Here is a 57671-nt window from a genome sequence, read left to right as displayed (position 1 = left end):
CGAACGTGGAAGGAATGCAACTGCGCCGTCCAGATCGACGGTGAAACCACCCTTGACCTGGTTGAAGATGACGCCGTCGACGCGCTCGCCATTGGCGAATTTCTGCTCGAGCTTGCCCCAGCTTTCTTCACGACGTGCTTTTTCGCGCGACAGAACAGCTTCGCCGAGTGCGTTTTCGATGCGCTCAACGTAAACTTCAACTTCGTCGCCCGGCTTCATCGAGCCGTCTTTGCCCTTCGCGCCGAATTCCTTCAGCGGTACGCGACCTTCGACCTTGAGGCCAGCATCGATGATTGCCATGTCTTTTTCGATGGCAACGATGCGACCCTTTACAACATAACCTTCTGCAAGGTCATTGTTGGCAAAGGATTCGGCCAGCAGCGACTCGAAGTCTGCGAGGGAGGGATTGAATTCAGACATAAATACTCCTGATGCATCCGGTATGAAACAACATCGGATGCGGCGCCGGGGGTTAGAGTTGCGTTAGGCCTGTCCTTCGGCTCCGTCTCTTTGAGACAACCGGCGCATGGAACGCGAAGTCAGGTTATAAATATGGGTGAGACCTATATAGGAACAAACCCGGAATTATCCAGCATTTCCAAGGCCTATCTTATCAGAAAGTCGTTAAACTGTCCCGATATTATGCCTTGTGCTGCGCGAAAGCGTGATCAATCAGCTTTTTTGCTGCAAGAAATGCCGCTTCTATACTCATTTCGCTCGTATCTAGCAAGTGCGCGTCTTCAGCGGGCCTAAGCGGAGAATCGGTGCGGTTCATGTCACGCTCATCGCGCTTCCTGAGATCGGCCAGAATTTCATCGAGATCAGCCGTTCCGCCTTTGGCAACGATTTCCTCAAAGCGGCGCTGGGCGCGGACTTCTGGAGAGGCCGTCACAAAAAGCTTTATATCAGCCTCCGGGCAAACCACCGTTCCAATATCGCGGCCATCAAGTACGCTTGACGGCAATGCATTGGCGAAACCGCGCTGGGCTTCAACAAGAGCGCGTCGCACGGCAGGCATCACTGCTACTTTCGATGCCGCCTCACCAATGGCATGGGCTGAAAGAACAGCCTTGTCCATCTGATGAAGGTCAAGATGAAGCGCCACATCTGCGGCAATCGCCTCATCATCAAGCGGCAGCCCCTGATCGAGCAGAGCTTTCGCCACTGCACGATAGGTAAGGCCGGTATCGAGATGCGGCATGCCGTAATGAATGGCAATGCGCCGGGCAAGGGTTCCCTTGCCCGAAGCTGCTGGTCCGTCGATGGCTACGACGAAACTTGTCATTGCTGCTCGCTGACTTCGATTTTTGCACCAAGGCTGGGCATCATGGTCATGAATTCCGGGAACGAGGTTGCAATCATCGTGCTGTCATCGACCGTGACTGGCTTTTCAGCGGCCAGCCCCATGACGAGGAAGCTCATCGCAATGCGGTGATCGAGATGCGTTGCCACTGTACCGCCACCAAGGCCTTTGCCGTCTGGACGACCGCGAACCGTCAGCGACATCTCGCCTTCGGTGCAATCGACACCATTGGCTTCAAGGCCGCGCGCAACAGCTGCCAGACGGTCTGATTCCTTCACACGCAGCTCGTCGAGGCCGTCCATGACGGTTTCGCCTTCGGCAAAAGAAGCCGCAATCGCCAGAACCGGATATTCATCGATCATCGATGGTGCGCGTTCCGGAGGAACCGTGACACCCTTGAGCTTCGATGACTTAACGCGCAGATCGGCAACATCTTCACCGCCAGCAAGGCGTGGATCGATGATTTCGATGTCTGCGCCCATTTCCTGCAATGTCAGGATAAGGCCGGTGCGGGTCGGGTTCATCAGCACGTTACGGATGGTGACATCCGAACCTTCGACCAGCAGAGCCGCAACCAGCGGGAAGGCGGTCGAGGATGGATCACCCGGTACGTCGATGGTTTGGCCCGTAAGCTTGCCCTGTCCGACGATACGGATATGGCGCACGCCATCCTTGTCGGTTTCGACGGTGAGATCGGCACCGAAGCCCTGCAGCATCTTTTCGGTGTGATCGCGCGTCATGACAGGTTCAATGACGGTTGTGACACCTGGCGTATTGAGACCGGCGAGCAGAACTGCCGACTTCACCTGAGCAGACGCCATAGGCACGCGATAGCTGATCGGGTTTGCAGTCTTTGGGCCTGTCAGCGTTAGTGGCAGACGGTCGCCTTCTGCGGCCTTCACCTGTACGCCCATTTCACGCAGCGGATTGAGTACACGGCCCATCGGGCGTGAGGTCAGCGATGCGTCGCCGATAAAGGTTGTCGTCATGTCGTAAGTGCCGACAAGGCCCATGGTCAGGCGGGCGCCGGTTCCGGCATTGCCGAAATCGAGCGGTGCTTCAGGGTGCAACAGGCAGCCATTGCCGACACCGTTGATGACCCAGATATCGCCGTCTTTGCGAATCTTGGCACCCATCGCCTGCATGGCGCGGCCGGTATTGATGACGTCTTCGCCTTCGAGCAGGCCGGTGATGCGGGTTTCACCCGAAGCAAGGCCGCCGAACATGAAGGAACGATGCGAGATGGATTTGTCACCCGGAATGCGGATTTCGCCCGTTAAAGCCTCCGAGCGGCGGGCGATTGCAGGTTTCGGGGTAGCGGAATGGGACATGGATTCTTCACTGTCTCATTTTGGCGTTATTCACGCTGGATTAATCAAAGCGGCAGCTTCCTAGCACATGAACGGGGCGGGGTCATCCGCGAATACGCCTTTAAAGAGAGCTCTCTTTAAGACTATCGGGGCTGCAATGAGTCTTTAGCTTTGACAAAAGCTGCAAATTGCGTTTATGCACCGAACAACACCGTAAGGCGCGCCTTACGCCTTCTCTCGACCGTTTAAGGTTATTGAGTATGATGGCGAGCAACATGTATGTAGTCATGGCAGGCGCGGTTGAATGAATTTGTGTCCCCGGGTGAACAAGTGGCAGAAATGCTGCAAGTGCTACGGGGGAAACATCAGGCGTGGAGTGCCACAGGCACGACAGGGATAAAAACTCACGAGGCTAAACGTGGCAAAAACTGAACTTGGTACCAAGCGCATTGACCCGGAAACGGGCAAGAAGTTTTACGACCTCAATCGTGATCCGATTGTTTCGCCTTACACCGGCATTTCTTACCCGCGTTCGTATTTCGAAGCGACCGTAGCAGAAAGCCGTGCGGTCGAAGAGGAAACCGAAGAGGAAGAACTGGATACGGCACTCGAAAAGCCGGAATTCGTTTCCCTTGAGGACGCGGACGACGAATCGAAGGGTGGCGAAGATCTTCCGGATATCGACGACGATGTCGATCTGGGCGACGACGATGAAGACACCTTCCTTGAAGAAGAGGAAGATGAAGACGACGACATGTCGGGCATTCTCGGCGGCGGCGTCGGTGGTGAAGACGAAGAAGGCTGATCGTCTTCTTCACCAAGCTTTTTTGCAGGGCGGTCCAATGGGCCGCCCTTATGCATTTAGGCGGGTTAACGGCAATGTTCTGTTCCAGATTACGGAGCGAATCTGCACAACCGGCAAATTAATTTGCCCGATACGAAAAGAGTTGCGATTTAGCTCTTGATCTTCTGTAACGAGCCATTTAATAAGCCGCCACACCGGACAGAAATTCCTGTCTGGCCCACCTCGAAAGAGGTCTGATGGGGCCATAGCTCAGCTGGGAGAGCGCTTGCATGGCATGCAAGAGGTCAGCGGTTCGATCCCGCTTGGCTCCACCAAATTTCCAAATCATTTATATCGAGATTTACGATAGAGAATTGTACACGACCGAATGGTCGCAGGGGTTGTAACGCATCTCGACTTTTCCCAAAAAGTTGCTACTGACATATCAATGAAGTAAAACTCTGCGATACGTTGAATGAAAAGACTTTCTGATTTCGACGGTATGCGATTTTTATTGTGTATCGGAATCGCGCTCTTTCATTATTCTTTTCGGATTTCCGTAAAGAACGACGCTATCCAAAATGTTATATTAACATTTGCTTATTTTACGGATATCTTTTTCATTGTATCCGGTCTTTTCCTTGGGCGGCGTCGCAATTATGTTTGGGGTGCTCGCCACTATGCAGGCTTTGTAGGAAGGCGCTTGGCGCGCATCTATCCGCTTCATGCCGTGGTGTTTTCCTGCTTCGCTCTCATATCCGTTCTGACCGCCTGGGGCATGTTGCACCCCTCTACACAGCCGAACATGAGGTGGTGGACCGGGTTTGCGCAATTGCTGCTGATTCACAATTGGGGGATGGGGCAGACCTTCTCCTATAATTATGTCAGTTGGTCGCTCAGCGCGCTTTTCATGATGTATTTGTGCTTCCCCTTATTTGATATTCTATGCAAGCGGCTGGGAGGCTGGCTTCTCGTTATTATTGTCGCTGCAATCATTGGCGGTGATTATCTGGCGCGATTACTTGGCGCATCATCTCTCACCCGAATCCAGTTTGCCGATGTTGGTGTGTTCCGTGCTCTGCCGTCATTCCTTTTCGGTATGTGGCTTGCGAGACGCGAGCAGAGCGCTTTGCCAAAGTGGCTTATCAAGATCGCGCTTGCAGCCTGCATGATCGTGTTTCTGTTTTATCACCCGTCGGGTAATGATACTGATACTGCAACGCTGGAAGGGCCAAAACGGCTCCTCTTCCTCTATTTCTGCATGTACATGCTTTATGCCGCCAGCACACAGCAACTCTATACGCCGTTGCGATGGAGCGGCTTTGTCCAACTCGCCCGCTACAGCTTTGGAATTTTCATTCTGCATCCGCTGATCGGACTATTTTTCTTCAATGCACTGCCTAAAAGCTGGGGGCAGAATACGCTCGAAGCAGTTCTTTTGATCGGTGCAGGTGTTCTCGTAAGCATCGGGGCAGCCATCGTCGCTTATCATTTTTTCGAAAACCCGGTTAATCGCTGGCTGGTGGCAAAGATTAATACTTGGGAGAACCGGACGCCTGATATCGTTGTGGAAACGGCTTCTCCCACACAGTCAGCCTGACAGAACGCCAACCCCAGATAGCGTTAATTTAGAGCGCATCCCGAAAAGTGCGAAGCGGTTTTCGGAAAAAGATGCGCGTAAAAACAAATGTATAGAGCATTTCCAATGACACAATCTGAACAGGAAATGCTTCAGATGGGCGAAGATCCGCTGTTTGATATCCTAATTGAACTGCCTTTATTATCAGTCATCGTTGACCCGGTATTTATCGGCAACCCAAAACGATGCACCTGCAATATGGATTTCATTATAAGTTATTGATCGGTTGGCAAAACTGCCGATTTTTTTCAGAAAACAATGGGACAAGTAAGCAAGGCTCAGTTTGAGTACTGCTTCGTTTCCTTCATTAAAACCCGTGGACGTTTCCTCAACACTCCCATAGAAATTTGCCCACACATTGATGACTTGCCCTGCAAGTGATCGAGCATGATTCTGGGAGGAATGATGAATATCGAGGCCGTTTCCGCTGACAGCCAGCCATTGTGGCAACCGGATGCAAAACGCATTGCGGCAAGTAATCTGGAGCAATTCCGTGTACGCGCGGAAAAGCTTACGGCGCAAAGTCTGGCTGATTATCAGGCCCTGCATCGCTGGTCGATTGAAGATCGCGCAGCCTTCTGGACACTCATCTGGGGCTTTTGTGATGTTATCGGCGAACGCGGGGAAGCGGCGCTGGTCGATAAAGGTCATATGCGTGAGGCAAAATTCTTCCCCTACGCCAAACTCAATTTTGCGGAAAACCTCCTGCGCCATAAAGGCGATGGCGAGGCGATCATCTTTCGTGGCGAAGACAAGGTCGAGCGCCGCATGACATGGGATGATCTGCACGCGTTGGTCTCAAAGCTCCAGCAGTTCATGCTGGCAGAAGGGGTGAAGCCTGGAGATCGCATTGCGGGCATGATGCCCAACATGCCGGAAGCGGTTGCGCTGATGCTGGCAGCTTCGTCTATTGGTGCTGTCTGGTCTTCGTGCTCGCCGGATTTCGGCGCGCAAGGCGTACTGGATCGCTTTGGCCAGATCGAACCCAAGCTGTTCTTTGCCTGCGACGGCTATTGGTACAATGGCAAACGCATTGATGTGAGCGACAAGATTGCCGAAGTCACAACCAAGCTTCCAAGCTGCAAGCGCTCAGTTATCGTCACCTATCTCGGCGAAGCGGAGGCGGTCACCAGCAAGGCTGCAAACGGCATCGCGCTCGATACGGCACTCGCCTCGTTCACTGCAAAAGCTGTCGAGTTCACACGCCTGCCATTCGACCACCCGCTTTATATCCTATTTTCGTCGGGTACCACCGGCATTCCGAAATGCATTGTGCATCGCGCTGGCGGCGTGCTGTTGCAGCATCTTAAGGAACACAGCCTGCACGCGGATATTCGCGAAGGCGACCGATTCTTCTATTTCACCACCTGCGGCTGGATGATGTGGAACTGGCTGGCGTCAGGTATCGCGTCGGGTGCTACGCTGTTGCTCTATGATGGCTCGCCGTTCTATCCCGATGGCAATGTACTGTTCGATTATGCGGCATCCGAAGGCATGACCTATTTCGGCACATCGGCAAAATTCATCGACGCCGTTTTGAAAGCCGGGCTGCGTCCCGGTGAAACCCACGATCTGTCCGCACTTCGCACCATTTCCTCGACCGGCTCGCCGCTGTCGCCGGAAGGTTTTGCTTTTGTATATGAGGCGATTAAGAAGGACGTGCATCTGGCATCCATCTCGGGCGGAACGGACATCGTTTCGTGCTTCGTGCTGGGCGTGCCGACAGAGCCAGTCTGGCAAGGCGAAATTCAGGGCGCGGGTCTTGGTATGGCCGTCGAGGTCTGGGACGACGATGGCAAGCCGGTGCGCCGCGAGAAAGGCGAGCTGGTCTGCACTAAAGCTTTCCCTTGCATGCCGCTGCAATTCTGGAACGACCTGGACGGAGCGAAATATCAGGCGGCCTATTTCGAACGCTTCGACAATATCTGGTGCCATGGCGATTTTGCTGAATGGACCGAACATGATGGTATCATCATTCATGGCCGTTCAGATGCGACGCTTAATCCGGGTGGTGTGCGTATCGGTACGGCGGAGATTTACAATCAGGTCGAGCAGATGGCAGAGGTCGCAGAAGCACTTTGCATCGGGCAGGATTGGGATAATGACGTGCGTGTGGTGCTCTTTGTGCGGCTTGCTGAAGGTGCCTCGCTCGATGACGATCTAAAAGCGCGTATCAAGACCAAAATCCGCACTGGCGCAACGCCGCGCCATGTACCTGCGAAGATAGTCGCTGTTAGCGATATTCCGCGTACCAAGTCTGGAAAAATTGTCGAACTTGCCGTGCGTGACATTGTGCATGGGCGGGAGGTGAAAAACCGTGAAGCGCTGGCAAACGCGGAGGCACTGGAGTTTTATCGCGAGATTGCTGAGCTTCAGGAGGATTGATGCGGAACGTGACGCGAAAGAAAATTTCGTAATAGGGTAATAAATAGCCACAGAACGCCGCGCAAAGCCATTGCCTATTCGTCCGCCACGGGACACTCTGACCCGAACATAGCTGTTTTCAAAAACAGCAGCCGGGCAGAACTTGTGGAGGACGAGTATGTTTGCTTCGGGCATGAATTTCGGTCTTGGCGAGGAGATCGAAGCCCTTCGTGATACGGTACGCCGTTTTGCGGAAAGCCGCATTGCGCTGCTTGCCGCTGAGACCGATCGCAATAACGCATTTCCTATGCATCTATGGCGTGAACTGGGTGATCTCGGTGTGCTGGGCATAACCGCACATGAAGACTATGGCGGCGCAGGCATGGGTTATCTTGCGCATTGCGTGGCAATGGAGGAAATCAGCCGCGCGTCGGCCTCGATTGGCCTGAGCTATGGCGCGCATTCCAATCTTTGCGTCAACCAGATCAATCGTAATGGTTCCCCCGAACAACGCGCAAAATATCTGCCTAAGCTCATTTCCGGCGAGCATGTCGGCGCGCTTGCCATGTCAGAGCCGGGGGCAGGTTCTGACGTTGTTTCGATGAAGCTGCACGCCGAAAAGCGCGGCGAAAGTTACGTTCTCAACGGCAACAAGATGTGGATCACCAACGGTCCTGATGCGGATGTACTGGTCGTTTACGCTAAGACCGACCCAGCAGCGGGCTCGCGTGGGATCAGTGCCTTTATCGTCGAAAAGGGTTTCAAAGGCTTCTCCACCGCGCAGAAATTGGACAAGCTCGGTATGCGCGGCTCCAACACCTGCGAACTGGTGTTTGAGAATTGCGAAGTGCCAGCCGAAAATCTGCTTGGAGCGGAAGGCAAGGGCGTCAATGTGCTGATGTCCGGGCTTGATTATGAGCGGGTGGTGCTGGCGGGCGGTCCGCTCGGCATCATGGCGGCCTGTCTCGATGTGGTTGTGCCTTATGTGCATGAGCGCAAGCAGTTCGACCAGCCGATTGGCGAGTTCCAGCTGATGCAGGGCAAGCTTGCCGATATGTATGTGCTGTTCAATGCTTCGCGCGCCTATGTCTATGCGGTGGCAGCGGCGTGTGATCGTGGCGAGACGACGCGTAAGGATGCAGCGGGCTGCATTCTCTATGCAGCTGAAAACGCTACGCAAATGGCGTTGCAGGCGATACAGGCGCTGGGCGGCAACGGCTATATTAATGATTATCCGACCGGGCGTCTCTTACGTGACGCGAAGCTTTATGAAATCGGTGCGGGTACGTCGGAAATCAGACGGATGCTGATCGGACGGGAACTCTTTCAGGAGACCCGTTGATGCCGGTTCTGAAATCTGAAATTTCGACACGCAGTGCTGCATTTGAAGCCAACCGCAAAGCCATGCTTGCAGCGATTGACGTGGTGGCACAAGCATCACGTACTGCCATAGATGGTGGCGGTGAAAAAGCGCGTGAACGTCACCTTGCACGCGGAAAACTTTTGCCGCGCGATCGTGTTGCACAGCTGCTTGATCCGGGTTCGCCGTTTCTGGAAGTGGGGCTGACGGCAGCACATGGCATGTATGATGGTGCAGCACCTTCCGGCGGTATGATCACCGGCATTGGCCGTGTATCTGGCCGCGAATGCATGATCGTCTGCAATGATGCGACGGTGAAGGGCGGCACCTATTATCCGATCACCGTGAAAAAGCATCTACGCGCGCAGGAGATCGCAGGCGAGAACCGCTTACCGTGCATTTATCTGGTTGATTCCGGTGGCGCGAACCTGCCCAATCAGGATGAGGTTTTTCCGGATCGCGACCATTTCGGGCGTATTTTCTATAATCAGGCGCAGATGTCGGCGGCTGGCATTTCGCAAATCGCGGTCGTCATGGGATCGTGTACCGCTGGCGGCGCTTATGTGCCTGCTATGAGCGACGAAACGGTGATCGTGCGCAATCAAGGCACTATTTTTCTGGCCGGACCGCCGCTGGTGAAGGCTGCAACCGGCGAGGTGGTGAGCGCGGAAGATCTCGGTGGTGGCGATACGCATACAAGGCTATCCGGTGTCGCGGATCATCTCGCCAATGACGATGCTCATGCACTGCAAATCGCGCGTGCCATCGCCGCTAATCTCAACAGCCAAAAGCGCGATTTTATTCCAAGTGGCGATGGTGCGGCACCGCTTTATGACGCGGAAGAAATTCTCGGGATTGTCTCGGCTGACACCCGCATTCCCTATGATGTGCGCGAGCTGATTGCGCGACTGGTCGATGGCTCTGACTTCGATGAGTTCAAGGCGCGATTTGGTCCCACGCTGGTTTGCGGTTTTGCAAGCCTTTACGGAATGCCGGTTGGCATTATCGCCAATAATGGCGTGTTGTTTTCCGAGGCCGCCTTGAAGGGCGCGCATTTCATCGAGCTTTGCTGCCAGCGCAATATTCCGCTGGTGTTTTTACAGAATATCACCGGTTTCATGGTCGGTCGCAAATATGAGGCTGAGGGCATTGCCAAGCACGGCGCCAAGCTGGTGATGGCTGTTGCGACCGCCAATGTGCCAAAAATTACCATGCTGATTGGCGCATCCTATGGCGCGGGCAATTACGGCATGGCGGGGCGGGCTTATTCACCACGCTTCCTGTGGACATGGCCAAACAGCCGTATTGCTGTGATGGGTGGGGAACAGGCGGCGGGGGTGTTGGCCACCGTCAAGCGCGAAGGCATTGAGCGCACCGGCGGAACATGGTCGGCGGAAGATGAAGCGGAGTTTAAACGCCCAACGCTGGAAATGTTCGAGCGCCAGAGCCATCCGCTTTATGCTTCGGCACGGCTCTGGGATGACGGCATTGTCGATCCGCGCAAGAGCCGCGAAGTGCTCGGCCTGTCGCTTTCTGCAACGCTGAATGCTCCAATAGAGCCGACGCGCTTCGGCATCTTCAGAATGTAAAGAGGGCGATCAGATGTTCAAAAAAATACTGATTGCCAATCGCGGAGAAATCGCCTGTCGGGTCATTCGCACGGCGCGTAAATTGGGCATTGCCACTGTCGCGATTTATTCCGACGCGGATGCCAATGCGCTTCATGTCGAAATGGCCGACGAGGCCGTGCGCGTCGGTCCCGCTCAATCTGCGCAAAGCTATTTGAATGTCGAGGCGATCATCAAAGCAGCACTTGAAACCGGAGCAGAGGCGATCCATCCCGGCTACGGCTTTCTGTCGGAAAATGCCGGTTTTGTAGATGCTGTCGAAGCGGCGGGCCTCACCTTCATTGGCCCGTCGGCAAAAGCCATTCGCGCCATGGGGCTAAAAGATGCGGCCAAGGCGTTGATGGAAAAGGCGGGGGTGCCAGTCGTGCCCGGCTATCACGGCGATAATCAGGATGGAGCCTTCCTCAAAAGCGAGGCTGGCCGGATCGGCTATCCCGTGCTGATCAAGGCGCGCGCTGGTGGCGGCGGCAAAGGTATGCGCCGGGTCGATAATCCTGACGAGTTTACAGTGGCACTTGAAAGTGCGCGACGCGAGGCGGAAGCATCGTTTGGCGATAGCGCCGTGCTGGTGGAAAAATACATGACCAAGCCGCGCCATATCGAGGTGCAGGTCTTTGGCGATAGTTTTGGCAATATGGTGCATTTATTTGAGCGCGACTGTTCGCTGCAACGTCGCCACCAGAAGGTGATCGAGGAAGCGCCAGCGCCTGGCATGACGCCGGATATGCGTGCTGCCATGGGCGAGGCGGCGGTGAAGGCCGCACAAGCCATTGGTTATTCCGGCGCAGGCACGGTGGAGTTTATCGCCGACGTCTCGGAAGGGCTGCGATCCGACCGATTCTTCTTCATGGAAATGAACACGCGGCTGCAGGTTGAGCATCCGGTGACGGAAGCGATCACTGGCCTCGATCTGGTCGAATGGCAATTGCGCGTGGCGTCCGGCGAAGCACTGCCGAAGCGTCAGGACGAGCTTGCCATTCATGGCTGGGCTTTTGAGGCGCGGCTTTATGCCGAAGACCCGGCACGTGATTTTCTGCCTGCGACCGGAAAGCTTGCGCTGTTTGCAGCGCCTGAAAATGTGCGGGTTGATTCCGGCGTGCGCAGTGGCGACACCATCACACCGTTCTACGATCCGATGATTGCCAAGATTATCACGCATGGCGCTACCCGCGACGAGGCGTTGAACCGGCTTGAAGGCGCGTTGAACAAGACACGTATCGCCGGGCTTGTCACCAATCGCCAGTTCTTATCCGACCTTTGCAAGCTGGAAGCGTTTCGCTCGGGCGATGTTGATACGGGGCTTATTGCCCGTGAGTCGGCTGTGCTGTTCAGGGAGGAACAACCGTCAGATATCGCTTTTGCGCTGGCTTCATTGGGTGTGCTTGGTCTTCTGAATGCGCCACAAGAAGGCGACCCACGGGGCAGCCTGCGTGGGTTCCGCCTTTGGGGGGAGGCATCGCGTTCGGTTCTACTTGATGATCATGGCGTGCGTCATACGGTGAACTTCACGACCAAGGGCGACAGGCATTTCGGTTTTGCTTTTGGCGATCTCGAAGTCCGCAATCACGAAAACGGTCAGGTTCGCTTTGCCGTTGATGGCCGCGTTGCGGAGGCGACAGTCGCGCGCAACGGCCATGACGTGACCGTGCAGTTCGAAGGCCGCGATACCATATTTCATTATGTTGAGTCAGCCGGTGCAGAGGAGGAGGCTTCGAGCGAAAGCCGCATTCTGTCGCCGATGCCGGGACTTGTGCGGCTGGTTTCTGTCGCTGAAGGTGCCAGCGTCTCCAAAGGCGATAGGCTTGTCACGATGGAAGCGATGAAGATGGAGCTTTCACTGACTGCGCCGCGTGATGGCAAGGTTGCATCTGTGAGCGTCGCGGCTGGCGAGCAGGTCAATGAAGGCGCTTTGCTGGTTGAGTTGGAGGAAGAGCATGGCTGAACACGTTGAAATCGTCGAAATGGCTGCGCGTGACGGCCTGCAAAACGAGAAGCGTTTTGTGCCAACAGCCGACAAGATTGCGCTGATCGACCGTCTGTCCGATTGTGGCTATTCCCGCATCGAGGCAACGAGCTTCGTCAGTCCCAAATGGGTGCCCCAGCTTTCCGATGCGACTGAAGTTATGGCCGGTATCCGCCGTGCCGACAGCGTGCGCTATTCGGTGCTCGTGCCCAATATGAAGGGCTATGAGCTCGCAGCGAGCGCCAATGTCGATGAGATCGCGGTGTTCATTTCAGCATCCGAAGGTTTTTCCAAAGCCAATATCAACTGCACGATTGCAGAGAGCATAGAGCGGCTTGCACCAGTGATTGGTGCGGCCATCAATGATGGGCTGGCCATTCGCGGCTATGTCAGCTGCGTTGTCGAATGCCCCTATGATGGACCGACCGCGCCGCAGGCGGTTGCCGAAGTCACAGAACAGCTCTTTTCGCTTGGCTGTCACGAAGTGAGCCTTGGTGACACGATTGGGCGTGGTACACCCGAAACTGTGAGCGCCATGCTGGATGCGGTTTTGAATGTGGCACCAGCGCATAGTCTTGCAGGCCATTATCACGACACCAATGGGCGAGCGCTTGATAATATTCAGATCAGCCTTGAAAGAGGTTTGAGGGTGTTCGATGCATCCGTCGGCGGGCTTGGCGGCTGTCCCTTTGCACCCGGCGCCAAAGGCAATGTCGATACTGTGGCAGTCGCGGAAATGCTGCAACGCCTTGGCTTTGAAACAGGTCTTGATATTGAAAAGCTGCGATCAGCAGCTTCGTTTGCGCAGGCACTTCGGCAGGACAAAGCCGCATGACAGAGTTTGAAACCATCCAGCTTGCCACTGACGAGCGTGGCGTTGCTACGCTAACGCTCAACCGGCCCAGGCAGCATAATGCGCTTTCCGGTCTGATGATTGATGAGCTTCTGACTGCCACGCTTCGATTAGCAAATGATGATGCGGTGCGTATCGTAGTGTTAACCGGCAGCGGCACCAGCTTTTGCGCTGGCGGTGATCTTGGCTGGATGCGAGAGCAGATAAACGCGACGCGTACTGATCGTATCGAAGCGGCGCGCAAGCTTGCGCTGATGTTGAAGGCGCTGCGCGACTTGCCGAAACCTCTTATCGGGCGCGTGAATGGGCAGGCATATGGCGGTGGTGTTGGACTGATCAGCGTTTGCGATGGCGCGATTGGTGTGACCGGTGCACGCTTCGGGCTAACGGAAACCAAGCTCGGCCTGATCCCGGCAACGATCAGCCCCTATGTGGTTGCGCGTATCGGTCAGGCCCATGCACTAAGAACTTTCACCTCGGCACGGTTGTTTGGTGCAGACGAAGCAAAGCATATCGGATTGCTGCATCAGGTAGTCGAAGCAGAGCAACTCGATGCGTCGGTAGAGGCTGAGATCAGGCCATATTTTTCAACTGCCCCGGCAGCGGTTGCTGCCTCAAAGCGGTTGGTTCATGCGCTGGGAAGTCCGATAGACGAGGCCGTCATCGAAATGACGCTTATCCGCCTTGCGGATACATGGGAAACGCCAGAGGCCGCAGAGGGAATTGCGGCCTTTTTTGCAAAGCAATCACCATCATGGAGAAGAGGAGGATAGGCATTTAATGGGAGGCCGATTTTCGTTGTAGTTGCGGGCACTTGGCCCCTTGCAATCGGAAGCCGGAAATGCATTCTTATTACATCATGAAAGCTCGCTCCCGTTCTGGAGCATGATTCCGAAAGAGCAGATGCAATTTCGGATAATATTATGGCTCTGGCACCTTAAATGGATGATGGCGCGGCGTGCTTTTAGATTAACCCTTTGAGATCATACGATGGAAAAAAGGGAGGGCCCGGCATTTCGGCAGCGCAATCGTGCTGAGATTTGACCGGCATGGGTTGTCTGAGGTCATCGATGAAAAAGCGAGACCTCGCCAAAGGAGAAAAAGAATGAATCTGAAACTGCTTTCCAGCGTGGCTTTTGCCGCAACACTTGGCTTTGCCGGTGCCGCTTATGCAGATATCACGATCGGTGTTATTGCACCGCTGACAGGTCCGGTTGCGGCCTATGGTGATCAGGTTAAGAAGGGTGCGGAAACCGCCGTTGAAGTCATCAATGCGAAGGGCGGCATCAAGGGCGAAAAGATCGTCTTGAAGTTTGCTGACGATGCAGGTGAACCAAAGCAGGGTGTTTCGGCAGCGAACCAGATCGTTGGCGACGGCATCAAGTTCGTGGTTGGTCCGGTTACGACCGGCGTCGCAATTCCTGTTTCTGATGTTCTTTCGGAAAATGGCGTTCTGATGGTTACGCCAACCGCAACCGGTCCAGATCTGACCGCGCGCGGTTTGGAAAACGTGTTCCGCACCTGCGGCCGCGATGACCAGCAGGCTGACGTCATGGCTGCGTATTTCTTGAAGAACTTCAAAGACAAGAAAGTCGCAATCGTTCATGACAAGGGCGCATACGGCAAAGGTCTTGCAGATTCCTTCAAGGCTGCAATCAACAAAGACGGCATCACCGAAGTTCAATATGATTCGGTTACACCTGGTGACAAGGATTTCAGCGCGCTCGTTTCCAAGCTGAAAGCCGCAGGCACTGAAATCGTTTATTTCGGTGGCTATCATGGTGAAGGCGGTCTTCTTTCCCGTCAGCTACATGATGCGGGCCTCAAGGCTCTCATCCTCGGCGGCGAAGGCTTGTCCAACACCGAATATTGGGCAATCGGCGGCACCAATGCTGAAGGCACGCTCTTCACCAATGCTGTTGACGCGACGAAGAACCCAGCTTCCAAGGAAGCTGTCGATGCACTGACGGCTAAGAAAATCCCGGTTGAAGCCTTCACCATGAATGCATATGCCGCTGTCCAGGTTCTCGCGAGTGGTATTGAACGCGCTGGTACGACGGATGATTCCGCCGCAGTTGCGAAGACCCTCCGCGACGGTCAGCCAATCGATACCGTTATTGGTAAGCTGACATATGGCGAAACTGGTGATCTGTCGTCACCAAGCTTCGACGTGTTCAAGTGGTCGGATGGCAAGATCGTCGGTCTCGATTAATTGTTGATTTAAAGCAAGTGAAAACGCCGGGGTTTTATCCCCGGCGTTTTTGTTTCAGACGAAAGAATTGCTGCAGAATTACGAGTTCGGAAAGCCAAGCTCGGCTTCGATGGCCTCAAAAGTTTCTTCCATCGCATAGGTTGGGCTGAAGGGAATTCCGAAATGGCCATAAGCGATTGACATTTGCCCTTCGGCCTTGCGTTCGCCACCTTTGGCTACGGCGGCGACATAAAGTGCTGCGGCAAGACCAGTTCGGTCTGATCCAGCTTTGCAATGAATGAGAATTGGCTTTTCAGCAGTCTGCATGAGTGCAATCAGCTCGCGTGTCCGCTCTGGCGTCAGCTGGCGACTGGACGACATCGCATAGTTCGTAAGCTTGATGCCAAGAGCACTGGAAGTTGTAACTTCGTCGTCATACCATTTCGCGCCAGGCTCTGCGCCGCGCAGGTTGATGATTGTTTTAATACCATAAAGCTCTTTTAATTTAGCGATGCGAGACGGATCGGGTTGGTTGGATCGATATGCCTGCCCCGCTACAATCGTATGGATATTACCTTTGTATTGAATCGCAAAAAGATAGCCGCCCAAGAAGCTAGCGCCGATTAAGCCGCTGAGACTTAATATTTGGACGTGGTTGAGCGAGAAATTGGCGTATCTTTTGAAGAAGTTCATGTTTTTCTTTAAAAGAGGATTGTTGAATGAAGAAGTTTTTCATTTATTCTTTGATTTAGATTTTTATGTATTTATATTGAGGCTTAATATTGTTCGTTGAGAATATATGTTTGATTTTTGTCTGAGTTATCAGGGTTGACCCGATCGGACATTTGCTCGCTATAGCTCGAAGAATTTCAGTTTTAGCTCAAATGATCGTCAACAGGTAAGCTTCGGTTAACCATAAGCGTTTAGTGTATATGTATCAAAATGGGGCAATTAGCGGAGCAGGTTTATGCAGCGCTATAGATTTGACGATAAAAAAGTTCTGATCGAAGCAATCGTTGAGCTTCTCAATAGAGGCGTGGAGCCGGATGAGCTTGATCTTGTATTAAGCCGTATTGGTCCGGTTGATCTTGATCTCATGCAGCAATGCCTGATCGAAGTCTGGAATTATAACCATCCAGAACCGATCGAAACACCGATGGCGGCTTAATTGGCATCTTTGATTGTGAAATCCACTCTTGGTGTACCGGCGGTAAGGTTTCCCTGAGAGTGTCACAATCTTGAAATGCTCGGCTGCTATATCCATATTGTATCGGGAATTCATTTGGTGATGCGACCACGGATGTACTGGCGCAACATAAATGAGAGCGGAAGGTCGGGTTCACCCCGGCCTTTTTCGTTTTTAGCTGTTAATGAACTTTTGCGATGATAATTATTCCCGACATGCAATATTTATCCTGCAGCGGCTCCAGTTAAGACTGAATCGTTGGGGCTGCTGTAACTGTTTGGTTTTACGCATTATCCGACGCATCGCAGCAGGAAAAGAAATCAGTCCGGCGAACTGATTTCCCTGTGGAGGCGCTTCGCACTTTTGCTGGAAATGCTATAAGTCTCGGAAGACCGGTTTGGCGCGGGTGTTAACCCAAGCTAGTATTAATTCGACGTTATCACAGCACGGATTTTCATCATGATACGCCATATAGTTCTTGTTAAATTCAAAGCCGAACTCGATAGCGCGAGCATTAACGCTGCTTTGAATGCAGTTGTCGCTCTGAAAGATAAAATTGAGGGCATCATTGCCGTAAGTGTTGGTGATAACAACAGTCCGGAAAATCTGGAAAAAGGCTTTCGCCACGGCTTTGTTGTGGACTTTGTGGACTCGGCTGCGCGCGACGCTTATCTGCCCCACCCAGAGCACGCGAAAGTCGGAAAAGCGCTGGTCGAAGCCGCAGAAGGCGGCCTTGCTGGGATTTTGGTTTTCGATTACACCTTTTGATCGTTTTAAAGCAGAAGTCCACCGACGCCCATTCGTGCAAGGGCGTCTGAATCAAGTGCTAAGCCAGCCATTAATCGGTCTAGCACTTGGTCGAGACTATTCTCACGCGCACTTCGAGCTGTTCCCGGCGCCACGATTATGTACTTTCCGTTGAGCTTTCCGAGCGAGAGTAGATTGCCGGGATCAACGGGAATACCGATACGGAGGATTTCTCCTCCTGCCTGAACGATGGACCTCGGCACAATATCGATCTCGTCCGCAACCGCGGAAGCACTGAAAATAATCAGCAGATCGCAACTGGTGCTCAGCTCACTTATGGCCTTAGACAAGGGAGCTATTTCGTGTGCTACACGCGTCTCCGCTATCACCGAACCGCAATTGTGTTGCACGCGCTTCGTGATCAATTCGTGGGTTTTATCGAGTACTGTTTCGCGAACGGAAGGAAGTCGTGACTGAATGACGCCGAGTCTCGTTTTCTCAAACGAATAAACCTTGAGAACCTGTTTTGTCTCGAGGACTGTGCGAATATTTCCAATAAGAGAGCCCGGAACGGCAAACGGAATGATTTTGACGGTTGCAACCATTTGCCCGCGTTCAACACGGCTAAGATTGTTCAACGTCGCCACTGATATCCGCGGGTCGAGCAAGTTAATTGTATCGATGCCAGCAACATCAACACTAAACAAACCGTTGCTGCGGGCAAAGAGATTGACACGGCCGGTTGTGGCAGGGCCTGCCTCAATCATATCTTCAATCAGGCTTTGTCCTATTATGAGGGCTGCTTCATCTTCGCCAATATCATTGGGTTCCAGCCGAGCGGCAACAACGCGGTTGATTCCCGCCCGTTTCAAAGCTTTGATGTGATTTTCGGTCAGCAAGGTACCTTTGCGAACACTCTCCGCCTTCGTCACCAGCGTATAAGCCAGTATTGCACCCTCTGCCTCGTCAATCGCCCACTCAGCGAAAATCATGAACGTATCTCTTGGTCGCTATTTCATGAAAGTTACCCGATAATGTCAGAACTCTTATCTGAAATGAGATCGTTAAGAAACGACCGGTATTCGCAACGATGGAGTTTATCTCTTTCAGAAAACGAATATTTTCCCAGATAGAAGCTGTAAAGCTGATGTTGGTTGAGAGTCTTTCCGCGCCGTTGCGTTGACACTTAACAAAATATGCGTCGCTATCATGTCGGCTTTATCATTAGTTTTTCTTTTTTTATTTAAGTAAATTAAATTTTAAATTTGGACAAATTTCGAATTTTTAATTATTAATTTCTATTCACGTCAGTAAATTTCTATCACGATTGGGTTATTTTCCTTTTTTTATTTATCTGTTTTAAAAAAGATCATGATTTATGGCTAACTTACGGCAAACTATATCAATTCTGTCGTTCTCCGAGTCATTTCTGACTCATGTGGCGTGTCCGGCCGCGACATTTCGAACCAGTACATTTTGCTCCAGGCAGGTGACAAACGGAATTATTCGTTATAACGGTTCCTTTGGAATTTTCAGAATTTACCGAAAACTAGGAAATGACGCATGCGCCGGAGCTGAAGCTCTGCGCGCAGGATGGAAAGACAAATGAAACACGGCACCCCCCGGACGATCGTTTCGTTCGCCGTCTTGGCCCTCACGGCGTTTCTCGCCGGCTGCGAGAACCAAGTCCTGCTCTCTCCGAAAGGAGAGGTCGGTGTGGCTGAGCGCGATCTCATGCTTTTCGCAACTGGTTTGATGCTTCTCGTCGTGCTGCCGGTCATCTTTATGACCTTGTACTTCGCGTGGAAGTATCGCGCCGACAACGATAAAGCAGAATACAAACCTGACTGGCATCATTCTACAAAGATTGAAGCCGCAGTCTGGCTTATTCCGTGCGCCATTATTGTGGTTCTCGGAACGGTAACTTGGATCAGCACGCATAAGCTCGATCCTTATCGTCCGCTGGAATCAAATATTCCGCCAATCAATGTCGAAGTCGTAGCGCTCGACTGGAAGTGGCTGTTTATCTATCCGGATCAGGGTGTTGCCTCTGTCAACGAAATGGCAATGCCTGTTGGTGTGCCTGTCAATTTCAAGCTGACTTCCAGCAATATCATGAACTCCTTCTTCATTCCGGTACTCGGTAGCCAGGTCTATTCCATGCCTAGCATGCAGACCAAGCTTCACCTGATTGCTGACCACGAAGGTGTGTTCGACGGCATTTCCGCAAACTATAGCGGCCAGGGCTTTGCCCAGATGCGTTTCAAGGCGCATTCGCTGGATCAGGCTGGCTTTGACAAGTGGGTTGCTGATGCAAAGGCTTCTGGTCAGGAACTGTCGCGTGAGCGTTATGCTTCGCTGGTTCAGCCAAGTGAAAAAGCTCCGGTTCAGCATTTTGCTTATAACGACAAGGCACTGTTTCATAACATCGTAAACCGTTGCTGGGATGGCAAGTCGGTCTGCCTGGATGATCAGATGCATCAGGCTCAGATGGTTCGTGAAGCTCGCGCAAATCTACGCAAGTCTTCGCCAGTCGATTTCAGCCTTTGGGCAAATGACATCATTTGCGCCATTCAGCCGCAGCGCCTGTCGCAGCTTGAAAACTGATTTGCCGATGCGGCTTAGCCCTGGAAGTTGTCCGGGGCTAAACCGCTGATCGCACTCCAATCGAAGTAAGAATAGAAATGTTCGGAAAACTTACGCTCGAAGCGATCCCGTATCACGAGCCTATCATCATGGTCACATTGACCGCGATAGCTGGTGGGGCGCTCGCTATTCTCGCAGCCATTACCTACTATAAAAAGTGGGGTCCACTATGGAACGACTGGCTGACCTCTGTCGATCATAAACGCATCGGCATTATGTACATTATTCTGGCTTTCGTGATGCTGTTCCGCGGCTTCTCGGACGCTGTCATGATGCGTGCCCAGCAGGCTCTTGCTTCTGGCGCTAATGAAGGCTTTCTGCCGCCACATCACTACGATCAGATCTTCACCGCCCATGGCGTGATCATGATCTTCTTCGTGGCAATGCCTTTCATCGTCGGTCTGATGAACTTTGCCGTACCGCTTCAGATCGGTGCGCGCGACGTTGCGTTCCCGTACCTCAACTCACTGAGCTTCTGGCTGACAGTTGCTGGTGCGATTCTGATCAACGTTTCGCTCGGCGTTGGCGAGTTCGCCAAGACCGGCTGGCTGGCCTATCCACCGCTTTCCGGTAAGGAGTTCAGTCCAGATGTCGGGGTCGACTATTATATCTGGGCCTTGCAGATTTCCGGTATGGGTACGCTTCTCTCGGGCGTCAACCTGATCACAACCATCATCAAGATGCGTGCACCCGGCATGGGCATGATGCAGGTTCCGGTTTTCACCTGGACCGCACTCTGCTCGAACGTCCTGATCGTGGCTGCGTTCCCGATCCTGACCGTCACGCTCGCTCTGCTGTCGCTTGACCGTTATCTGGATTTCCACTTCTTCACCAATGATGGTGGCGGTAATCCGATGATGTATGTGAACCTGATCTGGATCTGGGGTCACCCAGAAGTCTATATTCTGGTTCTGCCTTGCTTTGGCGTTTTCTCTGAAATCATTGCGACCTTCTCTGGCAAGCGTCTGTTTGGTTATGCATCGATGGTTTACGCGACCGTTGCCATTACCATTCTGTCATTCCTTGTCTGGGTGCACCACTTCTTCACAATGGGTGGCGGTGCAAGCGTAAACGCCTTCTTCGGCGTTGCAACGATGATCATCTCGATCCCGACCGGTGCAAAAGTCTTCAACTGGCTCTTCACCATGTATAAGGGGCGGGTTCGCATGGAAACGCCGGTCATGTGGACCATCGGCTTCATGTGTACCTTCGTTGTTGGTGGTATGACAGGCGTTCTTCTTGCTGTTCCGCCTGCAGACTTCGTACTGCACAACTCCGTGTTCCTGATCGCCCACTTCCACAATGTGATCATCTCGGGCGTTCTGTTCGGCTGCTTTGCCGGTCTCATCTACTGGTGGCCAAAAGCATTTGGTTTCAAGCTGCATGAAGGTCTTGGCCGCAAGGCATTCTGGTGCTGGCTCGTTGGCTTCATTCTCGCCTTCATGCCGCTCTATGTGCTCGGCCTGATGGGTATGACCCGTCGTCTGAACCACACCGAAAACCCGGCATGGCACATCTATCTGATCGTTGCTGCTATCGGTGTCGCGATTATCCTTTGCGGTATTGTGTTCCAGGTTCTGCAGATCATGATCTCCATCCGCGATCGCGAAAAGCTGCGCGTTGTTGATGGCGACTCATGGGGCACAGGTCGTACACTCGAGTGGTCGATTTCGTCGCCTCCGCCATTCTACAACTTTGCTGAAGTGCCGCATGTCCGCGATCACGACAGCTGGTGGGATATGAAGCAGAACGATTATGTTCGTCGTACCGAAAAGTTCGCGCGCATTCATATGCCAAAGAACACCGGAACTGGCTTCATCATCGGTATCCTGTGCATTCCATTTGGCTTTGCCATGGTGTGGCATATCTGGTGGTTGGCAATTGCGTCGTTCATCGCTGTCTTCGCAGTTGCTATCGCCCACTCCTTCAACAATGACAGGGACTTCTATGTCTCGGCCGATGAAGTACAGCGCGTCGAAGACGCCTATACCCGGCAACTGAATGCTCAGGAGGCATGATCCATGAGCGCGACTGTTACGACTACCGGCCCTTTCAAGGGCGGAAACGAGCATCCCGCTCACGAAGACCATCATGATGCAGGGTCGACCACACTGGTCGGCTTCTGGATCTACCTGATGAGCGACTGCGTTCTCTTCTCGGGTCTCTTTGCAACCTATGCTGTTCTTGCACATCAGTTCGCGGGCGGTCCAACCGGCCGTGAACTCTTCGACCTGCAGTTTGTGTTGACTGAAACCATGCTGCTTCTGGTGTCGTCCCTGACCTATGGTCTGGCGACGCTGTCGATGTACAGGAATAACCGTGCAGGCGTTCTGTTCTGGTTGGGCGTAACCTTCCTGCTTGGTGCGGCGTTCTTGGTTATGGAAATCTATGAATTCCATCACCTGATCGTGGAAGGTGCAGGCCCTGACCGCTCAGCATTCCTTTCGGCATTCTTTGCGCTGGTCGGAACGCATGGTCTCCACATTACTTCGGGTCTGGTCTGGATTCTGGTGCTTTCGGCCCAGCTTCTGCGCGATGGCCTGACTGAAAAGAACCGGACGCGCGTGATGTGCTTGAGCCTCTTCTGGCACTTCCTGGACATCATCTGGATTGGCGTCTTTACCCTTGTCTATCTGCTGGGTGTATTGTGATGAGCTCTGGACACGAAACACATGATCAAGCCGCACATGGCAGCCTGAAGTCTTATCTGATTGGCTTTGTGCTGGCGGTTATTCTCACCGTCGTTCCCTTCATGCTGGCCATGAACGGTTACTTCACGCCTGCGACTACCGCAGCCATCGTGCTCGGTATCGCCGTCGTTCAGATCCTGGTGCATCTGGTTTACTTCCTGCATCTTGATCCGAAGTCGGAAAATGGCTGGAACATCCTGGCGCTCATTTTCACGGTCATCATTCTGGCCATCGTGCTTGCTGGCTCCATCTGGGTCATGCATCACCTCGATACCAATATGATGCCGATGTATATGACGCCGGATGATGCACGTAATCTGCCATAATCAAACTTCAAAGGGCATGTTTCTGTAGGCCTTTTGATACCAGATACCTGGCCTGACGGCCCGGTTCCGCGGCTTTTTTCCTCCCTCTCCCCCCTTAAAAGCCGCGTGGCGCCCCGGTTCCCTCCGGGGCGCTTTCATTTTACTTGGTAAGAAGATGAGTCATTTATTCCAAGTTTATCTTGTATAAAATTTTAATAAAATTTCGATCCTTATTGCTGGATGATATCCGTAATGCGGCTCTTGTGTTTATAATTCCGCATCAACAATAATGATATTTACCATCATAAACAGACTTATTTGATTTAATCTATTTAATGTTGTATGTTTTGCTTCGTTAATTTCTTCGCATTGCATTTGTGTAGTTGCATATTTGGAGAAGTATCGATGTTTTTATTTAAGAGAGTACTTAATAATAAGTTTGTTGGGGGATTGACTTTTGCTATGGCTGTTGCAGTTCCGGCATTGGCGTTTGCAGCCTCTGCAACTGTGACTGCAAACGTAAATGTTCGCAGTGGACCCGGCGCAAATTATGCGCGTTTGGCTGCTCTGCCCGCAGGTGTTAGCGTGAATGTGGGGTCATGTCGTGGAAGCTGGTGCCAGATTTATAATGGCAACAGAGTTGGGTTTGTTTCTGCACGTTATGTTCGCTTTGGCTCCTATAACGGCAACGCTTATGCTGCTCCGTCTAACACGACTGTAATTGTCGGCAATGATGGCTACAACGACGGTTGGGCCCCTGGTTTCGGTCTTGGTCTAGGTCTCGGCTGGGCAACAGGTGGCGGCTATTGGGGGCCGGGTTGGGGCGGTCCAGGTTGGCGAGGCGGGCCAAACTATTACAACGGTTGTATTGGCCGCAATTGCCAATCCAATCGTGGCGGTGGGCGCAATGGCTGGAACCCTCGCTGGGGCCATGGTCCACAATGGGGTGGCCGTGGATGGCCGCAGGGCCAGGTTCGCGGTAACTGGGGGCCTGGTCCGATTGTGGGGCCGCGCTTCACATCTGGTCAGGGTCACTTCGGCGGGCTTAACCGACCAGCATTCGGTAATCGTGGTTTTGGTGGCGGTTTTGGTGTTGGCGGCATGCATTTTGGAAACATGCGTCCCATGCATGCCGGACGGTAGGAATAATTACTTATAGCATTTCCAGCAAAAGTGCGAAGCGGTTTTGCATCGGATAATGCGTAAAAACAAACAGTTACAGCGGTTCCAACGGTACATTCTTAGCTGGAACCGCTGTAAATCAATCGATATCAGGTCGTTATCCTCCCCTCCTGATGGCCTGATCCGCGGCTCACTGGAAACTCCTCCCTCCAGTGGGCCGCAATCATTTTGCAATGTTCGCTTTGCATATTAACCCTCCATTGACTCAATCTATTCAAAATAGGGAATAAAGAATGTTTGGGCTTTGGAAGCATTTTGAGATTCTGATCGAGCCGATGTGTATTTTCGGTTTTGCTTAGATAAAATCTCGTCCGGGCCTGAAATGTCTTAACGCATCTGGGTTGAAGCTTGGCCTTCCCACTACTCTATGTTAATCCCTGAATCGTCCTGGGATTTGGGGGAGGACGAAGCGCTACCCGAGCGGTCGTAAAACAGAAACCGGACAGTAACGTGTATGACTTGGAGTAACAGGACGATACAGGGAAGAAGTCTTATTGTGCTCGCGCTTGCGGTGCAATTTGCTTCGATGACGGTGTCGCCTGCATTGGCGTTCGAGATTTTTGGTGTCCGTCTCTGGGGCAAGGATAAGACGGAGGATGCCGATGCGGTCATCTCCGATCCCAAGCATTATTCGGTCAACGTCGAGGCAACGGGCAGTCGCAAAAATGCTGACGGTAGCGATGCTGACGTGAAATCCGTTATCGAAGGCGCTTCTGGCCTCGTATCGGATGAAGATAAGCCAGCATCAGGTTCAGCAGGGCTTTTGGCCAAGGCGCGTGGCGATTATCGCCGCATTCTATCAGCGCTATATGGCGAAGGTCGATATGGTGGCACGATCTCCATCAAGGTTGATGGTCGTGAAGCCAATGATATTCCCGTTGATGCCGATATACCAGACAATGCCAAGATCGACATTTCAGTTGATCCCGGTCCTCAGTTTTTGTTCTCGCGCACAGCAATTTCCAACATTGCGCCGCCGCCTGTCGACAAGCGCGATAAAGTGCAGTCGCCGGAAGAAGCTGGCTTTGCACCCGGTCAGGTTGCCCGTTCAGGTACGATCCTGAAGGCAGAGCGTCTGGCAGTCGAGGCCTGGCGTCAGCAGGGCTATGCGAAGGCAAAAGTAACCGGTGAAGACATTGTTGCGGATCACGACGGCAATACACTTGCCGCTGACGTTTCGCTCGATCCGGGTCGTAAGGCGCATTACGGTCCTGTGAGTGTGGTTGGTACAGCGCGTATGGACCCGCAATTCGTGGCCTGGATGACGGGCTTGAAGCCGGGACAGGAATACGATCCTGACGATATAGAGAAGGCTAAAAAGCGGCTTGGTCGCATGGAAGTCTTCCGTGCGATGAATTTCGAGGAAGCCGAGAAAATTGAGGCGGATGGCAGTCTGCCAATGACGCTCAATGTTCAGGAGCGCAAGCCACGCCGCTTTGGTTTTGGTGCAGAATATTCAACGCTTGATGGCTTCGGCGTCACCGGATACTGGATGCACCGCAACCTGTTCGGCAGAGGCGAACGTTTGCGCTTTGATGCCAAGGTCAGTGGTGTAGGTGGCTCACAAGACAACTCGTTCGATCCGGCCAACTTTACTTATACGCTTGGCACGAGCTTCACAAAGCCTGGGGTTTATACGCCAGACACGGATTTCGTCGCAGCACTCGATGCAAAGCGTGAAGTGCTCGACGCTTATACCGAAACATCGATCAATGCGAAGACCGGCTTCACGCAGATTTTCAGTGATGAGCTTTCGGGAGCGCTTTATGCCAAGGCCAGCCATGGCCGCTTCGATGACGATTATTTCGGAACGCGTGAATTCACGACAGGCGGGCTTGAAGGCAATCTTCTTTATGATGGCCGTAACAACAAGCCCGACCCAAGCTCCGGTGTCTATCTCGAAGGCAATATTCAGCCGTTCTACGAGTTTCAACGCGGCAATTTTGCAACCCGTTTTACAGCTGAGGGCCGTGCCTATTACGGGTTTGGAGCAACAAACCGCGTGATTCTCGCAGGTCGCGTAAAGGTCGGTTCGGTTGTTGGTGCCGATATTGCAGATCTGCCGCCCAACCAGCTGTTCCTTGCGGGTGGCGGTGGATCCATCCGTGGCTATTCCTATCGCGGTGTCGGTGTTGAAACATCGACGGGCGATGTCATCGGTGGCCGTTCGCTGGTTGAGACATCGGGTGAAGTGCGCGCACGTGTCACCGATTCCATCGGTGTCGTCGGCTTTGTCGATGCGGGCTATGTGGGTGAGCAATCCTATCCAGATTTTTCGGAAGAAATGCGTGTCGGCGCGGGTCTCGGCTTACGCTATCTGACGGGGCTTGGGCCGATCCGTCTCGACGTCGCACTCCCGCTTAACCGCCGCTCGGGCGATCCGAGCTATGCATTCTACGTAGGCATAGGACAGGCGTTTTGACCAGATTTTTTGCACTCTTAGCCTTCATTCTATTCGCTATTCCTGTGGTCGCGCAGGAGCAGGCGGAAGAGGAAAAATCGTATTTCATTTCATTCGTGGAGAGCAAGCTTTCCGCGCCAAACCGTCGTATCCAGTTTTCGGGTCTGAGTGGTCTTCTGTCATCTGAAGCGAGTGTCGGCGCAATTACCATTGCCGACCGTGAAGGTGTATGGCTGCGAATTGAAAATGCAAAACTCAACTGGAGCCGCACGGCGCTGTTCACTGGCCGACTCAGCATTCAGTCGCTGGTGGCAGAGCGTATTGACCTGATCCGCAAGCCGTTGCCGGATAACAGTCTGCCTTCGCCTGAATCATCAAGCTTCAGCCTGCCGGAACTGCCGCTTTCGATCAATATCGACAGCCTCGACGTCTCAAGCCTGCACTTTGGTCAGGATATTTTCGGCCTGCAATCGGAAGTTTCGCTCAACGGTAATCTGTCGCTGGCCGATGGATCGCTGAATTCCGCTTTCAATATCAAACGCCTTGATGGTCCGGGTGGCAATTTTTCTCTCCGGGCAGCTTATGCCAATGCCGATCAGAAACTTGATCTCGATCTGAAGGTTGCGGAACCTGCCAATGGTATTGTTGCCAATGTGCTCAATATTGATGGCCGTCCGCCTGTTGATCTAACGCTGACCGGCAATGGCACGCTCGACGACCTCAAGATCGATCTGGCTCTTGATACCAATGGCAGCCGTACGCTCACCGGCGGCTTTACGCTGGTTCGTCAGGCTGATGGACGCGTTTTTGCAACGCGTGTCGATGGACCTATCGCGGTTCTGGTTCCGCCAGCATTTCGCGACTTCTTTGGTGCAGAGACTGCACTTGTCGCCAATGGTTTGCTGAAAGACGGCGGTGGCTTCCGCCTTGATGATCTGGCGTTGAATACCGCTGCTTTGAAGATAAAAGCTTCAGCTGAATCCGGAAATGATGGCTTCCTGAACAAGCTTCGCGTTGATGCGGCCATTCAGGATGACAGCAAGGGCGAGGTACTCCTGCCGGTAAAGGGTGGTGATACGACTATCAACAACGCCACACTGCAAATCTCTTATGGTGATCGTCCAAACAATGACTGGACGGGTAAGCTTGCGGTTTCAGGTTTCAAGAATACGACCGTATCCGCTTCCAGCATCGCGCTGGATATGGGCGGCGTTGCTGAAAATCTTGGTGATATTACAAATCGCCACGTCACTTTCAATGTGAACGGCGGCATCAGCGGTATTGATGCTACGGATGCAAAAGTTGCCGAAGCGCTGGGTCAGAAAATCGATCTGGCGATTGCGGGCGGCTGGCGCGCCGGTTCGGCTGTTGAGCTCGCCAAGGCAAGCATCGAGGGCAATGGTTTGAGCCTTGAGCTTCAGGGCAACATTGATGACTTTGCATTCAACGGCGATATCATTGCCAAGGTTGCGAGCCTTGCTCCTTATGCCGAGCTTGCCGGACGTGATCTGGCTGGCAGCATTGACGTGAAGGCATCCGGCATTGTCAGGCCGATCAGCGGCGCATTCCAGCTCAATCTTGATGGTACGGCGCAGAAAATGCGTATCGGCACCGAAGCCGTGGATAATATCCTCGACGGTGAAGTCCGCCTCAGTGGCGCTCTGGGGCGCAGCGCGGAAGGATTTTCCGCGCGTGATTTCCGCATCGGCAATGAGCTGAGCGAAATCACTGCCAATGGCTCATTTGCATCCGATAAAGCCGATTTCGATTTTGGCGTCATGCTGTCTGATCTCAAGCTTCTGTCCGACAAAGCTTCCGGTCGCATGACGATCAAGGGCAGCGCGCGTGGCGATGATAAGCTTATTGCTTTGGCCCTTCGTGCCGATGCACCACAGGGAACGCTTGCCGACCGCAAGCTCGCCGATGGCGCTCTCGACTTCAACGCGCTTCTGGACGGCAATGCAACGACGGGTGCATCGCTTTCCGGCAAGCTTGCAGGCAGTGCGTTCCTCAATGGCGAGAAGATTGATTTCGGGTCAGTAATCGATATCGTCAATGACGAGAAGCGTCTGACCAACCTTGTATTCAATGCAGGCGGCGCGCATCTTTCTGGCAATGTTACACAGAACGCCAAAGGCCTTCTTGCTGGCCAGCTCAATGTGGATGCACCGGATATCTCGACCGCCGCGGCACTTTTCCTCGCCGATGCAACGGGTGCGGCGAATGCCGACATTACGCTCGATGCCAATGGCGAACGCCAGAATGCAACTGTTAATGCCAAGGCCAATAGTCTCAAGATCAATGGTAATCACATTGCTTCGGCTGATATTGCGCTAACGGCACAGGATCTGTTTGGTGTACCGGTCGTCGATGGCACAGCGGCAGCGCGCGATATTCTCGTTGGCACTTTAGGCATCGACAATTTTGATGCAAAGGCCAATGCAACGGGAACAAAGACCGACTTCACTGCGAGCACCAAGCTCAAGATTGGCACTTTGGCCAACGCATCCGGTTCGCTGGAGCCGAAGGATGGTGGTTTTGAGCTGGGGCTGTCATCTGCCGATGTGAGGCAGGGTTCACTTTCAGCGGTACTAGCAGCGCCTGCAACCATCGCCATGAAAGGCAGTGACATTTCGTTTGGCGATATCATCGTCAATACCGGTGACGGTCAGGTAAAGGTCAATGGTGCGATTGGAGAGCGTCTCGATCTTTCGGTTGCACTTTCCAATCTGCCTTTGGCGCTCGCTAATACCTTCAAACCTGATCTTGGTCTTGGCGGCACGCTCAATGGCACGGCTCGCGTCACAGGAACGCGTGAGAACCCGAATGCTGCTTTCGATATTGCCGCGCGGGGCGTCACGGCGGCACAGCTAAAAGATCAGGGCATCGCGCCGCTCAATGCTGATGCCAAGGGTAGCTCGGATAATAATCGTCTGAATGTGGATGCTCATGTTACTGGTGGTGGTGGCATTGATGTGACCGCAAAGGGTAGTGTTCCGCTCGGACAGGGCGATATGGCGGTCGATATCAATCTCGCCAATCTGCCACTGACTGCACTGAATGGCGCTGTGAAAGGGCAGGACCTTGCGGGTAATGTCACGGGTACAGCGCGTGTCACCGGACCTTTGACCAATCCTGCTGCAAGCTTCAATCTGCGTGGTACAGGACTGGCGGCAAAGCCTCTGCGCGACAACGGCCTTGCGCCGCTGAGCCTGCAAGCTGCTGGTAACTATGCGGCAAAGGCGGTCGATATTTCTTCGCTGACTGTTGATGGTCCGCAGGGCCTCAATGTCACAGCCAACGGCAAGGTTCCATTCTCGGGACAGGGCCTTGGTGTCAATGTTTCTGGCAGTCTTCCACTAGCACTCGCCAACCGCTTCCTTGCGGACCGTGGTGCGCAGGCAAGCGGTACGCTTTCGTTGACGGCAAGTGTTTCAGGCGGATTTGATAAGCCACAGCTTCGCGGGATGTTCTCGGCGTCAGGTGCGCAGTTTATCGATCCTGAAACCAATGTTCGTCTGAACAACATCAATATTATGGGCGCGATGGAGGGTGAAACCATCACGCTCCGTCAGGTCAATGCAGCCTTTGGCAGTGGTGGCGCGATTTCTGCGACCGGTACGATCTCGACTAATGCTGCAGCCAATTTCCCGGCGAATATTGATATCAAACTTGATCGTGCGCGCTATGCCGACGGCAAGCTGGTGGTGGCAACGGTGAATGGTGGCATTACGATCACCGGGCCGCTGATGCGTGACCCGCTGATCGCAGGCCGCATCGATGTGGATCGTGCCGAAATTACTGTGCCGGAGAATCTTGGCGGTGGTGCAACCTATGTTCCGGTGCGCCATATCAATACGCCCAAGAACGTTCAGGCGACGCTCGATCGCGCTAAAGTGGAAACGCGCCGCAGCAAGGTGCCGACGCCCACTGCTCGCCCGACAGTTCCGCGTCTTGATGTCGTTGTAAACGCGCCAAACCAGATATTTGTTCGTGGTCGTGGCATTGATACTGAGCTTGGCGGTCGCGTACGGCTGACAGGTCCTGTGACCGGCATCCAGCCCGTTGGCTCATTTGATCTTATTCGCGGTCGCATTGGCATTCTCGGCCAACGCATCACCTTCGATGAAGGACATGTCACGCTCGTTGGCGACCTTAATCCGCAAATCAACTTTGTTGCACGCAGTGAAGGCGATGACATCACGGCAATTGTTACGGTGACCGGCACGGTCGATAATCTCAATATCGTGTTCTCGTCTTCACCGGAATTGCCGCAGGACGAAGTGCTGGCGCATCTGATCTTCAAGCGCTCAATCGGCGAATTGTCGGCGTTTCAGATTGCACAGCTTGCAGCAGCAGCGGCAGAATTGGCCGGCGGTTCCAACAACTCGCTGATGGGTAAACTGCGTCAGGGAACAGGTCTCGACGATATTGATGTCGTGACTGACAGCAAGGGCGAAACTGCCGTCCGTGCGGGTCGCTATATTCGGGACAATATTTATCTGGGTGTTGAAGCCGGTTCTGGCGGATCGACCAAAGGCACCGTCAATTTAGACATTTCCCGCAACCTGAAGGTCAAGGGCGCGCTTGGATCAGAAGGCGATTCCAGCGGCGGTATCTTCTACGAAAAAGATTACTGATCGATCAGCACAGCTTGATCAAAAAGGCCGGGTATCTCCCCGGCCTTTATTATATCGACCTCACGGTAACCATTTTTCTTAACGTTTACGCGAGTGATTTAACGCTTCTTCAACCATAAGGACGCAAATTGTTGGGACGATAAAAGGGCATTTTGCCGATTGTTTCGAGTTGGACGATTTGTATGTCTAAGTTGAGTGAGAAATTAAGCCGTCGTCATTTTCTGCTGGGCACCGGCGCTGCCATGCTTGGCGGTGTCGCGGGCTGTTCGCAAACCATGGACATGTCTGCTTTTCAGATGAACATCGACCCGATGTCCACAAGCGGCATTTCGCCGATGCGTCCGCAGATCAGTGTCGATAAGAACATTACGACGCCGGATGTGATGTATGCTTCGGTGCAGGAAGGGCCTTATGCACTTCCAGCCATTCCATATCAGAAAGTGCCGAAAGAATTTCGCCGTCAGATCGTGCCTGATCCGACAGGCGAGGCGCCGGGAACCATCGTGGTCAGCACCAAGGATCACTTCCTGTATTACGTTCTTCCGGGTGGCGAAGCGCTGCGCTATGGCGTCGGCATCGGCAAGGCTGGCTTTGAATGGCAGGGCCGCGCCAATGTTCAATACAAGAAGCAATGGCCGCGCTGGACGCCTCCGCCGGAAATGATTCAGCGCAAGCCGGAGCTTGAAAAATACCGCAATGGTCAAGAGCCTGGCCCACAAAATCCGCTGGGCGCGCGTGCGCTTTATATCTTCCAGAATGGCCGCGACACGGGCTACCGCATCCATGGGTCGCCGGAATGGTGGTCGATTGGTCAGTCAATGTCCTCGGGCTGTATCCGCCTGATGAACCAGGACATTATCGATCTTTATAATCGTGTTCAGGGACAGGCACCGATCATCGTTGGATGATCGGTTCACCGATGGGCAAAAAATAGAGCGCGCACATATGATCTATGTACGCGCTCTCGTTTTTACCGGACGGACTGGAGGCGTTTCGCCCGGCTGATCGTTACTTTTGCTTATTCGTAATGAACCGGCTTGGTCGCGGTGTCAGCAAAAGCAACAAGGCGAGAAAGCTCGATCTTCATGCTGTCGACCGATGCATGAAGGGTGGTTGGTGCAGTCGTATCCTGCGCCATCTGGGTCGATATTGCTGGCATGGCAAAGGCTGCCGTCGTTAGTGCGATAGCAGCAACAAAGCCGAGGCGTCGTTCGGTTCTGGCTTGCATTTTCGTTCTCCTCGCGCCGCTTTCTGCGGCCTAAATCAAATTCATTTCCTACGCAGCGTTCCTGAAATCAGTGAAAGGTCGCGCGCCGGTTTATGTTCAAAGCACTGTCGATGGCGTGAATCGGTATTGGCAACAAAGTCTGTCCGAAATCGGCCAAAGTATCGGCAAAACTGCGGGCTGCATCTGCCACATCGTCGCAACGCCGTTTGCAGGCGATTGCTTCAAGGCAGGTTTGGAGCAGTAAGCCATCCTGATTCTGCAAGCCTGAAATCAGACCGAGCGTCAGGCACTCTTCTCGGCAGACATGCTGTGAATCGAATGGAAAGGCGCGTAGCTGGCAGCTTGCACAATGACGCAGCACGCGAATGAACTGCGAGAGCTCCCCCACAGCACGCTTTGCTTCCGATGGTCCAAGCAATTCCGAATAGAGGCCCCAGGTCATTTCCCAAGGAATGATCGATCCGGTTTCAAAACCGGCTGTCCAGCGGCGATAGCCTTCCAGCACGAGCTTCTCAGGCAGGCGATCATAATAGCCCACGCTGTTGGCGCCGTTCAGCTCTGTTATGCGCATATTCATGTTCGCCTCCACTCAGAGGTACGAACTGACGCGCAGCTTTGCTGCTTTTGCTTCGCGAGGCGTTCAGTTTCCCCTCGCGCATTGCAATATCCGGTCGGCATAAGATGAAGTTGCCAAGGCAACCCATCCACATTTGCGGACCGGCACTCACTGAGACCGATCATAGGTCCTCCAATCGAACGGGTTCAAGGCCCAAACATCAAAGGCTGCACAAAATAACTCTCGCGCATAAAAGCCCTAAATTGATCTGGAGTCAATTACTCAGCTTTTAGAAAAGTGAATTATTTCAACAGTGTAGAATTATTCTAGACTATTAAAGTCATGTTTATAGCAATAAACGAAGAACGCAACCGCTACAATTGGGTAGCGGTTGCGGCAAACGGGCGCATAACGCACGGAGAGAGGCGCATCACCGCCCTTTGCTCTAGAGCGCCGTGCGCCCTTTTGGACGCACAAATGTCGCTCTAACACTCTATATTTACAGCATAATTTTACCTCGATCTGATTCAGATTTAAGGAATTATGCTGTGGCGTCTTACGATATTAGTGGTTTGAATGATCGTCGGACTTGCCGCTCTGCGGCGTCACAGGAAATTCGAGATCGATCTTGCCAGCCTTTTCGAATTCCAGCGTCGCGGAAACCTTGTCGCCTTCCTTGTAAGGCTGGTCTGGCTGAATGAACATCAGGTGATAGCCACCGGATTTCAGCTCAACCGTTTCGCCAGCTGGAATATCCAAGCCGCCGTCGAGCTTGCGCATCTTCATGACCTGATTTTCCATGCTCATTTCATGGATTTCAACGCGCTTGACACCGGTTGTTGTGACGCTGACCAGCTTGTCTGCATCCTTGCCGTCGTTTTTGATGGTAAGGAAGCCACCAGCGACTTTTGCACCTGGAACCATGGCGCGGATTGATGGGCCGCTGATGCTAAGATCGCCGACCTTGGTTGGGGCCATAGCATGATCGCCGTGGTTTCCGTGGTCACCATGCCCACCGTGGCCCGCATGTTCATCGGCGCCAGACGCAGCCATCACGCGAAGCTGTGGTGCCGGATGTTCCAGATCATGGGGGTTTTGGCCTTCGGCTGCAATTTCGGTCCATGCGACGGAATCATCTGTGCCGCAGAACTGCGTGACTGGGAAGGAGAGGGTCGTGTCCTTATCGAACTTGGCAAGCTGGCCAACCACGACAAACTCATCATAGAAGTCGCTTGGCAACTCGCCTTCGCTCCATGTGACCTGCTTTACGCCGGAGGTTATGTCTTTGCCGTGGATCTTATAGCTCTGCGCATAGTCGCCCTTGGCTGTTTCAACTTTCCAGCTAGCCTTTGGCTGTGGCTGAGCTGAAACAAAACCTTCTGGCAGTTCAATCTTTACAGCGGTCGTGGCTTTGCCCTCGCAGCCGTGCGGGATGCGGACAACCGCCTTGTAGAAACCGCCCGCCTTGGCTTCGCTCTGTTCAAGTGACGAGTGGGCACTGGCAAAGCCGGCTGAAGCGCAAAGTGCGAGAACCGAAATAGCGGATGTAAGAAAACGAGTGTTTTTCATCGTAAGAAACCTGAATAATCAAATTTAGGGACGCAGCGCTGTTAAGCGTGCGCAGGAAAATTGATTTCAGGCAAAGGGCGGCGCTTGTGGCGGCGCAGACGGTGGATAGGCTGTTTGCCGTAAGATTGGCTCTGACGGTACGACAATGTCAGCAGCGGCAACATTCGGTGCAGCACCCGTTGATGGTGCGGGGGTAGGGCAAAGGAATGCCGACGAAATACGGCAGGCATCGCAGATATTACTGTTATGCAGATGTTGATCCCGATCATGCCCGTCCTGATCGACTGCGTGATCGGTGATACAGAGAATGGGATAACTACCATCAGGCAGAACATATTCTGCAAGGAGCAATTGTTCAGGAGAAGCGAGCGTAACAGGCTTGTGCCCAAAAGCGACAAGCATCAGTGCCAATACGCTCAGAATACGTATCGCCAATGTTGCCCGTAACTGGACTGCGCGCGTGTTCAACCGAAAAATCTCCTTCAGGATCGACCTTATCTATTCCAACGTGGCTGTCTTTGCCAAGCGTCAAATAGAAGCGTTCTTAAGGCAGTAGAGAATAGGGTGGGAGCTCAGTGCCAGGAATTTTGCTTGCGCTCAAAGAAGGCCTGGGCCCCCCTTACCCTCTTACTCAAACGTAGCGCCCGCCGCGCTGAATGACTTCGATCTTGTAGCCATCCGGATCTTCGACAAAGAAGAAGCGCGCGACCTGCACGTCACCATTCTTAAAGTCCACCAGCTTGCCGACTTTGAAGTTCAGTCCTGTGAAACGAGCATGTTCTGCATCAAGGGCATCGACCACAAAAGCTAAATGGCCATAGCCATCGCCAAGATTATATGGCTCTGTACGCCCCTTGTTGATGGTCAACTCTACTTCGAAGTCGGCTTCGTCATTGCGCAGATAAACAAGCGTAAAGCTTTCGAAATCGATGCGCTCGGCGATCTTCAGACCGAAAGCCTGATCATAGAAGGAAACAGACTTTCCCTCATCAAGAACGCGTATCATCGTGTGGATGGCTTTGGCCATTATGTCACCTGTCTCTCAAAACTCTTTGCTTGGTTCTATTGGCCTTTTGGCTAAAACTGGATTATCTCAAGACATGCAAAGCGGGCAAGCGGAGAGCTTGCCGCAGACGAGGTTGGAATAATGTCAGGCGTAACGCGTGAACAGGTTCTCGAACGGCTGAAAGCCGTGACAGGACCAGATTTCGAAAGCGATGTTGTGTCGCTTGGTCTGGTGTCGGATATTTTCATTGCCGACGGCAAGGTCTTCTTTTCCATCACAGTTCCTGCGGATCGCGCAAACGGGCTTGAGCCAATGCGATTGGCTGCTGAAAAGGCGGTTAAGGAAATTCCGAGTGTGTCCGGTGCGCTGGTCACGCTGACTGCGGAAAAGAAGGGCGGTCGCACAAGTGATGATGCGCCCCCGGCACCAAAACCACAGCCACGTCCCGCACAGGCTGCAGCAGCGCCAAATCGCCAACCACCACAACCGCGTCCGGCAGCCAAGCCTGGTATTCCCGGCGTTGGCGCAATCATTGCTGTTGCGTCCGGCAAGGGCGGCGTCGGTAAATCCACCACTGCCGTTAATCTGGCGCTCGGTATGGCCGCAAATGGCCTGAAGGTCGGCATTCTTGATGCCGATATTTACGGCCCATCCATGCCACGCCTGCTCGGTCTTTCTGGTCGCCCGGAAACTGTTGAAGGCCGCATTCTCAAGCCAATGGAAAACTACGGCGTCAAGGTGATGTCGATGGGTTTCATGGTGGATGAAGACACGCCGATGATCTGGCGCGGACCGATGGTCATGTCGGCGCTGACACAGATGCTGCGCGAAGTGGCATGGGGTAATCTCGACGTTCTGGTCGTCGATATGCCGCCCGGCACCGGTGATGCACAGCTCACCATGGCGCAGCAGGTGCCGCTGGCGGGTGCAGTCGTTGTTTCCACACCGCAGGATTTGGCGCTGATTGATGCGCGCAAAGGACTGGCCATGTTCCGTAAGGTCGATGTGCCGCTTTTGGGTATTGTCGAGAATATGAGCTATTTCATCGCACCCGATACTGGCAAGCGCTATGACATTTTCGGCCATGGCGGCGCGCGCAAGGAAGCAGAGCGCCTCAACGTGCCATTCCTTGGGGAGGTGCCGCTGCATATGGATGTGCGTGCGCATTCCGACAACGGCACACCGATCACGGTCGTTGAACCCGACAGCGAACACGCGAAAATCTATCGTGATATTGCAGCCAAGGTTTGGGGGAATATGAAGTCGGGTGAGGGAGCTGGAAAGCCCGCTCCGACGATCGTGTTTGAATAACCCGCAAAAGGAAAAGGGCCCGACAGGGCCCTTTTTAAATTATGTGACCACCGACGGTTCAGTGCGCCCGCTGCGCTTTTTTACCTCGGCAATCTGTTCTGCTGCATCAATTAGCGTTGCCAGTGTTTCCTGCGTGTCGAGATCATGCTTGGCCTGATCTGCCTCATAGCGCTCGATATAGATGCGGATGGTGGCGCCCGATGTGCCTGTGCCGGAAAGACGCAGAACGACACGCGCACCGCCTTCAAAATAGATGCGGATACCCTGATGTTCGCTTACCGAATGGTCGATCGGATCATGATAGGCGAAATCATCGGCCTTTTCGATCTTCAGACCGTTGACGCTGGTGCCCGGCAGGCTTGCAAGCTTGCCACGCAGATCAGCAACCAGCTTTTTTGCGATGTCGGAATCAACAGCTTCATAATCGTGACGGGTGTAATAGTTGCGGCCAAAACGCGCCCAATGCTCTTCGACAATGGCTTTCACGCTTTCCTTGCGCACCGCCAGAATGTTGAGCCAAAGCAGAACTGCCCACAGCCCGTCTTTCTCGCGCACATGGTCAGAGCCAGTGCCGGAGCTTTCCTCACCACAGATCGTCACCTTGCCGTGGTCGAGCAGATTGCCGAAGAATTTCCAGCCGGTTGGTGTCTCGTAAATGCCAATGCCGAGTTTTTCCGCAACGCGGTCAGCCGCCGCGCTGGTTGGCATGGAACGGGCGATACCCTTGATGCCGTCCTTATAACCGGGGGCCAGATGCGCATTGGCCGCAAGCATTGCCAAAGAATCGGAAGGGGTTACGAAAATGCCGCGTCCGATGATGAGATTGCGGTCGCCGTCGCCGTCCGATGCCGCGCCAAAATCCGGTGCATTATCCGACATAAGAAGGTCGTAAAGCTCTTTGGCATAAACGAGATTTGGATCGGGATGATGTCCGCCAAAATCTGGCAGCGGAACGAAGTTCATCACGCTGCCTTCCGGCGCACCAAGACGGTGCTCAAAAATTTCCTTGGCATATGGGCCGGTAACAGCATGCATGGCATCGAACTTCAACCCGAAGCCGCCCTTGATCATGGCGCGTATAGCATCAAAGTCGAACAGGCTTTCCATCAGTTCGGCGTAGTCTGTGACTGGATCAAAGACCACGATTTCTGTGTCGCCAACTTTGGCGGTTCCAAGCGTGTTGAGGTCAATATCAGCTGCTTCTATGATCTTGTACTGATCGATCACCTTCGAGCGCGCAAAGATCGCTTCGGTGATCTTTTCAGGCGCAGGACCGCCATTGCCGATATTGTATTTGATGCCAAAATCTTCGTTCGGGCCGCCGGGATTGTGGCTGGCGGAGAGAATGAGACCACCAAAAGCCTTGTATTTGCGGATCATGTTGGAAGCTGCAGGTGTGGAGAGAATACCATCCTGACCAACCATGATGCGGCCGAAACCGTTGGCCGCTGCAATCTTGATGACTTTCTGGATCACTTCGCGATTATAGAAGCGACCATCACCACCAACCACGAGCGTCTTGCCCGCAAAGCCGTCCAGCACATCGAAAACCGACTGGATGAAGTTTTCAGCATAATTGGGCTGCTGGAAAACCGGAACCTTCTTGCGCAGACCGGATGTTCCGGGTTGCTGATCCTGAAAGGGCGTGGTTGCAACTGTCTTGACGGTCATATTTTTCCCGTTCGATTCAATGATTTGAACTAGCAAGTGATCAGTCTTTGCGGTCATTGCAAGACAAGATAGATCAAACTTATTGTTTGAAAATAACAAACTGTGTGCTGTTCTGCAGAAACACGTCTATTTTTCATTTCTGGTGCCCTCATATGAAGCCTTGCCCAACAGAAAACCTGCCGGCAGAAATCCTCTCAAAGCTTTCGAATACAGACGGCCGTTTGATTGTTGCGATTGCTGGTCCACCCGGAGCAGGTAAATCCACGATTTCTGAGTATCTGCGGGATGCGATCAATAAAGGCGGAGTAGGGTCAGCCGTTATTGTGCCGATGGACGGCTTTCATCTGGACAATGCAATCCTTGAAGAGCGCGGCCTTCGAAGCCGTAAAGGGTCGCCGCCCACTTTTGACTGCGCAGGTTTTGCAGCTCTGCTGGGGCGTTTGAAAAATGCTTCGGAAGACGTCATCATTCCGGCCTTTGATCGCACGCTTGATCTTGCACGCGCTGGCGCAGCAATTGTGCGCGTCGATCATCAAATTCTGCTGGTGGAAGGCAATTATCTTTTGCTCAATCAGGAGCCTTGGACGGAACTCGCATCGTTTTTCGATATGACGATCTTTCTGGAAGTGCCTTTTTCCGAGCTTGAACGTCGCCTCATCCAGCGTTGGCTTGATCATGGACACACAGAAGACGCAGCACGTCAGCGCGCACTTTCCAATGATATTCCCAATGCCGAACTCGTGGTCTCATCCTCACGCGATGCGAATTACATCGTCACAACGGCATAATAACGCATGACGGAAAATTGCACCGCCAAGGCTTGCCGCAGATGATTCCTGCCTGCATGATATTCAATATCAGTTATATTATCACGGGATCAGCCTTTCATGACAAACTATGTTTTCGCGCCTTCTCCACAGCCTTTCGTGCCGGTTAAGGGAACCGAAGCGCGTTTTCCCGTGCATCGCATTTATTGCGTCGGTCAGAACTATGCCGATCACGCGATTGAAATGGGTGGTGATCCAACGCGCAATCCGCCTTTCTTCTTCCAGAAAAACCCGGATAGCCTTGTGATTGAAGGCGGTGATTTTGCCTACCCGCCGCAGACCGAAGACGTGCATCATGAGATTGAGCTGGTCGTGGCCCTCAAAAAAGGCGGCAAGGACATTGCAGTCGAACAGGCACTGGACCATGTTTATGGTTATGCAGTCGGCATCGACATGACGCGCCGTGACTTGCAGGCCGTTGCAAAGAAGGCGGGTCGTCCTTGGGAAGTGGCGAAAGCTTTTGAGCATTCCGCGCCATGCTCAGCCATTGTGCCCGTATCGGAAATCGGCCATCCCGAATCGGCTGAAATTTCTATGAAAATTAATGGAGAAACCCGCCAGTCGGGCGATCTTAATCAGATGATCTGGAAGGTTGCCGAAACGATTTCTTATCTTTCGTCTCTGTTTGAGCTTCAACCGGGCGACCTTATTTACACTGGCACACCGGCAGGCGTCGGACCTGTCCAGCGTGGTGATCTTCTCGAAGGGTCTGTGGGCGGCGTTGGGTCAATTTCTGTAAAGGTTGTCTAGGCTGGCTTAGGGGGCTCCGAGCATTTGGGTGAAAACTGCGCATCAGTTTTGTGCAGGGTAATGCTAAGAACGAAAGACGGAGCGCTGGCCTCATTGGAAAGCGCTCTGATAACGGAGGAACGATGAGCACCTATCTCCCCACTGACGTGCATGACGCTCTCGAACGTTTCATTCATGAGACGCATCCGGGCCTCAATCAGACTGAGGCAATTATTCTCATTCTCCGAAAGGCGCTCGTGCATCAGGGCTATCTTGCAGCAGAGCCAGAACATGGTACACCGCCAGAAGATTTGAATGCCACGAATGACGATTGAATATGAATAAGAACCCACCTGAGGGAGCGGGCCAGAAGGCAGCTCTCGGTCGCCGCCTTCTGCTTCTGACGATTTTGGCGATTTTGCTGACATGTGCGCTCATCTGGATGAGCATTTATCTGTTTGATCCAGATGGTGGTCTCGGTTTTGACGACTTCGGAATTTTTGCACATGAATTCAATGCGATAGATACAATGCTGCCTCGCATTCTGTGAGGCTTAAAATCGTTCTATTACGCTTTGAAATATTCATTTTGACGCGCCTTTGACGTTCTGGGCTTCCGCTTTGCGTATTTTGCGTGGTACATGACTGTCATCGATTGAAAGAATATTGTCTGAACCGGGCCGCAAAACGGACCGCTCAAGCCAAGAGGGTCTTATGGCATTCGAGGACATCAAAGCGGAAATCGCCCTGCTTTTCGAGCAGATGGTAAACCAGCCGCAGGACGTTCATGAGATTCGTGAAACGGTTCGTGAGAAGCTTAACACGCTCAAAGCCACAGGTATGCCTCTGCCAGCTGATCTGGTTGAACTCGAAAAACGCATCGAACAAGATTTCGATTCATAGGATCGGTCACTCATGCGCACACAAGCTCCATCAAAGCCGCTTTCTATGACCTTTCTTAAAGGTGCTCTCCTCCTCGGTTGTGCAGTTGCTCTCAGCGCCTGCAACACGACAAGTGACGGAAAGTCTGCAAAGACCGCGCTGATTTCGCCGACTGAAAATTCAACGACGACCGCAACCGTATCTGCAACGGGCGACACGGCAACTCCAGCCGCAGGCGCCACCGCAGTTGCTGACGCGACTGCTCCTGCTGATGGAACGCAGGCAGTTGCATCGCTCGAAAGCCCGGTTCTTCCTACCAATGTACCGATTCCGGGCATTCGCGGTCAGTCTGAGCCGATGATGGCTTATGCCGGTGCGCAGGCGGAAGCCTCCCCAGCCTCCATGGCTGCCAATATGGTATTTGAAACACCTGATCACGCACCGGAAGAACTCGACGCGCTGATTACCAAATATTCTGTTGCCTATGATGTGCCGGAGCGTCTGGTACGCCGCGTGGTACATCGCGAAAGCCGTTTTAATCCGGGTGCGCGCAATGGACCATATTGGGGTCTGATGCAGATCAGTCATCCAACCGCGCGCGGTATGGGCTACAAGGGCAATGCCAAGGGTCTTCTCGATGCTGAGACGAACCTGAAATATGCGGTTCGTTACCTCTCCGGCGCCTATAAGGTTGCTGGTGGAGACGAAAGCCAAGCTGTTCGTTTCTATGCACGCGGTTATTATTATGATGCCAAGCGCAAGGGATTGCTGCAGGAAACCGGACTTGATGGCAGCTGGAAGCGTAGTGGTCCAACCCGCGATGCCGCAGCGGCGTCATCCGAAACGACAACTCTGCCAGATGCAGCTGCTGCTCCGTTGCCGGGTGTCGCACCGATTCAGGCTTCCTATACGCCTTCCGCGCAATAAGTTCATCCGACAAACTGTCATCTTGACGCTGCAAAGCGATGGCAGTTTGCTGTCTTAACAAAAGCGTGTCGCGGTTTATCCCAAAACCGGTTCCCACCTTTAGAAGACAAGAGCGCGTGAGATGGATGTAAAACTGCCTTATCCAATTAAATGGAAATATGATCGGGCTGAGCTTTGGGCCGATGGCGTCATCCATGTGCTGGGTGTTGCTCTGGCGCTTGCCGGTGCAATTGCCATGTTGCTCTATTTTCTACCGAATATGTCGGCAGCCACGTCGATTTCTTCGAGCGTTTATCTGGCAAGTCTTCTGGGTGCGCTCGGGATTTCAGCAGTTTATAATATCTGGCCGGTTTCGCCGACAAAATGGTTCCTGCGCCGTTTCGATCATTCGGCCATTTATCTCTTGATTGCTGGCACTTATACGCCTTTTGCCATGCATATGGGTGATCGCGCCTTGCCGCTGCTTCTCTTTGTCTGGAGCGTGGCGTTTGTCGGTATCTTTCTCAAACTCTTCATGCCCGGACGCTTTGATCGTCTATCGATCCTGCTTTATTTGGCGCTCGGCTGGAGTGGCGTCATGGTCTATGACACCATGGTGCAATCACTGCCGCCTGCCGTCTTCTGGCTGATCGCCGCAGGCGGTATGGTCTATTCGCTGGGCGTGATCTTCCACGTCTGGGAACGGTTGCGTTTTCAAAATGCCATCTGGCACGGTTTTGTCGTGGTCGGCGCAGCACTTCATTATTGTGCGGTGTTTGTTGTTGGGACTTGAATTTCAATCCTAATGAAAGTCGCGTGAGTTCGGCATAATCTTTACATTTCGCGGATGACGTGCGGTCGTCTGTGAGGGCGCAATGAGCCTTTGCGGTTCGCGCCCGCTCATCTCAATCAGTGTCGCGGAACGATCCTGAATTTTTGCCGCCACCAGATGCACGATGCCCTCCGGGCTGCGCTGAACCTGCCCATCAATAAGAATAAGCCGTGCCCCCATCACCTCGCGGCGGAAGGTCTTCATGATCTTTGGCCAGACGACGATATTGGCAATGCCCGTTTCGTCCTCGATGGTTAGAAACACCACACCCTTGGCGCTACCGGGGCGCTGGCGCACGGTGACAATACCCGCAACCTTCATGTGGCTTCCCTGCTTGCCTTCTTGCACGGCCCGACAGGTGGAAACACCTTCCGCAGAAAATCCTTCACGCAGATATTGCAGCGGATGGCCTTTAAGCGAGAGCCGGGTTGTTTCATAGTCGGCAATCACATGTTCGGAAGCAGCCATTTCAGGAAGTTTCGTGCGCGGTTCTTCCGCCAGTTCGCTTGTTTCGGCGGCGCGGAACAGCGGCAATGTTTCATCATTGGGCAGGCGCCGCACGGCCCATAATGCGACACGGCGGTCAATGTCGAGTGAGCCGAAAGCGTCGGCATCAGCGAGGAGAGTGAATGCGCGCCGGTCTAGCCGCAGACGGCGGTGCATGTCTTCAATGCTGCGATAAGGGTCATGCTGGCCAGCCATAAGGAGCTCGGCGTTGCGCCCGGAAAACCCGTCGATCTGACGAAAGCCGAGCCGAAGCGCAAGTTTCCCGTCCTGCGTTTCTGTCAGAATATTGTCCCACTGACTAAAGTTCACATCGACAGGCAATGCCCTCACATCATGCTCACAGGCATCGCGCACGATCTGCGCTGGCGCATAAAACCCCATTGGCTGTGAGTTGAGAAGCGCTGCCGCAAATACCTCTGGATGATGGCATTTGATCCATGCGGAAATATAAACAAGATGCGCAAAGCTTGCGGCATGGCTTTCCGGAAAGCCATATTCACCGAAGCCTTTGATCTGGTTGAAGCAATTCTCGGCAAAGGTCCGATCATAGCCACGGTTGACCATGCCATCGATCATCTTGGTTTCCATGGTGTGGATGGTGCCCATCTTGCGGAAGGTCGCCATGGCACGTCGTAACAGATTGGCTTCATCTGGCGTGAATTTCGCGGCCTCAATGGCAATGCGCATGGCCTGTTCCTGAAACAGCGGCACGCCTTTGGTCTTTTCCAGAATTTTTCGCAGCTCGTCCGGCTCGCCATGTTCGGGGGAAGGCGAGGGATAGGTGACATTTTCCTGCCCGCTTCGCCGCCTCAGATAAGGATGCACCATGTCGCCCTGAATAGGGCCCGGGCGTACAATGGCGACCTGAATCACAAGATCGTAGTATTTTCGTGGGCGCAGGCGCGGCAGCATGTTCATCTGTGCGCGGCTTTCAACCTGAAACACACCGACCGAGTCGCCTTTGCAAAGCATGTCGTAAACGGCTTTGTCTTCACGCTCCAGAGTGGCAAGTGTGAGCTTTTCGCCACCATAAAGCTGCGGTTTGTGCGCATGAATGAGGTCGAAAGCCTTACGGATGCAGGTGAGCATGCCGAGCGACAGCACATCGACTTTCATCAGACCGACTTCGTCGATATCGTCCTTGTCCCATTCAATGAAAGAGCGTTTGTCCATTGCTGCCGGGCCGATTGGCACAGTCTCGTCCAGACGGTCACGCGTCAGCACAAACCCGCCCACATGCTGCGACAGATGCCGTGGAAAACCGATCAGCTCCAGCGCCAGTTCGACCGCACGTCGGATGATGGGGTTATCAGGATCAAGCCCTGCCTGCCGGATATGTTCCTTGTCGATACCGCCGCCAGATATGCCCCAGACCGTGTTGGCAAGTGCAGCCGTCACATCTTCAGTCAGACCCAACGCCTTGCCGACATCGCGTATGGCACTGCGCGAGCGATAGCTGATGACGGTCGCGACAATCGCCGCACGGTCTCTCGTGTAGCGATCATAGACATATTGCATCACCTCTTCGCGCCGCTCATGCTCGAAATCGACGTCAATATCGGGTGGTTCTTTGCGCTCGGCGGAGATAAAGCGCTCAAACAGAAGGTCCACCGCTGTTGGGTCAACACCCGTTATGCCCAGACAGAAACAGACAACGGAATTGGCCGCTGAACCACGCCCCTGACACAGAATCTTTTCTCTTTTGGCAAAGCTCACAATGTCATGGACGGTGAGAAAGTAAGCCGCATATTGCAGCTGTTCTATCAGTGCCAGTTCCTTACGGATCAGTCCTTGCACCTTCGGCGGTATGCTATCCGCGCCATAATGCTGGGCAGCGCCGTCCCATGTCAGATCATGCAAATGCTGTTGCGGTGTCTTGCCCGGTGGCACTGGTTCATCAGGATAATCATAACTCAGCTCATCGAGCCGGAAGGTGATTGGGGCCACGAAATCGGCGGTCGTCTCAATCGCTGCCGGGTAATTGCGGAACAGGCGCACCATTTCATTTGGCGGCTTGAGATGCCGCTCGGCGTTCTTTTCAAGCAATCGCCCTGCCGCGAAAACCGTTGTGTAATGCCGTGTTGCCGTCAGCACATCTTGCAGCGCACGGCGATCCGTATGGTGATAAAGCACATCATTGGTGGCAAGCAACGGCACATTCGCTTCCGCTGCAAAGCGTGCGATGCGCTCTGCGCGACGTCCGTCATGACCCTGATGCGGCATGGTCAGCGCCAGCCAGGCAGAGCCGGGAGCGGCTTGTGCGATCTCCGTCAGACGTGCAGCAAAATCAGGATCATCTTCATCGGGAGCAAAGACTGCGATCTGAAACTGCCGCGCCCGAAATAGCAGATCGCCCCACTCAAGATGGCATTCTCCCTTGGTGACAGCGCGGTGTTTGCCCTCAGTCAGCAGGCGGCACAATTGTCCATAGGCCGCGCGATCACGCGGATAGACGACCATGTCTGGCGTGCCGTCGATGAAGGAAAGGCGGCAGCCGATGAACAGACGGAAGTCGCATGTGTCGCGAATATCTTTCCACGCAGCATGAGCGCGAACCACACCGGCCAGCGTGTTGCGGTCAGCAATGCCGATACCGGACAGCCCGAGCGCGTGGGCTTGCAAGACCAGCTCCTGTGGATGCGATGCGCCACTCAGGAAAGAAAAGTTGCTGGCCACCGCCATTTCAAAATAGCGGGACATCACGCAAACAGCCCATGCAAAAACCAGCGCGGATGATTCAAGCCGTCAAAAAGCCCTTCGCGGAAAATCCAGAAGCGCTGGCCGTTATCATCCTCCACGCGGTAATAATCGCGCAGCTGCGGCACATCATGACCGATGGAAAGCCACCATTCCGGTTCGATCCGCTCCGGCCCTTCGGCAAGGCGCACATGATGACGCACACGCCGCCACAGGAAAAACGACGGCGGACTGTCGGGTACTTCTGCAATACTCTCTATTGGCTGCGGCGGACGAAACAGTTTGATTGGTCGCGCGGGCGGATCATCGGGAAGTGTTGGGCTGCTTTCATAATCGCCTTCGCTTTTGTGGATTTGCAGGGCCGGGCGCAGACCAAAAGCACGTTCGGGAATATGCGTGTTGCGCGAGAAGGAAACCAGTACACGCTCCTGCCCCAGCCGCGCAGAAAGCCGGTCGATCAACTGGCTAAAGCCAGCTTCATCTTCTTCATGCTGATCAAGCCCTGTCTGGCGCTGGGCGATTGCTCCGCTGCGAAGTGCTGCCAGGCGGATCATGTCGAAGCCAAAACCGGCATCAAGCGGATCGGTGAGAGCCTTGAGCCGCTCCCGTGCCAGCCTGAGAAATACCCGATCTTCACGCAAAGGCTGGCCAGTTTCGATACGGATATGGCGCACCTCGCCGTCGACACGGAAGAAGGATGCTTCGATCAGAAGCGCGCCTTTTCCCTCGATTTCAAGAAGTGCAAACAGCTCCTGCGCCAGCTCCTGCAAAATTTGCTCAACAAGCTCCATCACCGTGACCGGTTCGGACAGGCGGCGTTCGGCAATGTTGAGCGGCACGATACGCAGGGGCGAAATCGGTGCGCGCTCCTGTCGTGCCAGCCGGTCAAGTTTGGTGGCAAGGTCGGTTCCAAAACGCGCAGTCAAGGCTGCGCGGGGCAGCGCCATCACATCGCCAATGCGCTTTAGCCCGGCACGTTTAAGGCCCGTCTCAGCAGTCTCGTTCAGTTCAAGAGAGCTGATTGGCAGGCGTGGTAAAAAATGGTCGGCACCAGCCTTGCTGAAAACGCCGCCGCGCGTTCCGCGTGCCAGCAGCCGTGCGGCAAAGCTGTTGTCAGCCATTGCCGCCTGTATGTTCAGGCCAGCCCGTTCAATCCGCATGATTGCGTCCTCACGCATGGCAGCAAGCCCGCCAAAAAGATGTGCGCAGCCGGTGATGTCGAGCATCAGCCCATGCGGCTCGTCAAAGGCTATAAGCGGCGTGTAGCGTTCGCACCAATGGGCAAGACGCTTGAGCAACGCTGCATCGCGTTCCGGTGCGGCTGTTGCAACGTCAAGCCTTTCCACCCGCGCTCGCGCATCGGTTAGCGCCATGCCGGGGAAAAGACCGAGCTTTGCAGCCTTAGCATCCACTGCCGTCAGGCGCAGCGCATTGGCCGTGCGCTCGGTGACGACAAGCGGCGGTTTTTCTGTGCCATCATGCTGAATGTTGTTGCGAAGCCGGTCGGTCGGCAGAAACGGAAACCAGAGGGCGAGGAACACGCGATCTGCCGTTCTGTTCGGCTGTTCCAAATTCGAGGGTTTCATTGTTCCATTCCATGATCCATTGCCCACAGGTGCCGTGTCGATTGCGTTCCAGAATTGCCGAAAACACCGGCTTTCCGGGTGCATTCGCGCCACTGGAGCGGGAGGATGCAGGCGCCACCCGCCAGCGGCTGACGGCAGCGCTCTGCACGCCTGTTCGGTGGCTCCTGAGCAGGATGACAGGCAAGTGTGCGGTTTCGGTTGCCAGAAGCAGGCGACGCGAGGCGGTCAGGTCGAGACATTTAGGCTGGCCGCTCATCGAGGCGACCACGCCGGAAATGAGGTTCGAAGCCTTGCCGCTTGCCTCTTCAAGCGCATCATTCGCTGCTTTTAAAACATCTTGAGCGGTTGGGCAGCGCACGATCAGCAGCCGTGACGGATTGATTCCGAAGGCATGAAGTCCCGGCGGATAAAGCCCGCCATATTCGCTTGAGGCGCTTTCTTCCTCAATCCAGATGATTGGTCTTCTTGAAGGGGATGCACGCAAAGCCATGGCCAGCGCGAAACCGGTAGCAGCCATATGCGCGCCGGGGTTTTCAGCAAAAACCTCATGCAGTGCATCGCCTCTCAGGCCATGCGGAAAAGCATCATCAGCTTCGGCAAGGCCGAGCGTGAAACTGCCTGCACGCCCGCAGCCTGTTCCGGTCTCGTCTGTAAAACTCGCCTGCGAGGCATTGCCTTCGATGGCCGTAACCATGCGCCGCAACGCCGTGATGTCGATGCCGCTCACGTTCAAAACCCTGTGTTTGTAAGGATGCAATTCCAGACGTAAACTGCTTCACGCTTTTATTGGAATGCTATTTGTTCACTTTATGTTCTAGTATTGAATCGGGTCCGCAAAGAGTCAAGCGGGATCAGCTGTGAGGATGTGTGGATAAGAAAAATGCTCCCTCTCAGATCGTGCTCTGAAAGGAAGCATCTATGGTCGTGGTTGATCAGATCAGGCGGCTTCTTTGAAAGGCACTCCCGCCAGTTGGGCGATATGGCCACCAAGATCGGTGCCAGCACCTGCCGCATTGACGGTATCAAAATAATCATGCCAACCGGTGGCGGTGATTCCGGCAATCAGCATGTCGAGAGCCATCTCATCCGGGAAGCGCCAAATCGCGAAAAAGCTCTGCTTCGGCGCATAAGGTTTGGTTGGGTCAACAGGACCCAGGGCCAGAGCCTCGATACCACGTTCGGCCAGACCGCCCATGCCAGCACCGACCTTTTCAAAGAAAGCCTGCCTACCTTTAAGATCAAGTGCCAGCCAGCTTGCCTTGGGTGAATAGAGTTCTGCGAGATAATGGGTCATGTCGTTTCCGGGACGTTATTTAGAAAAGGAACGGAGTGCGCGTTTGCAGATACGTGCAGTCGCGGGATTTGTGCTTGCTTCAAGCCAGTCTGCGCAAAGCGCCTTGACCCATTCGGGTTGGCTTTTGGCCGCATCATTGAGCCAGTTGGCGACCGAATCCTGCACATAAGGTGCGGGATCGGCGCGAAGTGGTGTCAGAATTGACAAAGCCTTTTCAGGGGCTTCTTTCAGGCATTTGATATGTGCCGACCAAACGCCACGCGGGCGGGTGGCTTCGCAGGCAAATCGCCGGATATAGGGGGACGGATCGGTAGTCCATGGCGTAAGCAGTTGGATCGTCTGGTCAATCTCAGAAGAAATATGCTCGCGAAGACCGAGCCATGCCCATTCGCGCACGCCAAAATGTGGATCATCTGCGAGTGGGCGTATGAGCTTCAGACGTTCTGAAAGAGCAAGGCTTTCTAACTGGCCGATGGCAAAACAGGCCCAGCCGCGCACAGTATCTGACGGATGAGCACTCAGAGAACCGATTGCTTGACCGCCAGTGCTTGCGAGCAAAAGCTGTGCTGCCAGCATCATGCGGCGTGAAATGCCAAGATCTTTGGCTTCATGCATTGTCTGCAAGGCATCCTGACCAATAGTCGGAAATGCGTTTTGCATGAGGCTCGCAAAGTCAATCGCCAGACATTCGGTCAGTACGGTCGTTTCAACCGTTCCGCTGTGTAGCGCAGAAAGTCGTTCGGCCGAGATATCGGAAATTTTCAGCGGCGATTTGCTCATGGCTTTCGTCCGGCATCCGTGCGGCTGAAAATACGGCGCAGCAATGTGCTGAGCACCGCTTGTTCATCGGCGGAAAGATCGCTCATCAGACTCGCAATCCATGTTGTATGTTCAACGAAAAGCTGTTGCGCCAGTTGCGCTCCTTCGGATGTCAGCCTGATCGTCAGTTTGCGGCGATCCTGCGTGTCCGCATGGCGCTTGAGAAAGCCATCGCGCTCCAAGCCATCAAGCAGGCCGGTAATGGTCGCGCGTGTCACGCCAGCACGCTCTGAAAGCTCGTGTGGTGAAAGGCTATCAGGCGCATTCTGCAACAGAAACAACAGAACAAACTTGCCTTCGGAAAGCTTGTGGGGAGCAAGCCTGTTGGCGCAGTCTTGGTCAATTGCGCCGGCAAGCGACAGGATTTCAAAACAAGTTTTAAGCGCGTCAGCAGACGGGCTGCTGAGGCGTTCCAGTTCACCCAAAAGCGCGTGATGTTTTTGCTCGATAATTTCCATACGTCGCCATATAGTATGGCGCCATACTAAAAGCAAATGGTTTAGATCGTCTGACTGAGATTGGATCATCTTGATAGGCTTCCATATACGGTTTATATATGTTTCATATATATTGAACTGGAAAGTATTATGGGTATCGTAAAAATCAGCGATGAACTGCATGAGGAATTGCGCAAGGCAAGTGATGTCATGTGCCGTTCGATCAATGCGCAGGCTGAATACTGGATGAAAATCGGTATGTTGGCGCAGGCAAATCCGGAACTGTCCTTCAATGAGATCGTGCAGATGCAGTTGCGCGCGGCACAAGTCGTGCTTCCCGTTCTGGTGGTGCAGTCATCATGACAAAGACACCTGCCGAGGTGGAAAAAATGGCGGCTTCAGGCGCGCTACTGGCGTCCGTTTTTACACTTCTCGATCATACACCGCTTGCTGGCCTGACTACGATGCAGGTCAATGATCTGGTTGAGGATTATATCACCCGCGAATTACAGGCGCGGCCTGCAAGTAAAGGGCAGTATGATTTTCCTTATGTGCTCAATGCCTCAAGGAATGAAGTCGTCTGCCATGGAATGCCATCGGATAGCGAAGTCATCGAAAATGGTGAGATTATCAATTTCGACATTACCCTTGAGAAGGACGGCTATATCGCTGATTCCAGCAAAACCTATATGGTCGGTGAAGTGGCTCCCTTTGCTTCGCGTCTGGTGCGTGTGACCTATGAGGCGCTATGGAAGGGCATTGCTGCCGTGCGTCCCGGCGCTACGCTAGGCGATATTGGCTATGCTATCGAGCGTCACGCAAAGCGTCATGATTACAGCGTGGTGCGTGAATATTGCGGCCATGGCATTGGTCGTGAAATGCATGAGGAGCCGCAGGTTCTGCATTTCGGCAAGCCGGGCACGGGTGAGCGTCTGCGTGAAGGCATGGTGTTCACCATCGAGCCGATGCTCAATCAGGGCACAGCCAAGGTAAAGACCGAAAAAGACGGTTGGACAGTTGTGACGCGCGATGGAAAATTGTCAGCGCAGTTTGAACATACCGTCGCTGTCACGTCGAATGGCGTGCGGGTGCTGACCTTACGTCCTGGTGAAGAAAAGCTGCTCGCAGCAATCAGAAATGCTGTCTGACATTATCAAATTTTGTCTGCCAGCAAGAGCACGAAGATAATCGTTCCGCCGATGCTCAATCCGCTTGCCAGAATGACTCCTATGATGACAGGCGCGAGTTTCAGAAAGGAAATATAAGGCGATATTTCCAGCTGAAAATTTGGCCGGATTTTTTCAGGCGTAAGACAGGTAATTTCGTAATCGCCGGGTATCGTGCATTCAAAATTACCAAGGGCATGAGAAGCATAGCCCTGCATATCCGTCCGTCTGACGCTGAGCAGCGAACGGCTTGTGGAACGATAGGCGATTGCTGCACCGCTCTCGCGCTCTCTGATTGCAAATTGCGCAGAGAAATATGCGATCCCCGAAATAATCGTCAGTGGTGGAAAGACGATACTGAGGGTGTATCGCCCGGCTTTGGGCAAATGAAATACATGCGGCTTAATGTCGGCAGGAAAGCGATACCGGATCGCTGGCATGATGATGCCCCACAGAATGGAAATGCATCGGACCAGCAGATAAATCCCGAGCAGAATGCAAAGAGGCATCGCAAGATAGAGAAACACGGCTCACGCTCCGTTTAGTTCTTGAAAAGAAAAAGCCCGCCGGAAGGCGGGCTTTTGCCGTGTTTTAAAAAGCTTAGCGACGGTCGCGTGCAGCCAATGTGCGCAGACGAAGTGCATTGAGCTTGATGAAGCCTGCTGCGTCCTTCTGGTCATAGGCGCCCTGATCGTCTTCAAACGTCACGAGCTTGTCGGAATAGAGCGACTTGTCCGATTCACGACCGGTCACAATCACATTGCCCTTATAGAGCTTGAGTGTGACTTCACCTTCGACGTGACGCTGGCTGAGATCGATAGCGGCCTGCAGCATTTCGCGTTCTGGCGAGAACCAGAAACCGTAATAGATGAGTTCCGCATATCGTGGCATCAGCTCATCCTTGAGGTGCGCCGCACCACGGTCGAGCGTGATCGATTCGATGGCGCGGTGTGCAGCCAACAGGATCGTGCCGCCTGGCGTTTCATAGACGCCGCGCGATTTCATGCCGACGAAGCGGTTTTCAACGAGGTCAAGACGACCAATGCCGTTGTCACGGCCATAATCATTGAGCTTGGCAAGCAGCGTTGCAGGCGACAGGCGTTCGCCATTGATCGAAACCGCATCACCCTTTTCAAAGCCAATCTTGATGATGGTTGGTGTATCAGGGGCGGTTTCTGGCGAAATCGTGCGCATATGCACATATTCAGGCGCTTCAATCGCCGGATCTTCCAGAACCTTGCCTTCAGACGAAGAGTGCAGCAGGTTTGCGTCAACCGAGAACGGCGCTTCGCCCTTCTTGTCTTTCGCAACCGGAATCTGGTGCTGTTCAGCAAATTCGAGCAGATGCGTGCGGCTCTTGAACGACCAGTCGCGCCATGGAGCGATGATCTTGATGTCCGGGTTCAGCGCATATGCGGAAAGCTCGAAGCGAACCTGATCATTGCCCTTGCCGGTCGCGCCATGCGCAATCGCATCAGCGCCGGTTTTCTTGGCGATTTCAATGAGGTGCTTGGAGATCAGCGGACGGGCAATCGAGGTACCGAGAAGGTAGACGCCTTCATAGACGGCATTGGCGCGGAACATCGGGAAGACGAAATCGCGCACGAACTCTTCGCGCACATCCTCAACGAAGATTTCCTTGATGCCCAGCATTTCGGCCTTCTTGCGTGCTGGTTCAAGTTCTTCGCCCTGGCCGAGATCGGCGGTAAAGGTGACGACTTCTGCGTTAAGCTCAGTCTGTAACCATTTCAGGATGATCGAGGTGTCGAGACCGCCAGAATAGGCGAGAACGACCTTTTTAACGTCTTTCAGCTTGCTCATAGTTCACTTCCGTCTGAGATGCGATTGTGGCCCAAAGGGCCGTAGAACAGGATGTTGCAGTTCTTTTATCAGTTGCTAAGCGGCGCGCAAGCCGGATGGCACTTTGTCAGCGAAAAGAAAGCCTCATCTGCCAATATGGACAGTCTTGACTGTCACTTTGATTTGTAACTATAAAAGTTACATGAATAACTCTGGCAATCCATTTACCGATCCGCAGCTCGTAGCACGTTACGCAGAAGGGCCGCCGAAAGCTGTGCCGGGCTTTCGGGATATGCAGCGCATGACGCGTTTGCTGCTTGCCGAAATCGTGTCCGATACTGCAAGCATTCTGGTGTTGGGTGCGGGCGGTGGTCTTGAACTCAAGCTCTTTGCGGAAAATCACCCGCATTGGACCTTTGAAGGTGTCGACCCTTCCGCAGAAATGCTTCAATTGGCGCGGCAAAACCTTGGCACCAATGCAGCTCGTGTGAACTTCCATGAAGGTTATATCGATAGCGCAGTTCTCGGGCCATTTGATGGAGCAGTCTGTTTGCTGACCATGCATTTTCTGGATGAGAAAACGCGCAAACAAACTCTTTCAGACATCCATCGCCGCCTGAAACCCGGCGCACCATTTATCATGGCACATTTCAGTTTTGAGCAGGGCAGTGCCGATGAGCGAGCTTTGTGGTTGTCACGCTATTCTGCCTTTTTGAATGATTCCGGTGTCGATATGGCAAGTGCAGTAAAAGCCGGTACAGCGATCAATGAGCGTTTGCATATTCTTACGCCGCGACAGGATGAGGCGCTGATACGTGGTGCGGGCTTCAAGGATCTGAGCCTTTTTTATGCATCTTTCACCTATCGCGGGTGGGTTGCCTACGCATAAATATGGGACGCTGAGAGGGCTAAAAGAATCCTATGGCGGCGCAATTGAATTCGCGTTAGCTTGCCGCGAATTCTCGGAGTGCCTTTCAATGTCTTTTCTGACAAACCTGACCTTCATTCCCGAATGGACCATTTTCGTCCAGTTCGTGATCGCTACTGCAATTTTATCCATCACCCCCGGCCCGGACATGACGCTTTTCGTCGGTCGTGCGCTTTCTGAAGGCAAGGCCGCTGGCTTTGCCTGTATGGCAGGCGCAAGCACCGGCATTGTCGTGCATACGAGCATGGTAGCACTTGGGCTTTCAGCGCTCATCCTCGCTTCGCCTGCAGCCTTCACCGCATTGAAGGTGGTGGGTGCGGTATATCTCGTTTGGCTTGCAGTACAGGCCATCCGCAAAGGTTCGGCATTTTCACCGGAAAAGAATGGCGGCAAGAAGCACACGTTGGTTCAGAACTGGGCGACCGGACTTGGCATCAACCTGCTCAATCCGAAGATCATCCTGTTCAATATGACCTTCCTGCCGCAGTTCGTTTCGGCACATGATCCTCATGCGATGGGAAAGCTGTTCTTTCTGGGATTGTCCTTCATTCCGCTGGCACTGCCTTTCACCATTCCAATGGTGGTTGCAGCCGACAAGTTCGCCGGTCTTCTCAAAAAGAACCCAACTGTTACGCGAATTGTCGATTGGCTTTTTGCGGGCGTCTTCTCGGCTTTTGCGCTGAAAATTATCACCGCACAGGCAAAGTGAAATTACGCAGCCGGTCCGTTAGAGCGCGTTTTGATCTGATTGGATCAGATCAGCGCTCTAACTTATTTTTTTACCGCGCATCTTTGTCCGAAAACCGTTTCACACTTTTCGGGATGCGCTCTAAAAATCGCCCGGCGTTGCGACCGGCAATCAGCCAGTAGACGAAGCCGCCGACGATGCCTGAACATGCAAAGGCGCCGGTCAGAAGAGCGATACTTGCAGCAATCCGTTGATCAGCGACAGCAAGTAGCGATCCAGCGCCCACTCCCAGCAGGCCAATCACAAGTCCGCCAATGCAATAGGGCAGGGATGATTTCCAGCCACGCACTTCGCTGATCACGATCAGCACCACTGCCGGGAAAAAGCTGAAACCACCCGCCATTGTGGCCAGTACAGGGCCACCTATCAGAACCGCCGCATAAAAGCCGGTCATATCCCAGGCGTCGCGAATCTCGTTGAAAACATCCTGAAAGAACGGATCGGAAAGCGCATAACCGAGCACATCGATCTGGCTATACAGAATGGCCGCCAGAAAGAATCCGGCGGCCAGAACGGCTACGCAATAGCCGAAAACAATAACAACAAAACGCGAGATATAATCGAACGTATCAGTCAACCGCGCTTAGTCCTCGTAAATTACTCACCGTGTCCGGCGATCATCATCGCTTCAAGCGCCAGACGTTCTGTCTTGCGCATACGTTCTGATTCCGATTTCAATTGACCACAGGCCGCCAGAATATCGCGGCCGCGTGGCGTGCGGATCGGCGAAGCGTAGCCTGCCGCATTCACATAATCGGCGAAGCGTTCAATATGCTCCCAGTCGGAGCACTGGTAGTTGGTGCCCGGCCATGGGTTGAACGGAATGAGATTGATCTTGGCCGGAATACCGCGCAGCAGCTTCACCAGCAGCTTGGCGTCTTCCATGCTGTCATTGATGTCCTTGAGCATCACATATTCAAAGGTGATGCGCTTGGCATTCGACAGGCCGGGATATTCACGGCAAGCCTTGATCAGCTGTTCCAGCGGATATTTCTTGTTGATCGGCACCAGAAGATCGCGCAGTTCGTCGCGCACGGCATGCAGCGAGATCGCCAGCATCACGCCGATTTCTTCGCCGGTGCGATAGATTTCCGGCACAACACCAGAGGTCGAAAGCGTGATACGACGCTTGGAAAGTGCCAGCCCATCACCATCGGATGCAATCAGGAGAGCCTTCTTCACTTCCTCGAAGTTATAAAGCGGCTCACCCATGCCCATCATGACGATGTTGGTGACCTTGCGGCCCTCAGCAGGCACGATAGCGCCATCCGGTGTGTCGGTATCCGGGAAATCACCAAGACGATCACGCGCGGTCAACAGCTGCGCCAGAATTTCTTCTGATGTCAGGTTGCGAACCAGCTTCTGTGTGCCAGTGTGGCAGAAGGAGCAGGTAAGTGTGCAGCCAACCTGAGAAGAAATGCAAAGCGTGCCGCGGCCTTCTTCAGGAATATAAACGCATTCGATTTCGACAGGGCGCCCGGCACCGCGTGGTGGGAAGCGGAACAGCCATTTGCGCGTTCCATCCTGCGAGATTTGTTCTTCAACCACTTCCGGGCGCGCAATAGTGAAATGCTGCGCCAGAAGAGCGCGCAGATCCTTGGAAATGTTACGCATATCAGCAAAATCGGAAACGCCGCGCACGTATAGCCAGTGCCAGAGCTGCGCAATGCGCATCTTGACCTGCTTTGGCAGAACGCCAACCTTGATCAGCTCATCAGCCATTTCCTCGCGCGACATGCCTATGAGCGACGGCTTCTGCTCCATGTTTGCGCGCACATGGCGGGCAAGCTGGTCGCGCGTATCATCAATGGTTAAGTCGAACGAAATGGACATCTGTTTTCAACTGTTGAGGACGCCGCATAAAGCGCGCCGGTAAATCTAGAGCATGTCTCCCGAAAGTGGGAACCGGTTTCGGGATGAAGACATGCGTAAAAACAAAAGCTTAAAGCGTGTCGCCCAAATCTGATTGAACGCGACATGCTTTAGCGATTGCATGGATATATGGGCTCGTTCATTTGAAATGCGAGCCCTTTGCGCGCGCTCATAGCACACAATATTCGATCCGTCATCCCGCAGTGTTTCGCGGCAGGCATGCATAAGTGACAACACAACGTCAAAAAGAAAAGCCGGAGCGGAGCCCCGGCTTAATAATTTAACTCGAACCGATTGGCTTATTTGCACTTCTGAATGGCTGCGAGCGCTGCCGAAATGCCCTTGAGCGAATAGGTGTAATTGGTCTTGGTGCCGCGCTTGGACTGTGCCTGCACCTTCATGTCCGAACCGCCGCGCATTGCTGCGATCAGCTGTGGCTCTTCCGCTGCATTTTCCATCCAGCCGGATTTGCCATTGACGAACATCGTGAAATTGCGGTTGCCGATGGTCACGATAACCTTGGCATTCGCATTGGTATTCAGCTCATAACCGGCCATGAACTGTGGTTCAAAGCTGACGTTCTGTCCTGGCTTCTGGCTCACGAGGAAGAAGTTATCGCCATGATCAACGTTAGCAGGCGCTTTCTGCGTCGGAACGGACAGGACATAGCAAACCTTGCCATTGCCTGACTGATAGCTATAGGCGCCCCAGGCGTCGAACTGCTTAATCTGGGTCGGTGTCTGGGCGAGTGCCGAACCCGCCATTGCAATCGTAAACACCGAAGCCGCGACGATCGATTTTCCAAGCATGGTTTTTTACCGGTTCTCTTTCGTTTGCTTCAAAGTCGAATATCGGGATGTCGCCGTTCATCACGCCGTCCCGTTTAGTGACCCTTAATGTGCCTTAATCTGGGTTACCAAACGGTGAAGTTTTGAAAGAAAACTTGAACGAGTAGACCTAAGTCCCCGCGATCCCGTTGCCAACTTCATCCAAAAGAAAGCGGCAAGAGTTTGTCATATTGCGTCAATGCACGATGATCGTGATGTCGCCCCATAACAAAGCTGTGAAGGGGAGAGGCCGCTTTAAGCAGCCTCACCGTCGTCGCGAAG

At 53.4% G+C, this 57671-nt stretch carries 54 protein-coding genes and 1 tRNA gene (2 of these 55 running past the window's edge); 32 read left to right on the top strand and 23 right to left on the bottom strand.

Going from position 1 to position 57671, the window contains the following annotated elements; translation table 11 throughout:
* The 3 genes from rpsA to aroA all read right to left on the bottom strand — a co-directional run.
* Window positions 1-420, bottom strand: partial view of a 30S ribosomal protein S1 gene (gene rpsA / locus RT142_RS04395; RefSeq protein WP_007872977.1) — the start only. It extends 1281 nt beyond the left edge of the window; the window shows 420 of its 1701 coding nt (coding positions 1-420); its start codon is at window positions 418-420; its stop codon lies beyond the left edge, outside the window.
* A 220-nt stretch (window positions 421-640) separates the two neighbouring features.
* Window positions 641-1285 carry a (d)CMP kinase gene (gene cmk / locus RT142_RS04390; RefSeq protein WP_112804562.1) on the bottom strand — a complete coding sequence of 215 codons (645 nt, stop codon included), beginning with the start codon at window positions 1283-1285 and terminating at the stop codon, window positions 641-643.
* Entirely contained in the window at window positions 1282-2634 is a 1353-nt protein-coding gene (aroA, locus tag RT142_RS04385; RefSeq protein WP_313027597.1) for a 3-phosphoshikimate 1-carboxyvinyltransferase, read from the bottom strand. Before aroA ends, cmk begins: the two co-directional genes overlap by 4 nt.
* Window positions 2635-3031: 397 nt before the next feature.
* On the opposite strand from aroA, the gene RT142_RS04380 reads away from it, so the two are divergent.
* From RT142_RS04380 to RT142_RS04335, 10 genes are all read left to right on the top strand, one after another.
* The gene (locus tag RT142_RS04380) at window positions 3032-3418 is read left to right on the top strand and encodes a TIGR02300 family protein (RefSeq protein ID WP_007872981.1); all 387 of its coding nucleotides are present in this window, start codon (window positions 3032-3034) and stop codon (window positions 3416-3418) included.
* A gap of 238 nt (window positions 3419-3656) precedes the next feature.
* A tRNA-Ala gene (locus tag RT142_RS04375) sits at window positions 3657-3732 on the top strand.
* A 140-nt stretch (window positions 3733-3872) separates the two neighbouring features.
* Entirely contained in the window at window positions 3873-4997 is a 1125-nt protein-coding gene (locus RT142_RS04370; RefSeq protein ID WP_313027595.1) for an acyltransferase, read from the top strand.
* Between the two features lie 444 nt (window positions 4998-5441).
* The gene (locus tag RT142_RS04365) at window positions 5442-7421 is read left to right on the top strand and encodes an acetoacetate--CoA ligase (RefSeq protein WP_313027674.1); all 1980 of its coding nucleotides are present in this window, start codon (window positions 5442-5444) and stop codon (window positions 7419-7421) included.
* A gap of 172 nt (window positions 7422-7593) precedes the next feature.
* Complete coding sequence (locus RT142_RS04360; RefSeq protein WP_181152473.1) at window positions 7594-8742, top strand: isovaleryl-CoA dehydrogenase; 1149 nt, start codon at window positions 7594-7596, stop codon at window positions 8740-8742.
* Complete coding sequence (locus tag RT142_RS04355) at window positions 8742-10349, top strand: carboxyl transferase domain-containing protein (protein ID WP_112804566.1); 1608 nt, start codon at window positions 8742-8744, stop codon at window positions 10347-10349. Before RT142_RS04360 ends, RT142_RS04355 begins: the two co-directional genes overlap by 1 nt.
* Window positions 10350-10362: 13 nt before the next feature.
* Complete coding sequence (locus RT142_RS04350) at window positions 10363-12330, top strand: acetyl/propionyl/methylcrotonyl-CoA carboxylase subunit alpha (protein ID WP_313027590.1); 1968 nt, start codon at window positions 10363-10365, stop codon at window positions 12328-12330.
* Window positions 12323-13186 carry a hydroxymethylglutaryl-CoA lyase gene (locus RT142_RS04345; RefSeq protein WP_112804568.1) on the top strand — a complete coding sequence of 288 codons (864 nt, stop codon included), beginning with the start codon at window positions 12323-12325 and terminating at the stop codon, window positions 13184-13186. The genes RT142_RS04350 and RT142_RS04345 overlap by 8 nt, the downstream gene beginning before the upstream one ends.
* Entirely contained in the window at window positions 13183-13977 is a 795-nt protein-coding gene (locus tag RT142_RS04340; protein WP_112804569.1) for a crotonase/enoyl-CoA hydratase family protein, read from the top strand. Before RT142_RS04345 ends, RT142_RS04340 begins: the two co-directional genes overlap by 4 nt.
* Before the next feature lie 332 nt (window positions 13978-14309).
* Window positions 14310-15416, top strand: coding sequence for an ABC transporter substrate-binding protein (locus tag RT142_RS04335; RefSeq protein WP_007872998.1), 1107 nt, complete (start codon window positions 14310-14312; stop codon window positions 15414-15416).
* Between the two features lie 78 nt (window positions 15417-15494).
* On the opposite strand, the gene RT142_RS04330 is transcribed toward RT142_RS04335, so the two are convergent.
* Complete coding sequence (locus RT142_RS04330; RefSeq protein WP_007872999.1) at window positions 15495-16088, bottom strand: tyrosine-protein phosphatase; 594 nt, start codon at window positions 16086-16088, stop codon at window positions 15495-15497.
* 274 nt (window positions 16089-16362) lie between these two features.
* Here RT142_RS04330 and RT142_RS04325 point away from each other — a divergent pair, with 274 nt between their 5' ends.
* The gene (locus tag RT142_RS04325) at window positions 16363-16563 is read left to right on the top strand and encodes a hypothetical protein (protein WP_112804570.1); all 201 of its coding nucleotides are present in this window, start codon (window positions 16363-16365) and stop codon (window positions 16561-16563) included.
* A gap of 477 nt (window positions 16564-17040) precedes the next feature.
* Window positions 17041-17349: a Dabb family protein gene (locus RT142_RS04320; protein WP_112804571.1), complete on the top strand. Its 309-nt coding sequence runs from the start codon at window positions 17041-17043 to the stop codon at window positions 17347-17349.
* A gap of 5 nt (window positions 17350-17354) precedes the next feature.
* Here RT142_RS04320 and RT142_RS04315 read toward each other — a convergent pair whose 3' ends face one another.
* A complete protein-coding gene (locus RT142_RS04315) occupies window positions 17355-18320 on the bottom strand; it encodes a molybdopterin-binding protein (protein ID WP_112804572.1) in 966 nt (321 codons plus the stop codon).
* Window positions 18321-18933: 613 nt separating this feature from the next.
* Between RT142_RS04315 and cyoA the strand changes: the two genes are divergently transcribed.
* From cyoA to RT142_RS04275, 8 genes are all read left to right on the top strand, one after another.
* On the top strand, window positions 18934-19935 hold the full coding sequence (cyoA, locus tag RT142_RS04310) for a ubiquinol oxidase subunit II (RefSeq protein WP_064322346.1): 1002 nt from the start codon (window positions 18934-18936) through the stop codon (window positions 19933-19935).
* A gap of 77 nt (window positions 19936-20012) precedes the next feature.
* The gene (gene cyoB, locus RT142_RS04305) at window positions 20013-21992 is read left to right on the top strand and encodes a cytochrome o ubiquinol oxidase subunit I (RefSeq protein WP_007873004.1); all 1980 of its coding nucleotides are present in this window, start codon (window positions 20013-20015) and stop codon (window positions 21990-21992) included.
* Between the two features lie 3 nt (window positions 21993-21995).
* Window positions 21996-22625: a cytochrome o ubiquinol oxidase subunit III gene (cyoC, locus tag RT142_RS04300; protein ID WP_007873006.1), complete on the top strand. Its 630-nt coding sequence runs from the start codon at window positions 21996-21998 to the stop codon at window positions 22623-22625.
* The gene (gene cyoD, locus RT142_RS04295; RefSeq protein ID WP_007873008.1) at window positions 22625-22990 is read left to right on the top strand and encodes a cytochrome o ubiquinol oxidase subunit IV; all 366 of its coding nucleotides are present in this window, start codon (window positions 22625-22627) and stop codon (window positions 22988-22990) included. Before cyoC ends, cyoD begins: the two co-directional genes overlap by 1 nt.
* 384 nt (window positions 22991-23374) lie before the next feature.
* Window positions 23375-24112 carry an SH3 domain-containing protein gene (locus RT142_RS04290; protein WP_112804573.1) on the top strand — a complete coding sequence of 246 codons (738 nt, stop codon included), beginning with the start codon at window positions 23375-23377 and terminating at the stop codon, window positions 24110-24112.
* A gap of 535 nt (window positions 24113-24647) precedes the next feature.
* Window positions 24648-26573, top strand: a complete 1926-nt coding sequence (locus RT142_RS04285; RefSeq protein WP_007873010.1) for an autotransporter assembly complex protein TamA — start codon at window positions 24648-24650, stop codon at window positions 26571-26573.
* Window positions 26570-31192: a translocation/assembly module TamB domain-containing protein gene (locus RT142_RS04280; protein WP_313027578.1), complete on the top strand. Its 4623-nt coding sequence runs from the start codon at window positions 26570-26572 to the stop codon at window positions 31190-31192. Before RT142_RS04285 ends, RT142_RS04280 begins: the two co-directional genes overlap by 4 nt.
* Window positions 31193-31374: 182 nt before the next feature.
* Window positions 31375-32100 (top strand): L,D-transpeptidase, encoded by a 726-nt coding sequence (locus RT142_RS04275; protein ID WP_007873013.1) that lies wholly within the window; start codon window positions 31375-31377, stop codon window positions 32098-32100.
* Window positions 32101-32210: 110 nt separating this feature from the next.
* Here RT142_RS04275 and RT142_RS04270 read toward each other — a convergent pair whose 3' ends face one another.
* The 5 genes from RT142_RS04270 to RT142_RS04250 form a co-directional block, all read right to left on the bottom strand.
* On the bottom strand, window positions 32211-32420 hold the full coding sequence (locus tag RT142_RS04270; RefSeq protein WP_064320009.1) for a hypothetical protein: 210 nt from the start codon (window positions 32418-32420) through the stop codon (window positions 32211-32213).
* A 67-nt stretch (window positions 32421-32487) separates the two neighbouring features.
* Window positions 32488-32997 (bottom strand): hypothetical protein, encoded by a 510-nt coding sequence (locus tag RT142_RS04265; protein ID WP_192797974.1) that lies wholly within the window; start codon window positions 32995-32997, stop codon window positions 32488-32490.
* 543 nt (window positions 32998-33540) lie between these two features.
* Complete coding sequence (locus tag RT142_RS04260; protein WP_313027573.1) at window positions 33541-34545, bottom strand: DUF1775 domain-containing protein; 1005 nt, start codon at window positions 34543-34545, stop codon at window positions 33541-33543.
* 66 nt (window positions 34546-34611) lie between these two features.
* A complete protein-coding gene (locus RT142_RS04255) occupies window positions 34612-35013 on the bottom strand; it encodes a hypothetical protein (protein WP_112804576.1) in 402 nt (133 codons plus the stop codon).
* A gap of 163 nt (window positions 35014-35176) precedes the next feature.
* A complete protein-coding gene (locus RT142_RS04250) occupies window positions 35177-35572 on the bottom strand; it encodes a VOC family protein (protein ID WP_112804577.1) in 396 nt (131 codons plus the stop codon).
* Window positions 35573-35692: 120 nt separating this feature from the next.
* On the opposite strand from RT142_RS04250, the gene apbC reads away from it, so the two are divergent.
* Window positions 35693-36862: an iron-sulfur cluster carrier protein ApbC gene (apbC, locus tag RT142_RS04245; protein WP_112804578.1), complete on the top strand. Its 1170-nt coding sequence runs from the start codon at window positions 35693-35695 to the stop codon at window positions 36860-36862.
* 39 nt (window positions 36863-36901) lie between these two features.
* Here apbC and RT142_RS04240 read toward each other — a convergent pair whose 3' ends face one another.
* Complete coding sequence (locus RT142_RS04240; protein ID WP_112804579.1) at window positions 36902-38533, bottom strand: alpha-D-glucose phosphate-specific phosphoglucomutase; 1632 nt, start codon at window positions 38531-38533, stop codon at window positions 36902-36904.
* Between the two features lie 152 nt (window positions 38534-38685).
* Here RT142_RS04240 and RT142_RS04235 point away from each other — a divergent pair, with 152 nt between their 5' ends.
* From RT142_RS04235 to trhA, 7 genes are all read left to right on the top strand, one after another.
* Window positions 38686-39321, top strand: coding sequence for a nucleoside/nucleotide kinase family protein (locus RT142_RS04235; protein WP_112804580.1), 636 nt, complete (start codon window positions 38686-38688; stop codon window positions 39319-39321).
* Between the two features lie 99 nt (window positions 39322-39420).
* Window positions 39421-40110 (top strand): fumarylacetoacetate hydrolase family protein, encoded by a 690-nt coding sequence (locus RT142_RS04230; RefSeq protein WP_112804581.1) that lies wholly within the window; start codon window positions 39421-39423, stop codon window positions 40108-40110.
* 122 nt (window positions 40111-40232) lie between these two features.
* On the top strand, window positions 40233-40424 hold the full coding sequence (locus RT142_RS04225; protein WP_007873025.1) for a hypothetical protein: 192 nt from the start codon (window positions 40233-40235) through the stop codon (window positions 40422-40424).
* A gap of 2 nt (window positions 40425-40426) precedes the next feature.
* On the top strand, window positions 40427-40639 hold the full coding sequence (locus tag RT142_RS04220; protein WP_039859432.1) for a hypothetical protein: 213 nt from the start codon (window positions 40427-40429) through the stop codon (window positions 40637-40639).
* A 163-nt stretch (window positions 40640-40802) separates the two neighbouring features.
* Complete coding sequence (locus tag RT142_RS04215; RefSeq protein WP_007873027.1) at window positions 40803-40991, top strand: hypothetical protein; 189 nt, start codon at window positions 40803-40805, stop codon at window positions 40989-40991.
* 12 nt (window positions 40992-41003) lie between these two features.
* On the top strand, window positions 41004-41897 hold the full coding sequence (locus tag RT142_RS04210; protein ID WP_313027565.1) for a lytic transglycosylase domain-containing protein: 894 nt from the start codon (window positions 41004-41006) through the stop codon (window positions 41895-41897).
* A 121-nt stretch (window positions 41898-42018) separates the two neighbouring features.
* Window positions 42019-42669 (top strand): PAQR family membrane homeostasis protein TrhA, encoded by a 651-nt coding sequence (trhA, locus tag RT142_RS04205; RefSeq protein WP_007873029.1) that lies wholly within the window; start codon window positions 42019-42021, stop codon window positions 42667-42669.
* Between the two features lie 9 nt (window positions 42670-42678).
* Here trhA and RT142_RS04200 read toward each other — a convergent pair whose 3' ends face one another.
* The 6 genes from RT142_RS04200 to RT142_RS04175 all read right to left on the bottom strand — a co-directional run bounded on the left by RT142_RS04200 (window position 42679) and on the right by RT142_RS04175 (window position 50069).
* Window positions 42679-45915: an error-prone DNA polymerase gene (locus RT142_RS04200; RefSeq protein WP_207441588.1), complete on the bottom strand. Its 3237-nt coding sequence runs from the start codon at window positions 45913-45915 to the stop codon at window positions 42679-42681.
* A complete protein-coding gene (locus tag RT142_RS04195) occupies window positions 45915-47453 on the bottom strand; it encodes a DNA polymerase Y family protein (RefSeq protein WP_313027671.1) in 1539 nt (512 codons plus the stop codon). The genes RT142_RS04200 and RT142_RS04195 overlap by 1 nt, the downstream gene beginning before the upstream one ends.
* Entirely contained in the window at window positions 47389-48225 is an 837-nt protein-coding gene (locus RT142_RS04190; RefSeq protein WP_079211366.1) for an ImuA family protein, read from the bottom strand. Before RT142_RS04190 ends, RT142_RS04195 begins: the two co-directional genes overlap by 65 nt.
* A 210-nt stretch (window positions 48226-48435) precedes the next feature.
* On the bottom strand, window positions 48436-48792 hold the full coding sequence (locus tag RT142_RS04185) for a DUF6616 family protein (RefSeq protein ID WP_285535570.1): 357 nt from the start codon (window positions 48790-48792) through the stop codon (window positions 48436-48438).
* A gap of 15 nt (window positions 48793-48807) precedes the next feature.
* The gene (locus RT142_RS04180) at window positions 48808-49572 is read right to left on the bottom strand and encodes a HEAT repeat domain-containing protein (protein WP_313027557.1); all 765 of its coding nucleotides are present in this window, start codon (window positions 49570-49572) and stop codon (window positions 48808-48810) included.
* A complete protein-coding gene (locus RT142_RS04175; RefSeq protein WP_112804585.1) occupies window positions 49569-50069 on the bottom strand; it encodes a MarR family winged helix-turn-helix transcriptional regulator in 501 nt (166 codons plus the stop codon). The genes RT142_RS04180 and RT142_RS04175 overlap by 4 nt, the downstream gene beginning before the upstream one ends.
* Window positions 50070-50198: 129 nt before the next feature.
* Between RT142_RS04175 and RT142_RS04170 the strand changes: the two genes are divergently transcribed.
* Both RT142_RS04170 and map read left to right on the top strand, forming a co-directional pair.
* Window positions 50199-50411: a ParD-like family protein gene (locus RT142_RS04170; protein WP_112804586.1), complete on the top strand. Its 213-nt coding sequence runs from the start codon at window positions 50199-50201 to the stop codon at window positions 50409-50411.
* Window positions 50408-51196, top strand: a complete 789-nt coding sequence (gene map, locus RT142_RS04165; RefSeq protein ID WP_064320022.1) for a type I methionyl aminopeptidase — start codon at window positions 50408-50410, stop codon at window positions 51194-51196. Before RT142_RS04170 ends, map begins: the two co-directional genes overlap by 4 nt.
* 5 nt (window positions 51197-51201) lie before the next feature.
* Here the strand turns inward: map and RT142_RS04160 are convergent, their stop codons facing one another.
* Together RT142_RS04160 and RT142_RS04155 are read right to left on the bottom strand one after the other, a co-directional pair.
* Window positions 51202-51741, bottom strand: a complete 540-nt coding sequence (locus RT142_RS04160) for a hypothetical protein (protein ID WP_207441589.1) — start codon at window positions 51739-51741, stop codon at window positions 51202-51204.
* A 73-nt stretch (window positions 51742-51814) separates the two neighbouring features.
* Window positions 51815-53035 carry an argininosuccinate synthase gene (locus RT142_RS04155; protein ID WP_007873048.1) on the bottom strand — a complete coding sequence of 407 codons (1221 nt, stop codon included), beginning with the start codon at window positions 53033-53035 and terminating at the stop codon, window positions 51815-51817.
* A gap of 181 nt (window positions 53036-53216) precedes the next feature.
* Between RT142_RS04155 and RT142_RS04150 the strand changes: the two genes are divergently transcribed.
* Entirely contained in the window at window positions 53217-53903 is a 687-nt protein-coding gene (locus RT142_RS04150) for a class I SAM-dependent methyltransferase (protein WP_313027547.1), read from the top strand.
* 88 nt (window positions 53904-53991) lie between these two features.
* A complete protein-coding gene (locus tag RT142_RS04145; protein ID WP_007873059.1) occupies window positions 53992-54651 on the top strand; it encodes a LysE family translocator in 660 nt (219 codons plus the stop codon).
* Between the two features lie 70 nt (window positions 54652-54721).
* Here RT142_RS04145 and RT142_RS04140 read toward each other — a convergent pair whose 3' ends face one another.
* From RT142_RS04140 to RT142_RS04125, 4 genes are all read right to left on the bottom strand, one after another.
* Complete coding sequence (locus tag RT142_RS04140; protein WP_112804588.1) at window positions 54722-55267, bottom strand: hypothetical protein; 546 nt, start codon at window positions 55265-55267, stop codon at window positions 54722-54724.
* Window positions 55268-55287: 20 nt separating this feature from the next.
* Window positions 55288-56523, bottom strand: coding sequence for a 23S rRNA (adenine(2503)-C(2))-methyltransferase RlmN (gene rlmN, locus RT142_RS04135; protein ID WP_064320025.1), 1236 nt, complete (start codon window positions 56521-56523; stop codon window positions 55288-55290).
* Between the two features lie 338 nt (window positions 56524-56861).
* Window positions 56862-57371 carry an invasion associated locus B family protein gene (locus RT142_RS04130; RefSeq protein WP_064320026.1) on the bottom strand — a complete coding sequence of 170 codons (510 nt, stop codon included), beginning with the start codon at window positions 57369-57371 and terminating at the stop codon, window positions 56862-56864.
* A gap of 273 nt (window positions 57372-57644) precedes the next feature.
* On the bottom strand, window positions 57645-57671 hold the 3' portion of the coding sequence (locus tag RT142_RS04125; RefSeq protein ID WP_064320027.1) for a YkvA family protein. The gene runs 354 nt beyond the window's last position; only the last 27 of its 381 coding nucleotides appear in the window; its start codon lies off the right edge, out of view — the gene reads right to left on this strand; it ends in the stop codon at window positions 57645-57647.

The organism is Brucella sp. (genome assembly GCF_032066345.1).
GTDB classification, from domain to species: Bacteria; Pseudomonadota; Alphaproteobacteria; order Rhizobiales; family Rhizobiaceae; genus Brucella; species Brucella pseudogrignonensis.
The sequence above is the reverse complement of the archived record's forward strand: the minus strand, read 5'-3'. Positions and strand labels throughout refer to the sequence as shown.

Bases quoted from the DNA above. Each gene is read 5' to 3' on its own strand.
- RT142_RS04320 (WP_112804571.1), top strand. From the start codon at position 17,041: ATGATACGCCATATAGTTCTTGTTAAATTCAAAGCCGAACTCGATAGC.
- RT142_RS04235 (WP_112804580.1), top strand. From the start codon at position 38,686: ATGAAGCCTTGCCCAACAGAAAACCTGCCGGCAGAAATCCTCTCAAAG.
- aroA (WP_313027597.1), bottom strand. From the start codon at position 2,634: ATGTCCCATTCCGCTACCCCGAAACCTGCAATCGCCCGCCGCTCGGAG.
- cmk (WP_112804562.1), bottom strand. From the start codon at position 1,285: ATGACAAGTTTCGTCGTAGCCATCGACGGACCAGCAGCTTCGGGCAAG.
- trhA (WP_007873029.1), top strand. From the start codon at position 42,019: ATGGATGTAAAACTGCCTTATCCAATTAAATGGAAATATGATCGGGCT.
- rlmN (WP_064320025.1), bottom strand. From the start codon at position 56,523: ATGTCCATTTCGTTCGACTTAACCATTGATGATACGCGCGACCAGCTT.
- RT142_RS04325 (WP_112804570.1), top strand. From the start codon at position 16,363: ATGCAGCGCTATAGATTTGACGATAAAAAAGTTCTGATCGAAGCAATC.
- RT142_RS04185 (WP_285535570.1), bottom strand. From the start codon at position 48,792: ATGACCCATTATCTCGCAGAACTCTATTCACCCAAGGCAAGCTGGCTG.
- RT142_RS04210 (WP_313027565.1), top strand. From the start codon at position 41,004: ATGCGCACACAAGCTCCATCAAAGCCGCTTTCTATGACCTTTCTTAAA.
- RT142_RS04155 (WP_007873048.1), bottom strand. From the start codon at position 53,035: ATGAGCAAGCTGAAAGACGTTAAAAAGGTCGTTCTCGCCTATTCTGGC.
- cyoD (WP_007873008.1), top strand. From the start codon at position 22,625: ATGAGCTCTGGACACGAAACACATGATCAAGCCGCACATGGCAGCCTG.
- RT142_RS04350 (WP_313027590.1), top strand. From the start codon at position 10,363: ATGTTCAAAAAAATACTGATTGCCAATCGCGGAGAAATCGCCTGTCGG.
- RT142_RS04370 (WP_313027595.1), top strand. From the start codon at position 3,873: ATGAAAAGACTTTCTGATTTCGACGGTATGCGATTTTTATTGTGTATC.
- cyoC (WP_007873006.1), top strand. From the start codon at position 21,996: ATGAGCGCGACTGTTACGACTACCGGCCCTTTCAAGGGCGGAAACGAG.
- RT142_RS04175 (WP_112804585.1), bottom strand. From the start codon at position 50,069: ATGGAAATTATCGAGCAAAAACATCACGCGCTTTTGGGTGAACTGGAA.
- RT142_RS04130 (WP_064320026.1), bottom strand. From the start codon at position 57,371: ATGCTTGGAAAATCGATCGTCGCGGCTTCGGTGTTTACGATTGCAATG.
- RT142_RS04315 (WP_112804572.1), bottom strand. From the start codon at position 18,320: ATGATTTTCGCTGAGTGGGCGATTGACGAGGCAGAGGGTGCAATACTG.
- RT142_RS04345 (WP_112804568.1), top strand. From the start codon at position 12,323: ATGGCTGAACACGTTGAAATCGTCGAAATGGCTGCGCGTGACGGCCTG.
- apbC (WP_112804578.1), top strand. From the start codon at position 35,693: ATGTCAGGCGTAACGCGTGAACAGGTTCTCGAACGGCTGAAAGCCGTG.
- RT142_RS04250 (WP_112804577.1), bottom strand. From the start codon at position 35,572: ATGGCCAAAGCCATCCACACGATGATACGCGTTCTTGATGAGGGAAAG.
- RT142_RS04265 (WP_192797974.1), bottom strand. From the start codon at position 32,997: ATGAATATGCGCATAACAGAGCTGAACGGCGCCAACAGCGTGGGCTAT.
- RT142_RS04340 (WP_112804569.1), top strand. From the start codon at position 13,183: ATGACAGAGTTTGAAACCATCCAGCTTGCCACTGACGAGCGTGGCGTT.
- RT142_RS04365 (WP_313027674.1), top strand. From the start codon at position 5,442: ATGAATATCGAGGCCGTTTCCGCTGACAGCCAGCCATTGTGGCAACCG.
- RT142_RS04260 (WP_313027573.1), bottom strand. From the start codon at position 34,545: ATGAAAAACACTCGTTTTCTTACATCCGCTATTTCGGTTCTCGCACTT.
- RT142_RS04200 (WP_207441588.1), bottom strand. From the start codon at position 45,915: ATGTCCCGCTATTTTGAAATGGCGGTGGCCAGCAACTTTTCTTTCCTG.
- RT142_RS04355 (WP_112804566.1), top strand. From the start codon at position 8,742: ATGCCGGTTCTGAAATCTGAAATTTCGACACGCAGTGCTGCATTTGAA.
- RT142_RS04330 (WP_007872999.1), bottom strand. From the start codon at position 16,088: ATGAACTTCTTCAAAAGATACGCCAATTTCTCGCTCAACCACGTCCAA.
- RT142_RS04335 (WP_007872998.1), top strand. From the start codon at position 14,310: ATGAATCTGAAACTGCTTTCCAGCGTGGCTTTTGCCGCAACACTTGGC.
- RT142_RS04215 (WP_007873027.1), top strand. From the start codon at position 40,803: ATGGCATTCGAGGACATCAAAGCGGAAATCGCCCTGCTTTTCGAGCAG.
- map (WP_064320022.1), top strand. From the start codon at position 50,408: ATGACAAAGACACCTGCCGAGGTGGAAAAAATGGCGGCTTCAGGCGCG.
- RT142_RS04360 (WP_181152473.1), top strand. From the start codon at position 7,594: ATGAATTTCGGTCTTGGCGAGGAGATCGAAGCCCTTCGTGATACGGTA.
- RT142_RS04220 (WP_039859432.1), top strand. From the start codon at position 40,427: ATGAATAAGAACCCACCTGAGGGAGCGGGCCAGAAGGCAGCTCTCGGT.
- cyoA (WP_064322346.1), top strand. From the start codon at position 18,934: ATGAAACACGGCACCCCCCGGACGATCGTTTCGTTCGCCGTCTTGGCC.
- RT142_RS04270 (WP_064320009.1), bottom strand. From the start codon at position 32,420: ATGCAAGCCAGAACCGAACGACGCCTCGGCTTTGTTGCTGCTATCGCA.
- RT142_RS04240 (WP_112804579.1), bottom strand. From the start codon at position 38,533: ATGACCGTCAAGACAGTTGCAACCACGCCCTTTCAGGATCAGCAACCC.
- RT142_RS04145 (WP_007873059.1), top strand. From the start codon at position 53,992: ATGTCTTTTCTGACAAACCTGACCTTCATTCCCGAATGGACCATTTTC.
- RT142_RS04290 (WP_112804573.1), top strand. From the start codon at position 23,375: ATGTTTTTATTTAAGAGAGTACTTAATAATAAGTTTGTTGGGGGATTG.
- RT142_RS04225 (WP_007873025.1), top strand. From the start codon at position 40,233: ATGAGCACCTATCTCCCCACTGACGTGCATGACGCTCTCGAACGTTTC.
- cyoB (WP_007873004.1), top strand. From the start codon at position 20,013: ATGTTCGGAAAACTTACGCTCGAAGCGATCCCGTATCACGAGCCTATC.
- RT142_RS04180 (WP_313027557.1), bottom strand. From the start codon at position 49,572: ATGAGCAAATCGCCGCTGAAAATTTCCGATATCTCGGCCGAACGACTT.
- RT142_RS04275 (WP_007873013.1), top strand. From the start codon at position 31,375: ATGTCTAAGTTGAGTGAGAAATTAAGCCGTCGTCATTTTCTGCTGGGC.
- RT142_RS04150 (WP_313027547.1), top strand. From the start codon at position 53,217: ATGAATAACTCTGGCAATCCATTTACCGATCCGCAGCTCGTAGCACGT.
- RT142_RS04170 (WP_112804586.1), top strand. From the start codon at position 50,199: ATGGGTATCGTAAAAATCAGCGATGAACTGCATGAGGAATTGCGCAAG.
- RT142_RS04230 (WP_112804581.1), top strand. From the start codon at position 39,421: ATGACAAACTATGTTTTCGCGCCTTCTCCACAGCCTTTCGTGCCGGTT.